Below are 57,671 nucleotides of genomic sequence, written 5' to 3' on the forward strand. Positions count from 1 at the left end.
GATTACAACGTCAAGGTTCGCGTCAAAGCGGACAATTCCGGTGTCGATCTCGCCAACGTCAAGATGTCGATGAACCCCTTCTGCGAAATCGCTGTGGAAGAGGCCGTGCGCCTGAAAGAGAAAGGCGTGGCGACTGAAATCATCGCTGTGTCCGTCGGCCCGACTGCTGCCCAGGAGCAGCTGCGGACCGCGCTGGCACTGGGTGCCGATCGCGCCATTCTGGTCGAGTCAACCGAACAGCTGAACTCCCTGTCCATCGCCAAGCTGCTCAAGGCTGTGGTCGACAAGGAACAGCCGCAGCTGGTTATCCTCGGCAAGCAGGCCATCGATTCCGACAACAACCAGACCGGCCAGATGCTGGCTGCGCTGTCCGGCTACGGCCAGGGCACCTTCGCCTCGGCCGTCAATGTCGAAGGCGACAGCGTCAAGGTTACCCGTGAAATCGACGGCGGCGCCCAGACCGTGGACCTGAAACTCCCGGCCATCGTCACCACCGACCTGCGTCTGAACGAGCCGCGCTATGCCTCGCTGCCGAACATCATGAAAGCCAAGAAAAAGCCGCTTGAGACCCTCAAGCCGGAAGATCTGGGCGTCAGCACCACTTCGACCCTGTCCACTATCAAGGTTGAAGCACCGGCCGCACGCAGCGCCGGCATCATGGTCAAGTCAGTAGATGAGCTGGTCGACAAACTCAAGAACGAAGCCAAGGTGATCTAAATGACAATTTTGGTTATTGCTGAACACAACAACGCCGAGCTCAATGCGGCCACGCTGAACACCGTGGCCGCAGCCACCGCCATCGGTGGTGACATCGAAGTACTGGTTGCTGGCGAAGGCTGCGCTGCAGTCGCTGACGCCGCGGCCAAGGTCGCTGGCGTGAGCAAGGTCCTGCTGGCTGACAACGCCGCCTACGCGCACCAGCTGCCGGAGAACATCTCCCTGCTGGTAGCCGAGATCGGTAAAAACTACAGCCACATCCTGGCCAGCGCCAGCACCAACGGCAAGAACTACCTGCCACGCGTTGCGGCCCTGCTGGACGTCGATCAGATCTCCGAGATCATCGCCGTTGAAAGCGCTGACACCTTCAAGCGTCCGATCTATGCCGGTAACGCCATTGCCACCGTGCAGTCCAGCGCGGCGGTCAAGGTCATTACCGTACGTTCCACCGGGTTTGACCCGGTTGCCGCCGAAGGCGGCAGCGCCAGCGTCGAAAACCTCGACGTGGCCCAGGACGCCGGCGTGTCCAGCTTCGTTGGCGAAGAGCTGGCCAAGTCTGACCGTCCCGAGCTGGCCGGTGCCAAGATCGTCATCTCCGGCGGCCGCGGCATGCAGAACGGTGAGAACTTCGAAATGCTGTACAAGCTGGCCGACAAGATCGGCGCCGCCGTGGGTGCCTCGCGCGCCGCAGTGGATGCTGGTTTCGTACCCAACGACATGCAGGTCGGTCAGACCGGCAAGATCGTTGCCCCGCAGCTGTACATCGCCGTCGGTATCTCCGGCGCGATCCAGCACCTGGCCGGCATGAAAGAGTCCAAGGTGATCGTTGCGATCAACAAGGACGAAGAAGCGCCGATCTTCCAGGTAGCCGACTACGGTCTGGTGGGTGATCTGTTCCAGATCATCCCCGAGCTGGACGGCAAGCTGTAAGTAACGTTTGAGCGGTAATGAAAACCCGGCCTCGTGGCCGGGTTTTTTTATGCCCGTGCATTCAGAATTGTCGCTGGACCAGCCCGCTGTTTCGAATATCTCATGTCGCGATGATTTTTCGGAAACCCCGTCTACGCCGACATTGGATAGGATCTGCCTACGATCATCAGACACATGGTAGACACCGATGGATTTCAATTTTACAGAAGAACAAAAAGCTTTCGCCGAATCTGTACGCCGTTTCGCCCAGCGCGAACTGGCTGATGGCGCACTTGAGCGCGCCCATGCGAGCGACTATCCATGGGACGTCGCCGCCAAACTGGCTGAACAGGGGATGCTCGGCATCACCATCAAGGAAGAAGACGGCGGCATCGGGGGCACCTTGATGGATGCGGTCATCGCCATCCAGGAGCTGGCGCTGGTTTGTCCGAAAAGCGCCGACGTGGTGCAGGCAGGCAATTTTGGCGCCATCCGCACCTTCGCCGAATACGCCTCTCCGGAGCTGAAAGAACGCTTCCTGCCTGATCTGATTGCCGGAAGAAGTCTGCTGGCGCTGGGTATGAGCGAGCCTGGCGCGGGTTCTGCCGTCACCGAACTGAAAACATCTGCAAAAGAAGACGGCGACCACTACATCATCAATGGCTCCAAGGTCTTCTCCACCCATAGTCCGCACGCCAACACTTTTCTGATCTACGTTCGCTTTGGACCCGGTCTGGACGGCATAGGCTCGGTGATTGTCGAGCGCGGCACCCCGGGCTTTGAGGTTGGTCAGCCCTCACCTTTCATGAGCGGTGAGGAATGGTGTCAGCTGTACTTCGCCGACTGCCGCATTCCCAAGGAAAACGTACTGCTCGGCCCGGGCGGTTTCAAAAAGCAGATCTCCGGCTTCAACGTCGAACGTATCGGCAACTCCTCCCGTGCCCTCGCACTCGGCCGTCATGCTTTCAATGTAGCGCGGGATCATTGTTTGACCCGCGAGCAGTTCGGTCGACCGCTGTGTGAGTTTCAGGGTCTGCAATGGAAGTTCGCCGAAATGGCGCTCAAACTCGAATCCGCCCAGCTGCTGCTGTACCGCGCTGCAGTGAACGCCGACGGCGGACTGCCCTCCGCTTATGAAACGAGCGTGGCCAAGATGGCTTGCAACCTGGCCGGCTGGGAAGTATCCAACGAGGCACTACAGGCGATGGGCGGCTACGGCTACTCCACCGAGGCGCTGGTGGAATATTGTGTCAAGCGAACCCGCGGCTGGATGATTGCCGGCGGCTCCATCGAGATACTGAAAAACCGCATAGCTGAAGACGTGTTCGGACGCCGCTTCGATCAACGTCCGCCGAAAGCCTGAGCAGGAGACGCCATCATGCAGGAAACTATCAATGCTTCCATCGCTGCTGCCCTGCTGAAGCCCAGATCCATTGCCCTGGTAGGCATTTCTGACGATGCCGCCAAGACCAATGGTCGACCGCTGCGCTTTCTGCGCATGGCTGGTTACGCCGGGACCATTTATAACGTCAATCCCACCCGCGCCGAGGTACAGGGCGAGAAAGCCTACCCGTCGCTATCTGCGCTACCGGAAGTGCCGGAGCATGCGTTCATTCTCACTAACTCAAAGCTGGCCGTTGACGCTGTGGAAGAATGCGGGCAACTGGGAATCCCCGTGGCGACCATTCTCGCTGGAGGTTTCTCAGAATCCGGCGCCGAAGGCATAGCCCGCGAGCAAAAGCTGCGCGAGATTGCCAGGCGTACCGGCGTCCGGGTGCTAGGCCCATCCAGCCTCGGTGTGGTCAACCTGCGCGAGAAGCTGGTGCTGACCGCCAATGCCGCCTTTGCCGAACCTGATCTTCCGGTTGGGGGCATCTTCTGCGCCTCCCACAGCGGCAGTATGCTCGGTGCGCTGACGTCTCGCGGACGCAGCAAGGGCGTGGGTTTTTCCGGCTTGGTTTCGGTCGGCAGTGAGACTGACCTGTGTATCGGCGAAATCTGCGAAAGCACATTGGACGACCCGAGCATCACCGGTTACATGCTGTTCCTCGAATCCATGAGCCATGCCGACAAGCTACGTCAGTTCGCCTTGGGCGCAGCCAGGCGCGGCAAACCGGTGGTGGCTTACAAGCTCGGCCGCTCCGACGTAGCCGCAGAACTGGCGGTCTCCCATACGGGCGCTCTGGCCGGGGAGGACGCGGTGGCTGAAACCTTCTTCCGCGATTGTGGCATCGCTCGCGTGGAAACGCTCGAGGGCTTTCTCGAGGCCCTGCCTCTGCTGGCGCGTCTACCCCTCGACACTCTGAATACCGAAGGTCGCAAGCCCACCGTCGGTGTGGTTACGACCACCGGCGGCGGCGCTGCCATGGCAGTGGATCAGCTTGGCATTCGCGGCGTCTCGGTGATACCACCGACTGCCGAGACCCTGGCCCGCATGGCCGAACGTGGGATCAACGTCAGCCACGGAGGCATTGTCGATCTGACGCTGGCTGGAACCAAATACGAGATAATGAAAGCGGCGCTGGAAGTCATGCTGACCGCTCCTGAGTTCGACATGGTAGTGGCAACTGTCGGGTCCTCCGCACGTTACAACCCGGATCTGGCGGTCAAGCCGGTGATCGACTCGGCGAATTTCAGTGATAAGCCCCTCGCCTGCTTCGTGGTGCCTGAGGCACCTGCCGCTCTGGCCCTGTTAAATGAAGCCGGGGTGCCCAGCTTCCGTACGCCTGAAGCCTGTGGTGACGTGATCGCTGCTGCCTTCGCTCGCCGACGCCCCACTGAACTGGTCCGTATCGACGGACCAGCCAAAGGCGAGCGCATGCTCAACGAAGCCGACGCTTACGCTTTAATTTCGCCGCTGGGTGTGCCCCATGCAGCCTACAAAGTGCTCAACGTCGCCGAGCCGGTACCGGCGCTAGGGTTCGACTACCCGGTAGTGGTCAAAGTGTTACACGACGACATCGCGCATAAGACCGATGTTGGGGGCGTGATACTGCCCGTGCATGATGCAGAGGAGCTGGCCGAGGCCATGCGGCGCATCGTCGATAATATCGCCACCCATCGTCCCGAACTTACCGTGGAACGCGTATTGGTACAAACCATGAGCAAGGGTCTTGGCGAGGTGCTAGTGGGCTTCCGTCGCGATCCCGAAGTCGGTCCGCTAATAATGCTAGCCGCTGGCGGCATCCTTACCGAAATCTACTGTGATCGCGCCATCCGTCTGGCTCCCGTAAGCCTGGAGGCGGCCCGGGAAATGGTGAGTGAGGTCAAGGCCCTGCAGGCTTTAGCCGGCTATCGAGGGCGTCAGGAAGGCGATCTGGAAGCCATTGCCCAGGCTGTCAGTGATTTCTCGAAACTGGCATTGCAGCAAGACTGCATGATCCTCGAAGCCGAAATGAACCCGCTGCTGGTCAAACCGAAAGGCGAAGGTGTCATTGCGGTCGACGCCCTGGTTCGAATTGCCTGAGAAACCGCCCATGAACCCATGCATAACAATCGAACGCGAAGGCGACGTCGCCGTTATCCTGATCAACAATCCGCCGGTCAACGCCGGCTCACTGGAGGTGCGCAGCGGTCTGCTGGAGGCGTTGAATATTGTCACCCTTGAGCCCGAGCTGATGGGTGCTGTGATCATTGGAAAAGGCGGATTCTTCATCGCCGGATCTGACCTCAGCGAGTTTGGCAAACCCCTGCAGGAACCACAATTGCCCGTCGTGATCGAGGCCATTGAGTGCTGCAATAAGCCCGTGGTCGCTGCTCTACATGGTGCTGCGCTAGGCGGGGGCTTCGAGCTGGCGCTGGGTTGTGATGCACGAATCGCTACCGAAAAAACCATCGTCGGGCTGCCCGAAGTTACCCTGGGTATGATTCCAGGGGCAGGTGGCACCCAGCGGCTACCGCGACTGATCGGCATCCCCAAAGCTATTGAGATGATTTGTTCGGGCGAGCGCATCAAGGCACCTGAGGCACTGGACCTGGGTATCGTCGATGCGGTCGTGGATGGCGATCTACGTTCGGCTGCGATCACCTTTGTGCGCGAGATGAAAGGCAAGCGCCGGGTACGGGACCTGCCCATACCACCTGCCGGCGAGATCGCTGTTAACGATGCAGCTCGTCGCGCCCTCAAGCTGGGCAAAAATCGCCCGCAAATCCATGCAGCAATCAAGACTATTGTCGACTCCACCCTGCTACCCGTGGACGAGGCTTTAGCGAGCGAGCGAGCCATTTTTCAGAGGCTACGCCTGACCGATGAAGCATTCGCCGCGCGGCACCTGTTTTTTGCCGAGCGGGAGGCTGCCAAGCTCGGGAACATCAGCAACGTGTCGCCTCGGTGCATAACTACCGTGGCGGTCGTCGGGGCTGGCACGATGGGCAGCGGTATCGCTCTGGCGATCCTGCAGGCAGGGCTGGATGTCGTGCTGCTGGAACAATCCGAGGGGGCACTGGTTAGCGGCGTAGGCCGTATCAAGGAACATTACTCCCAGCGTGTAGCCGACGGTCGCATGCAGCAAAAGCAGGCCAATGTCGCGCTTGCTCAGTTACGTCCCACTACGGACTGGACCCAAATATCTCGGGCACAGCTGGTTATCGAAGCGGTATTTGAGGACTTGGCGGTTAAACAGGACTTGCTACGCCGGGTCGAACCGTTGCTCGGTGCAGAGGTAATCTTCGCCACCAACACATCCTATCTGGACGTTGATGCTATTGCGGAGGTCGCGCAGCGGCCGCAAAACGTCATCGGCCTGCATTATTTCAGTCCCGCGAATGTGATGCGCCTGGTAGAAGTGGTACGCGGGATGTACAGCTCTTCCGAAGCCATCGCCACCGGTTTTGCCTTGGTGCGCCGACTGGGCAAGCTGCCGATTCTGGCCAACAACGCCTTCGGCTTTATTGGCAATCGCATTTATGCAGCGTGTCGCCGCCAGTGTGAACTCATGCTGGAAGAAGGCGCACTGCCCGCGGAGATCGATGCGGCCATGGAGTCCTTCGGCTTTGCCATGGGCCCCTTTGCTGTCGCGGATTTGTCGGGTCTTGATATCGCCTGGCGCATGCGCCAGGCTCGAGCGACGCAGCGCGATCCGCGGGCGCGGTATGTGGAGATTCCGGACCGTCTGTGCGAGATGAACCGCCTGGGTCGCAAGACCGGGGCGGGCTACTACCGCTATAGCGGCAAAACGCGCAGCGAGGATAGGCAAGTCACTGCATTGATCGAGCAGATATCAGCCAGTAAAGCGATAACCCGTCAGCCTTTTAGCCGCGAGGCAATTGTTGAGCGGGTACTCCTGACCATGGCCAACGAAGCGGCCCTATTGCTGACGGAGGGTGTCACCACGCGCGTCGGCGATGTGGATCTGGTGCTGGTGCATGGCTTCGGCTTTCCAAAGTGGGAAGGCGGCCCTTCCTTCTGGGCCAGCCGACAGCCGCTGGCTCACCTGAAACGTCGCCAACAGGAGCTGGCTCGGGTAACCGGCCATGGCTTCGTCAAGGGCGACCTAGCGTTGTTCCATCATATGCATAACCGTCAGTCGATCTCTGCGACAGCCTGATTATCAGGCGAATGAAAACGCCCCGGGCAGTTGCGCTCCCGGGGCGTTTTTTTGTCTGCCGCTCAGGTCTGCCAAGATTACTCCGCGCAGACCCCTCCACTGACTTGCAGCACGCTTCCTGTTACAGCGCAGCCAACCCCAGATCCTTCAGCTGCAACTCATCGAGCCTCCATAACTGCCCACGCAGTTTGCCCATGGCTTGCTCCCCCAATATCGGCGCGACCAGTTCGGCAAACTTGTCGTCAAGCTCGGTATCGCTCATCGGCGCTTCCGGATCACCCTTGCGATAGGGCGCAAAATGTTCCAATTCGCGACCATCACTCAGGATCAATTTGACCCGGGCCGCGCGTACTCCGGGAAATTGGCGGGTCAGCTCGGCGTCGGCACGCAGAACCACACGCTGCATCATGTCGCGCGTGTGTTGTTCCGCCAGTCGCTCCGAGCTGAATGCTGCCAGGCGCACGGATCCGTATCGCAGGGCTTGAACAAGCACATAAGGAAGGCTGAATTTGGCCTGGTAAGCCAACTCGGGCTCATAATTGCCAGTCACATCCAGAGCCACCTGATACGTATCAACCTCGATTCGCTGCACCTGCTCACGCTCATCAGCGGACAACTGCTCACGCAGCAATTGCACCGCATCGATAGCGGCGAAAGTGTGACCACAGCAGCCGTGGGTTTTCTGAGTGATACGGGTAATATTGTAGATCTCACCCAGGCCTGCAACGGCTTTACTCCACTGCGGATCGTTGCTCATTGCCGCACCAAAGCCAACCTCGCCCTCCAGCATGTCGACGGCGCCGGTAACGCCCGCCGCTGCGGCTCTGGCTGCAGTAATCCCGGCCGATGCCGCGTGGCCGCCATGCAGTGCCTTGGTCATGCATTCAGAGCGGAACGCTTGCTGCAGACCCGACGCGAACGAGCCGGCTGTGCCCAACGCGTTGACCATCACCTTACGGTCTCCAGGAGCCAATAGAAAAGCAGCCGCCGCAGCAGAGGCGAAGCAGCCGATGGTGCCAGTGGTATGGAAGAATCGGTAGTGTGATGGCTGCACTGCGGCTCCGATGCGCGTAGAAATCTCGTAACCGATGACCACAGCCTTGAGCATGTCACTTCCGCTGGCATTCAGCTGCTCGCCCATGGCTAGCGCAGCAGCGACTGTAGGCACGCCAGGGTGGTAGACCGCATCGCGAAAGATGTCATCAAACTCAATGGCATGGGATGAAGTGCCATTGATCCAGGCGGCTGTGCCTGGCAAACAGGTGCTGGCAAAGCCTGGAATGGAGCACTTACCAATACCGACCTCATCGGAGTACGCCTTCACCAGGCGCTGTGCGACAGGTTCACGCGTTCCTGGGTAGAGGGCAGAAAACCAATCCAACACCGCACGTTTTGCATGGTGGACGACCTGCTCATCCAGAGGGCGGGCCGCTTCGCGAACGCTATAATCGGCCAGTTCTTCAATCAAAGTTGGCATGGGATTCCTACTTTCAGGGGGGTGATCAATGGGGATCGAAAACCCGCCGGGTACCTGCGCTACTCAATTTCTTTAAGCAGCCAGTCACGGAACAGGCTGATCTTGGTTGCTCTAGGCGAATCCGGCTGGGTCACAAGGTAATAACCAAGATCCCGGGTCAAGGTATGTTCACAAAAATAAAGCAGCGTGCCGGAGCGCAGTTCCTGCTCCACCATCCTGGTCTGCGCCATGGCGATACCCAATCCATCCTGAGCTGCCTGATAGGCAAGCAATGAGCTGGGCAACATGAATGGATCTTCTTCCATCTGGTACTCGATGCCCGCCGACGCCAGCCAATCGCTCCAATCGCTTTTGCGGTAGTGGGAGTGGATCAACCGGAACCCGAATACATCTGCCGGACTGCGACCAGTCGGCGTGCCGCTGACCAGCTTTGGTTTACAGACTGGGCGCATCTCATCGTTGAACAGAAAAAGGCTATCGAGCCCTTCCCAATCGCCCTTGCCCAACTGGATCGAGGCGTCCACCTTCTCCGCACTGAAGTCCACCGGAGCTACCGCTGTGGTAATGCGGATACGCAACTCCGGATGCATCGTCTGCATCTGAGGCAGGCGATGCATCAACCAGCGCGCCGCAAAAGTCGAGTAGACGCGGATACGTAGTGGTTCATCATCCATTTGAGCTGTCAGCCCGCGGGTGGCGATCACGATACGGTCGAACGCCGGATGAATGCCTTGGTAATACTGCTCACCAATGTCGGTAAGACGGATTCCAGAGCGATCACGGTGAAAGAACTGCACCTGCAGATAGCTTTCCAGCAGGCTGATCTGTCTGCTCACAGCAGATTGACTCACATGCAGTTCTTCAGCTGCTTTGGAAAAGCTCTTAAGTCTGGCAACGGACTCAAAGACGCGAAGGGCATTCAGTGGAGGGATTTCACGCATTGAAGTGCGACCTTTGACGTTATCGGGTGCCAAAGCCTACTACTGCCGGCGCGGACTTACATGTCGTTTTGTCTGGTTCATACCGTCGCAGAGCGCGCATCGCGCGCTCTGCGACAATCGGCAACCCAGGACTCAGGAAAAACTCGCTGTGGTCGCCCGCGTTCTGAACAGGCTGGTGTTGGTAACCAGAAACAGAGCTAGTACCCCCAGAGCAGCTACATTGGTCCAGAGCAACGGCATTAAACAGCCGAGTGCAGCTGCAGCCAGGAGTAAACGCCAGAGTGCATTGACCGGCTTGTGCAGGTAACCCACCAGCGCGATTGCCATCATCCATACGGCACACGCCGCAAATACACAGGTCATCAAGATTTCATGCCATGCACCGATACCCAGCAGTGATGGGTTGAAGACGATCATGATTGGCAGCACAAACCCGGTCAGGCTGATACGGAAAGACTCGATCCCGGCTTCGAACGGATCACAGCCGGCAATCCCTGCTGTCGTATAAGCCGCTAGGGCAACCGGGGGCGTAATCGGCGCGTAACAGCAATACATAAACACAAAGAAGTGCGCAACGATCAGCGGCACACCCATCTGAATCAAGAACGGAGCGGCAGTCACTGCCATGACAATGTAGGCCGCCGTCGGTGGCAGCCCCATTCCCAATACAATGGAAATGACCATGGCAAACAGCAGCGCAACAACCAGATACCCCTGGGAGGCATTCATCAGAATATCCGACAGCTTCAGACCCAAGCCGGTCATACCCAGCATACCGATGATGATACCAGCGGTAGCGCAAGCCACAGACACTACCAACACCTTGCGCGGGGTCTCGATCAGCGCATCGAACAGGTTCCTCATGGGTACTTTGAGTTCGGGACGAAAGATGTTGTAGGCAACCGTGGTGACCAGAATTATCAAGGTCGCAAACAATGCAGCGCGCAGGGGTGAGACGCGTAATACCGCCAACGAGAATACCAGTACGCCCAGTGGGATCAGCAGTCGTAGACTTTTCATCAAGGCATCGCGCTTGCCCGGAATTTCCTCTGGCGGCAGCGACTTCATGTTTCCCTTGCGCGCTTCATTTCCAACCACAAACATCAACGCCGCGTAGAACAGCAATGCAGGGATAAGCGCATGAGTGATGATGCTGCTGTACGGAACGCCCGTCATGTCCGCCATAACGAAAGCACCCGCGCCCATGATCGGCGGCATTAACGAAGCGCCAGAGGCACCCACAGCCTCGATAGCCGCAGCCGTCTTGGGCTTGTAGCCAACGCGCTTCATCAGCGGAATGGTAAAGGCGCCCGTGGTCGCTGCGTCAGATACCGGACTACCGGAGACCATACCCACTGTCGCGGTGGAAATAATACCTACTTTAGCCGGGCCTCCCTGATATTTGCCGGCAAGTGCATTGGCCAGGTTGATGAAGATGGCGCCAACCCCGCTTTTCTCCATGAAGGTGCCAAACAGAATGAACAGGAAAACATAGGTCGCAGCCACACCCAGAGGAACGCCATAGATGCCTTCTGTAGAGAAAAACATCTGCGTGACGATACGCTCCAGGTCGCGACCCGAATGACCAAAGGGCTCGGGCAGATATTGACCGAAATAGCTGTATAGCAGCGAGAACACTGCCAATAGCGTCATCACCCAACCGACCGTACGGCGAGTAGCTTCCAGGAGCACGACAAGGGTGGTGGCGCCAATAATCAAATCCAGTGTGGTCGGATCACCGATACGGTAGATCAAATCGTCGAATGTGATGTACAGATAAGCACCACTAGTCGCGGCCGCCAGCACCAGAGGCACATCGATAAACAACGTGCGCTTGGAATCCTTGATCGCGGGAAAGAAAAGAAATACCAGCGTCAAAACGAAAGAGAGGTGAATGCTGCGTTGCAGCAAGGCGGTCATCAGGCCGTTGGTGGCGGTAAAGACCTGAAACCCAGTAAACAGCAACGAGATGGCGATAATCGCCAGTCCCAGCATTTTTTTATTAGTCATAATGCTTCCTCTGACCGTATTCAGGCAGGCGTATCCGCCCGGAATCGGAGATGGGAGGGCTACGCCCTCCCGACATCAGTTCAATAGACCGACTTCGCGGTAATATCGGGCAGCACCCGGATGCAGTGGCAACATGGTTTCTGCCGCGGCCTCTAGCGTGGTCTGCTTGAAGGCGTGGTTGATGTTTTCCAACTCCTCTTTGTGCTCGAACACGGTCTTGACGATCTGGTACGCATTTTCCTCGGAGAGATGTTCCCCCGAGACGACCAACGTCTGCACTGAAACGGTCTGAGTATCCTCAGGCACTCCCTTGTAGGTATCGCCCGGGATAACGGCCGTGTTAAGGAACGGATAGGTTTTCTGAATCGTGCTGGCTTGGGTGTCACTGAGCGACAACAGCCTGACAGGGTTAGTCATGGCGAGGCTCATGATAGCCGGCGCCGGATAATTCACGCCTAGAAATACAGCCTCGACAGTGCCGTCCTGCAGCGCCTCGACGCCTTCAGTAAAGGTCAGAAACTCAGGGCGGAAATCACGGTAAGTGATCCCAAGAGACTCCAACATCATGCGAGTCTTGACCTCGGTACCCGAGCCCGGCGCACCCACAACAACCCGCTCCCCCCGGATATCCTCGATGTCGCTGATATCATTGTTCTTGAGGGTAACGATGTGGTGGGGCTGTTGGTACATGTTGAACAAGCCATACATCTCGACTTTCTTTCCCCGGAAGTGCTTGGACTTCTCGTAGTCGATATAGGCTTCATGAACAACGTCGGCGGAGGCCGTCGCCAGATCGGCCTGGCCCTTGCCGAGCATCTTGAGGTTTTCTACCGTGCCGCCAGTTGATTCTGCGACCATGGAAATGGTTGGAACATATTTGCTGACGACGTTCGCCATCGCACCACCATAGGCATAGAAGACACCGGTGGTGCCTGCCGTTGCTACGGATAACTGGGACTGCTCGGCATACGCCGAAGTGACACCGGTTGCGCTCAGGGCGGATGAAATACCTACGAAAGCCAGCGCTCTCAGTTTTGTGATTGTCATTCGAGACTCCAAGATCTTTTTTTTGTGTAGTCGCGTGTTCAGCAGACCGGTGTTGTCTTCACGCAGGCTGCGGAAATCCGATTTAGCGCGCTTTTGCATCTCCAGCACTGTCGCGCTGTGGCAACGGCCGTTGACCAGGACCCAATCATATCCAAACGCCAGAGCGGTGGTTTTACCAAAAATCATGATGGGATGAGTTATGTGAAAACTCGGAGCAGTTAGCCGTTAGTAGAGTTCACCCACCGCGGCCAGCACGAAGACGTGCAGCCGCGGTAACCGTGCAACTCTAATAACAAATGGTGAACATCTTGACTTTTCGCATACTGATTTCTGCCGTTCCGCTCGCACTAGCAGCCACTTGCGCCAGTTGGTCGCCCCTTGCCAGCGCTGCATTTATCGAAGACAGCAAGGCCAACCTTGAGCTACGCAATATTTATTTGAATCGAGATTTCAGAGAAGGTGACGGCCAGTCCAAGCGTGAAGAATGGGCTCAGGGCTTTCTGCTGCAACTGCAATCAGGCTATACCGAAGGCACCGTAGGGTTCGGGGTAGATGCTCTCGGGTTGCTCGGGGTCAAACTGGACTCCAGCCCTGACCGAGCTAATACCGGATTATTGCCGGTGCATGATGACGGTCGCGCTGCCGATGAGTTCGCCCATCTGGGTGTCACTGGTAAGATCCGCGTTTCGCAAACCGAGCTAAAGATCGGTACGCATATACCTGTTTTGCCGGTGATCAAACCGAACAATGGACGAATCATACCGCAGACTTTTGACGGCGTGATGCTCACCTCCCGCGATATCGGCAACCTAGCGATCACTGCCGGCCAACTAAAGGAAACCAAACAGCGCAACTCCTCCAATCGCGAGACCCTGCAGCTCAATAACAAGAACAGCCGATTCGTAGGTGGTGCAGAGGCGGACTATTTCAATCTGTTCGGGGTTGAAGCGCCGGTAACTGAGACGCTGAAACTAAGCTTTTTCAGCTCTGAACTGGACAATATTTATCGCCAGCATTTCGTGGGACTAAATTATGCGCGCCCGCTGGGTCTGGGCAAGGTGACCGCTGACATAAGGCTATCGGTCAGCGATGATTACGGCCGGAAGGTCGGAGGCGAAGTCGACAACCAGGCATTCAACGGCATGGCCTTTTACGCGCAGGCTGGCCACAAATTTGGTCTGGGATGGCAGCGAATGCATGGTGATACCGGCTTTGCCTATATCAGCGGCACCGATCCCTATCTGGTTAACTTTTCCCAGATTAACGATTTCGCCAACCCCGGCGAGCGTTCCTGGCAGGCCCGTTATGATTACGATTTCGCCAATGCAGGGGTTCCAGGCCTTAGCTTCACAACTCGCTACGTGCGAGGATCCAATGCCGAGATTATCAATTCAACGGCGAATGGAAAGGAATGGGAGCGCGACTCCGAGCTGCGCTATGCATTCCAGAGCAAGCCTCTGAAAAACCTGTATGTCCGGCTGCGTAACGCAAGCTATCGTTCGAACTTTGCTCGGGACGTTGACGAATTTCGGGTGGTCATCGGCTACACCTTAGCTCTTCGGTAAAATCACCCAGGGCGCCTTCACGGGCGCTCTGATGCTTTAGAAAGATAGGCGATGAAAAACGAATCCTCCACACTGCTTAGTGCGCTGCCACGTTGGCTACAGTGGATAATCCTGATTGGCGGCGGCGCCCTGGCAGGCTATCTACTGCATTACATTGGACTGCCTGCGGCGCTGTTCCTCGGACCGATGATTGTCGCCGTGAGCATGGGCGTAGCCGGGAGCAGCATCCATGTTCCCCGGCTGCTGTTCCGCTCCGGTCAGGGCATCGTCGGCTTGATGGTCGCCAAATCCGTCACGCTGGGCGTGCTGTTGGCGATGGCCTCCGAATGGCACCTGATGCTGATCATGACCGTAGTGACGCTGGTCCTTAGCGCTGCGGTGGGGCTCGGCATGATCCGCTTCGGCGGTATTCCCGCCAGCGCCGCCGCCTGGGGCACAGCCCCCGGGGCTGCATCAGCCATGATTGCCATGGCAGAGGAAGACGGTGCAGACGGTCGATTGGTCGCCTGCATGCAGTATGTGCGGGTGGTGTGCGTGGTAATGCTTGGCGCCTGGATCAGTCATCTGGTCGTTGCGCCAGAGGCCATGCAGCCCGTCTCAGACGCCGCCGATGTTCCGCTGAGCCTGATCGGTCTGGCTGCCACCCTGCTGGTCGCCTTCATCGGTGCCTTGAGCGGCCGGTTCGTGCCATCCGGTGCCTTGCTGACGCCGGTGATTCTCGGTAGTGCCCTACAGCTGCTCGGCTGGCTGGACATCACCCTCACCGAGCCGATCCTCGCGCTGGCCTATGGCGCCATCGGCAGCTATATCGGCCTGCGCTTCGACCGTGCCACGGTGCTGCGGGTCGCCAGGCTATTGCCGACCATCATCACCGCCAACCTGGCGTTGATACTCCTGACCACCGGCCTCGCCTGGCCGATCAGCTGGGTGTTCTCCCGCGATTTTCTCTCGGTGTTTCTCGCTATTTCGCCCGGCGGTCTGGATGCCATGGCGATCATCGCGGTGGAAACCGGCTCCGATGCCAGTTTCGTCGTCGCGCTGCAAACATTGAGACTGATTGGAGTGGTGCTCACCGGCAAGCTGTGCGCGCAGGCGCTGATTGTGCTGTCACGTCGATTGAACGCCTGAAGAGAAACGGGGCTTTCAGGTCAGGAGGGGGTTCGTGGCCACTTCTTGAGCCTGATCAATGTCCGGCTCGGCCTGGGCCGTTATCCTGCGCGGCTTTCTTGTCTTGTACACAGGATCGCTTCATGCCCCACGCTCCCGAACTCCTGGCTCCGGCCGGTACCCTGAAAGCCATGCGTTATGCCTTTGCCTACGGCGCCGATGCGGTCTACGCCGGCCAACCCCGTTACAGCCTGCGCGTACGTGAAAACGACTTCCACAACCCGGCGTTGATGGCTGAGGCGATTGCCGAAGCCCATGCGCAGGGTAAAAAATTCTATCTGGCCAGTAACATTGCGGCGCATAACAGCAAGGTCACCACCTATCTCCGGGATCTGGAGGAAGTCGTGGCCATGGGACCGGACGCCGTGATCATGTCCGACCCGGGGTTGATCATGCTAGTGCGCGAGCGCTGGCCGGACTTGCCGGTGCATCTATCGGTCCAGGCGAATGCCACCAGTTGGGCCACCGTCAAGTTCTGGCAACAGCAGGGTCTGGAGCGGGTCATTCTGTCCCGCGAGCTATCACTGGACGAACTGGAAGAAATTCGCCGCCAGTGCCCGGACATGGAACTGGAAGTCTTTGTCCATGGCGCGCTCTGTATTGCCTATTCCGGCCGCTGCCTGCTGTCTGGCTATTTCAATCACCGGGACGCCAATCAAGGCGCCTGTACCAATTCCTGTCGCTGGAAATACGACCTGCAACCGGCAACGGAGACTGCCGAAGGCAACGTCGAACCCGTGGTCAGGGAAGTCGCGGCCCAGCCGGTATATCTGCTCAACCAGAGTGACAAGCCAGACGAGCCCATGGCTATCGAGGAAGATGAGCACGGCACCTACATCATGAACTCCAAGGATCTGCGCGCCGTCCAGCACGTCCAGCGGTTCGTTGATATGGGCATGCACTCGCTCAAGATTGAGGGCCGCACCAAGTCCCACTTCTATGTCGCGCGCACCGTGCAGACCTACCGCCGAGCGATCGACGATGCCGTCGCCGGCCGGCCCTTCAATCTGGATCTGATGGATGACCTGGAAAGCCTGTCGAACCGTGGCTACACCGAAGGCTTTTACCGCCGCCACCCGCCGGGCGTCTATCAGAACTACGAACAGGGCGCCTCACGCATGGAGCGTCACCAGTTTGTCGGTGAGGTTCTGGAAGAGGACGACGACTGGCTGACCATCGCGGTGAAGAACCGCTTCAGCGTCGGCGATCGACTGGAGCTGATGACGCCGCAGGGCAATTATCCGTTGGCTCTGGAAACGCTGCAGGATCGCCAGGGTCGCTCGCTGGAGGTCGCACCAGGTGACGGCCACGTGGTGCGCATCCCGCGTCCCGCCGCGGCCAGTGCCAAAATGGGCCTGTTGTTGCGTTGCCTGAAAGATTGATTGCATCACCTGCGGCTTTTTCATAGAGAGGGATGGAATTTTTTCGGCATAATGCTGCCTTACAACGCAGCCGTGGGCGGACATCCAGCTTCGCCCGCCTGCGCTGGCTGAACAGGCCGCTCGCGGCCGGCATTTTTCGGAGAGTAGATTTCTATGGATTGGCTGCAGGTTATCGTTCTGGCGATCGTTCAGGGCGTCACTGAATTTCTTCCGGTATCCAGCTCGGCCCATTTGATTCTGGTGCCGGTCTTGACCGACTGGGCAGACCAGGGTCTGGCCTTTGATGTCGCCCTGCATCTGGGCAGCCTGTCTGCGGTAGTGATTTATTTCCGCCGGGATATCATCGGCATGACCACCAGCTGGACCCGTTCGCTGACTACCAGGCAACTGGATGCGGACGCCAAACTGGCGTGGGCAGTCATCCTCGGCACCATCCCCGTCGGCCTCGCGGGCCTGGCGTTCAAGGACACGATCGAGACCGTTCTAAGATCACCGGTATATATCGCAGCCGGCCTGATCGTGTTCGGCCTGCTCCTGAGCTGGGCGGACTGGCGACACAAGGGCGAGCGCACTGAGCATCAGATGAACTGGAAAGATGTCGCCGTCATTGGCCTCTTCCAGGCTGTGGCGCTGTTCCCAGGCACCTCACGTTCAGGCATCACCATGACTGCGGGCCTGCTGATGGGGCTAAGCCGTGAAGCCTCGGCGAGGTTCTCTTTTCTACTGTCGATACCGGTAATCGTGCTTGCCTGCGGACTGGAAACCATCAATCTGATTCAGGCCGATGTTGTCGTCGACTGGCTGGCCATGGCGGGCGGCATCGTCGCATCCGGCGTCAGCGCCTACCTGTGCATTCATTTCTTCCTCGAGTTCATCAACCGCATCGGCATGCAGCCCTTTGTGATCTACCGGATTGTTCTGGGTGTAGCACTGCTCTGGATCTTTTACTGATCAATGCCACCCGGCGCAGCGCCTGCTGCGCCGGCAGTCTTTTTATTCACTACAGCACCTGACCTGTTACTGGCGACGTCAATGACCGGGATCAATAACCTGCTGGAAAACCCATGCTTTAATAGTGTCGAAGAGCCATTATCCCGATAATAGCTAACGACGACTAACCATGACTAATAACAATGCCGCTACTTGATGCTCTCAGTGACCGGATGCGCTCGCTGCTCCCCAACGAACTCGCGGCCAGTGAAATACCTCGGTTGTTATCGCCACACCGGCACAACTTCCTGCTCAGTCAGCGCCGCGCCACGCTGATCGTTAACCGCGTGCGACTCTTCGCGTTCCTCTTTGCTGTGCTCACGCCGCTATGGAGCATTGTCGATGCGCTGGTGTTTCCGCTGCACCTGTGGCTGATTCTGGCAGCCTTGCGCCTGAGCGTATGTGCCGCCTCCATCTGCCTGCTGCTGATGTATCGGCCCAGCGGCAATCTGTTTGATGCCTATCGGGCAATCGCTATCCTGTTTGCCATACCGACGGTGTTTTACGTCATTTCGCACACCCTGTTGGGCAGTTACAACCTGGCGGCGTTTTCCGGTGCGGTGAGCGCCGGTTATGCCTTTCTGCCCTTCGTGCTGATGGCAGGACTGGCGATTTTCCCTTTGACGCTGGTCGAGAATCTGACGCTGGGCCTGGTCTTACTCTTGGCTCAAGCGCTCGCCGGCTATCTGAGTTGGAGTACCTTGAGCTGGCCCTCATTCATGGGGGCATTCTGGCTGCTGGTACTGATCGCTGGCGTGACCAGCCTGGCCTGCATGAGCCAGCTGGCGTTTATGATCGCGCTGATTCGCCAGGCGATTCGTGACCCTTTGACCGGTGTCTATTCCCGCGGCAGCGGCGAGGAGATTCTTAACCTGCAATGGGCTGCTGCCCAGCGCAATAACAGCGGACTTGCCGTCGCGTTCATCGATCTGGATTTCTTCAAGAGCATCAATGACGGTTTCGGTCACCATGCTGGGGACAAGGTGCTGCGCGAGGCAACCCTCTGCGTTCTGGGTTGCCTGCGCAGTTCGGACAGCCTGGTGCGGTGGGGCGGCGAGGAGTTCCTGCTGATCATGCCCGATACCGATATGACCCAGGCGCGCAAGGCTATCGACCGCCTGCGTACTGCAGGTTTCGGCACGCGTCCTGACGGCGCACGGTTGACCGCGAGCATTGGGTTGGCCGAACGCTGTTTCGACCACGCCGAAACGTATCGCCAGTTATTTAAAATCGCCGACGGCCGAATGTACGTGGCGAAGAACAGTGGGCGTGATCAGCTGTGCGCCAGCGAATGGCGCACAGCTGAAGCCGTTTAGAAGCTCAGGTCCAGTTTGGCCCACAGGGTGCGGCCGGGTTCGTTGATTCGGGTTTCTGCCGGAAAGCCAAACCCGGCATTCCCCGCCAGATTGAGGTGCTCTGCGTAAGTCTTGTCGAGCAGGTTATCCACGCCGCTACTCAGCGTTACTGCCTCACTGAAGCGATAAGCGCCATTAAGCGAGAACACGCCGAAGCCTGACGAATCCCCGAGATCCTGACCGACCACGCTGCCCTTGTTGATGGCTGTGCGGCTTTGTTCGGCGACTACGCGCCAGAGTGCACCAGCGCTCCAGTTGTCCCGCTCATAACTCAGATTGAAACGCGCATCGATCGGTGGCATCTGCGGCAGGGCCTCGCCATCGCTGCGGTTTCTGCCCCAGGCCCAGGCCAGGCTGGCGTCGGTCTTCCAGTTATCGGTCAGCTCATAGGCAACGCCGGTTTCTGCACCCATGATGCGCGCATCAATATTGCTGGCGGTGCTGGTACCGGTGCCGTAATCAAACAGGATGAAGTCGTTAACCATGCCCGCATAGGCCGACACCCAGGCCTCAAGCCCTTCGCGCTGATATTGAATGCCCAGGTCCAGCTGAGTAGTCCGTTCCGGCTCGATGCCATCGAAGGCGTTGACTGCCCCCGGAGAGCCTTTGGGCGAGAACAACTCCCAGTAATCAGGGAAACGCTGCACATGGCCGATGCCAATGTAGGCGGTGGCAGCCATGTCGGACAGGTCGTGCTCAAACCGGACAAATCCGCTGGGCAGGGTTTCGCGCCGGCTGTCGTTGGCGGTGGGGTTAGGCATCGTCATGCCCATCATGGCGCCGCTGACGCGAGCACGCAGGTCGTCGACGTGATGTTGGTCCAGCCGCAGACCGCCGATCCAGCGCTGCCTGTCACTCAGCGACCAGGTCAGTTCGGAGAACATGCCGATCTGGCTAAATTCGGCATCCTTTTGCCAGGCCTGATTCTCGTAACTGTCTACACCCATGCCCGTTCGGGTACGGTGCGCGTTGCGTTGCCCATCCAGGCCGGCAAGCAGTTCGATATCGTCCCAGCCCCAGGTAGCGCTGAAGCGCGCGCCCAGGGTACGGCGGTCCACGTTGGTCGCCCGCGGTCCAACCATCATGCCGGTGGTGGGCGGTGTGCGCAGACTGTAGTTATCCATCACATGGTCGGCGTAATTGTAATAGAAGCGGGCCTCCAGCTCGCGCAACGCACCCTCGTGCAGGGTTTTCTCGAAGCGCAGGCCCAGGCTTTCGCGCTCAAACTGCGAGCCATCCATCCCGCGCCCGGCATAACGCGCTTCGGCATCGCCAGCTCCGACACTCAGTTCAAGCAGAGTGTCGTCATCCGGCCGCCAGCCCAGTGCCAGATCGGTATTCCATTTGTTCCAGCGCGAAGGAACGCGGTCTCCGTCTCCATCCTTATAATCGCCGGATCGCGAGCGGTTGCCGCTCAGGCGAATGTAACCGTCGCGGCTACCCAATGCGCCATCGACCTGCACATCCCGCCGGGTGTTGGAGGCAGCCACGGCAGTGGCATCCAGTCGGCTACCCGGCTCATCAAATTCCTCCGGCAAGCGATCGAACAGAACGGTACCTGCCGATGCACCCGGCCCCCAGGCAACACTCTGCGGACCCTTGATAACCGTCAGCTGATCAAAATTCTGGGGCGCGATATAGGAGGAAGGCGCGTCCATCCGGGACGGGCAGGCCCCCAGCATTTCGCCGCCATTGGTCAAAAGCTTCAGGCGCGAGCCAAACATCCCGCGTAGCACTGGATCGCTGTTACTTCCACCGCCACGGATGGAGGAGAATCCGGGAATGGTTTTCAGATAATCGGCTGCATCGCTGGCCGGAATGGGCTGGCGAGCCTGTTTCGGGTCAGTGATGATCGTCAGTGGTGAACTCTGCTGCACGGCGGTGATCACCCGCGGCGCCAGCTGCAACGCTTCCGGCTGCGCATGATGGGAATGGTCTTCAACAGACCAGGCAGCGGTGCTGGCGGCAGCCACGGCCAGACACAGTATTGCGGGCACAAAGGGGGAGTGCGACATGTTAGTTGTCTCAATATCGATCAGAAATCAGGTTCCGAAAATTCGGAGCTAATGTTATTGACGAGTCAGGAGACAGCTGGCGGCGCGCGTGGCTGCACATGCGCCCGTTCGGTGGAGACCAGAGGCACAGCCCGCGTGACGCTGCTGGCAAAGGGCTGGCCGACCGGAAACAGCTCTGCTGTCCAGTGCGAGCTCAGCGCAACACTGGCGCCCGAGGCACATAGCGGGCATCCAAGCGACGCCGCCAGGTTGCCGCTATATTTTTTCGCCCGGCATCTCCGAGCCCATGCCGGTCTTACTGCCAGCATGCTCGACGCCATTGTCGTGCGAAGCGCTGACGAGGTTGGCGGCAACCGCATGGCTGCTGTGCACGCAGCAGGCGACTGCATTGAACATCACACACCAGCCGAATAGCACAGCCAACCAGGCGCGCGTGCGCCGGTTCATTGCACCGTTAAGTGTCGGTCTGGTTAGTGATGATGAACGCACCCAATAGCCCCGCTACGATAGAGATCCCTGGTTATCGCTTCCGGGAATGGGTGAACCCGGGAGCGAACGGCAGAGACAGTATCAGGGTTTTATCCGGCGTTGGGTTTGATCCGTATCAAGCTCAAGATGCAGGGTCGAGAATCGGCAACGCTGGATTCAGCAAATCCCCTCGCATTCAAGGGCTTAGTCCGCCATCCGTGGCAGCATTCGCTGCGACGACTCAGGCTCGCTATGACGCGAGTTCCAGATCTTCTACCAGCGCCTTCAGGAAGCGCGCCGCCTCCCCTCCCGTGACCGCGCGATGGTCAAAGGTCAGCGATACCGGCAGGATCGCGTGCACCGCCGGCTCGCCCTGCCAGGCCACTACCGCCTCGCGGATGACGCCTGCGCCAATTATCGCCACCTGCGGCGGCAGTACCACCGGGCTGGCATAGCGGCCGAACAACGTGCCGAAGTTGGACAGGGTAATAGTCGCACCCATCAGTTCCGAAGGCGGTATCGAGCGGTTTGCCACGTCCCGGCGTAGCCTGGCCAGGCCTTCGCGCAGGTCCTCAGCCTCGCGGTTGGCGACATCCCGGAGTACCGGAACAAACAGACCGTCGGGGGTATCGACGGCGACACCCAGATCCACCTTGTCATGTGTCATAACGCTGAGCCGGCGACCATCAAATGCAACGTTCAACGCCGGCTCGGCCAGACAGGCGCGTGCGATCGCGCGCGCCAGCCGGATAATCGGGTCCCGCGCGTCAGCCGGCCAGGCATGCAGGTCAGCATCCTCGACGATCATCACCGGCACCACTTCAGCATGTGCCCGGGCCATATTCTTGGCCATGGTCCGCCGTACGCTGCGCAATGCCGTGCCCTCGAAGCCGGCCGGGCCCTCCCCGGCTGCGCGCACATCCTGCTCGGTAATCAGCCCATTGGAACCTGATCCGCTGAGTCGACCCAGATCCACGTCCAGCTTGCGCGCCAGGGCGCGGACGGCCGGCGCCGCGCGGGCCGGTTGGAAATCCCGGGTAGAGGGCGCGGCGCCGATATGAAAATCATCGGCGGCCAGATCGCTTGAACCGCTGGCACCGCCGAGATTGCCCACCACGGTGCCGCTGTCTTCTGCTTCCCCTTCGAAGCCCACCAGCGGCTCCCCCACATGCAACAGGTCACCGGGCTTGCCGAAGCAGCGCGCGATGGTGCCCGCGTAGGGAGACGGCACGTCGACAATCGCCTTGGCGGTTTCCACCGACACCAACAACTGGTCAACCTCGACCTGATCGCCAGCCTGCACATGCCATTCGACAATCTCCGCCTCTTGCAGGCCCTCGCCCAGATCCGGCAGTTTGAACTGTTTCATATCTCCCCCTGCATAACGTCACGTGCGGCCTGGCAGATCGAACCGACATCCGGCAGATAGGCCATTTCCTGCCGGGCGTAGGGAATTACGCAATCGAAACCGGTCACGCGCAGCACTGGAGCCCGTAGCGCGTGCAGTGCCTGTTCCTGCACTGTCGCAGCAATCTCAGCGCCCGGGCCGTAGCTGCGCGCCGCTTCATGCACCACGACGCAGCGTCCGGTCTTGCTCACCGAGGCGACCAGGGTGTCGGTATCCAGCGGTTTGAGCGTCGCCACGTCGATCACCTCGCAGTCAATGCCTTCGTCGGCGAGCAGCGCCGCCGCCTCGAGGGTTTCCTTGAGCGCCGCGCCCCAGCTGACCAGGGTCAGATCCTGACCTTCGCGCAGCGTGAAGCAGGTATCCAACGGCAATGGCTGGCCGTCATCCGGTACCACCTGCTGTACCGAGCGATACAGCCGTGCGGGTTCCAGAAAGATCACCGGGTCCGGATTGGCAATCGCCGCCAATAGCAGACCGTAGGCACGGCGCGGCGAGGAGGGAATCACCACCCGCAGCCCGGGGATATGCGCAAACAGCGCTTCGGTGCTTTCACCGTGGTGTTCCGGCGCATGAATGCCGGCGCCATGCGGCGTACGCAGCACCATGGGGCAGCTGAGCCGGCCGCGGGTACGGCTGCGCAGGCGGCTGGCATGGGAGACCAGATGCTCCATGCCGGCATAGATAAACCCCATGAACTGGATCTCGGCCACCGGCTTGAGCCCCTGCGCCGCCATGCCGACGCTGATGCCGGTGATCAGTGTTTCCGCCAGCGGCGTATCCATCACCCGGCGGAAGCCGAAGCGCTCATGCAGGCCAACCGTGGCGCGAAACACGCCGCCGTTGGTGCCGATATCTTCGCCCAGCACTACTACGTCCGGGTCATCCTGCATGGCGCGATGCAGCGCCAGGTTGATCGCCTCGACCATCGAAATGCTGGCTTGATCATTCATGGCCCGCCCCTCCCTGCGCATCCAACCGCGCCTGCAACTGCTCGCGCTGCGCCAGGTACTGGGCCGGCAGCTCGGCATACAGATGGTCGAAGGCGGCAGCAGTCTCCGCCGGCGGCATATTGCGGAAGCGTTCCACTGCGTCATTGATGCGCTCGCCATTGGCGCGCTGTAGCTGTTGCTCCTGCTGTTCATCCCACAGCCCGCGCTCGTGCAGAAACCGCTGCAAACGCCCGATGGGCTCGTGCTTCCAGGCCGCGTTGAGCTCCTCGGCGGAACGGTAGCGGCTGGCATCATCAGCGGTGGTGTGATCGCCCAAACGATAAGTGACGCATTCGATCAGCGTGGCGCCTTTGCCAGCGCGGGCGCGCTGAATCGCCTGGCTGACCCGGTCATAGACCGCCAGCACGTCATTGCCGTCCACCTGCTCACCGGGAATGCCGGCCGCCAACGCCTTGTGCGCCAGCGTGGGGGCGGCGCTCTGCAGGCTGCGCGGTACCGATATCGCCCACTGATTGTTGTTCACCACGAACACCATGGGCAGCTGCCAGACGCCGGCCAGGTTGAGGCTCTCGAGAAAATCACCCTTGCTGGTCGCGCCGTCACCGCAGGTGGTCACGGCGACACGGGGCTGCTGGCGGATGCGAAATGCCGAGGCGACCCCGCAGGCATGACAGGCCTGGGTGGCAATGGGCACGCAGATAGGAAAGTCCTCGGCCACCGCCGGGTTCTCCCAGGCGCTGCCGCGTTCGTCACCGCCCCAGTACAGCAGGATCTCGTGCATGGCGACGCCGCGCTGCAGCTGGGTGGAGGTATCGCGATAGTAGGGAATCAACACATCTTCTGCGGTCATGGCATGACCTACTGCCGAGCCAATGGCTTCCTGCCCCAGGGTCGAGGCGTAGGTACCAATCTGGCCGGTGCGCTGCAGCGCAACGCATTTCTGATCGAAGGCGCGCACGAGCACCATGTCCTGGTAGAACGCGCGCAACAACTGCGGATCATCGATCCAGCCCGGCAGATCGCCCTGCGGCTGTCCGTGATCATCAATTAAACGGGTATAAGGAATCTGCACAGTCAACGGCATGGACTGACCTCCTCAACCGGCGCGTCGCGATTGGCACCGGTGGCGGTTGCTGACCGAACCTGTGGGTCGGCCTGTTATTCTCGGCTGGTTTGTGGCCAGCATCTCTGCACATACCCGGATCGCGGGCACCCGGCAGGCGTCATTGCAACGCGCGAAACCGGTTAGCTCGCAGTATAGATCAGGGAATCAGACCTGCTGACCGGATAGCCGGTCAGCAATCGAATAACGGCCAGCGGTTCAGGCGCAGCCAGGCGTGCCGGCGGAGTACTTGAGGCTGGGGTCAACCACAGCATCGAACTGCTGCAGCGCAGTGGAGCCGATCAATAGTGGATAGGAGAACGCGGTGCGGTCGGTCAGGTTGACTTCAATATTCTCCCGTTCACCGCCCAGGCAGACATCCATCTCGATAACCGGACGGGTGGTGTAGTCCTTGGTTTCGCCATCAGGGATGTCATCGGAGCGACGCTTGATCTGGCTGATGCGTATCACCGGACGCTCCAGCGTCTTGCCCTCCTTCTCGCCATCGACGGCCAGATCGAAGCGTACCCAGTCGCTGTCTTGGCGTTCAAAGATTTCGATATTCTGTGCGCTCAGCGAGGCGGTAACCGCTCCGGTGTCCAGCTTGGCGGGTACATCCAACGCCAGGTCGGCGAGTCGTGCTTTTTCGCTGACGCCGTAAACGGTCCGTTCGTTAGCCAATCCTGCGGTTGAAAGCGCCATCAGGCAGGAAAAGAAAGCTACCGATTTCAAATACATGTAAACCTCATTAAGAACTATGGAGCCTCTACGACCACATCGCCTTCAGACTGTTCGGCAACAGACCGACCGCACGTCGGACGACTGAGGGTAAAGGCCCCGGATGCGCCTTGCATCCATCACCCTGGGAGGGGTATACCAAAGCGACATGGAGGGTAAGAGGAGCCCGTGTTGAACAAGCTCGAATTGAAGGTGCCGCCGCTGGTGCTGGTCGCGCTCTGCATGCTGCTGATGTGGGGTATGTCACGGCTGTTCGCGGAGTTTGACTGGATCATTCCGGGGGGCGCCACGCTCGCAGGCTTGCTGGCTGTTGCGGGGGTCATTATCGCGGTGGCGGGTGTAATCAACTTCCGCCAGGCCAATACCACGGTCGACCCGACCGCGCCGGGGCGTACCACGGCTATTGTCACATCGGGCATCTACAGATCCAGCCGCAACCCTATGTACCTGGGTTTTGCGCTCTGCCTGGCAGCCTGGGCAGTGTGGCTGAGGAACCCACCAGCCTTACTTGTCCTGCCCTGCTTCGTGCTCTACATGAACCGCTTTCAGATTCGCCCTGAAGAACGCCTGCTCAGCGAGAAGTTCGGCAGCGAATACACCTGCTATTGTCAGTCCGTGCGCCGCTGGCTGTAGCCTCGCCAGCTACTGCGCCGCACCGGCACGCAGCATGCACTGCCTGCGCCGCTCATCAACCCGGTTGGCAAACCAGCTAGTGGTCAGTTCACGGGTGATCTTGGGGCTTTCCAGGGTGATGCGCGGAATCATCTCCCGCGGTAAGGGTTCGCCCTGCAGGGTCTCGGCCAGCTCGAACAGGCGGTTGTACAAACGGCTGTCGGAAAATTCAAGCTCAGTGCTCTTGACCAGATCCCGCCTGATGGCGTTGTCATTCATGCCGAGCTGCTTGCTCAGCGAGCGCACCGCACGCTCGGTCGCACCCACTGCGCTGGATCCATGCACAATCAGGTCGCCATCCAACGCCAGGTCAATGCCCGTGGCCTTGCTGACTGCATTCTGGAAGGCGGCGTTACGGCTGGCGTACCAGCCAGCGTTGAAGTCGGCGTAGCGATATAAGGGACGCGTGTAGTCGGCCGGATAATCCAACAGGTGGGCAATACCGAAGAACATGCCGCCGCGCCGGGTGAAGACTTCATCGCGCATCGACCCAGTGATTGGATAAGGATAGACGTCCCGCTGCGTCTCGGCGAAGGCAAGACTGACCTGCATCGGCCCGCCGGTCTGCACCGGATTGAAGCTGCCGAACAGCTGCTTGCCGAGCGGGACCATGCTGATGAAGTCGTCGAATACGGCATTCAGCTGCTTTTCCGAGCGCACCTGACTCAGGCGCTTTTCATAGGTTTCACCAGTTGGCGACTCCATGCGCAGCGCCGCAGTCACCAGAAACCCTGGCACCCGCAACTTACTGGCACGCCGGTCGATTTCCTCCCGCGCAATCTTGGCCAGATTAGGCACCGGCGGAGCAACCTGGAAGGTGGACTCCTGCGCGGTAACCGCCAGCACCGAGCAGATATTTTCCGCGTCCGGCTCGATATCCAGGGTGGTGAACGCCACCTGAATATCCCGCGCCCAACCATCCCGGTCCGCCAGGTCAGCGGGCAGCAGCCGCAGTACCTGAGCCTGAACCGCAGCCGGGCGGTGCTCGGGCGGCATTATGCCGGGCCGCGGGCTGCAGCCTGCCAATATCCCTAGGCCGATCAGCAGCATCAATCCTGCGCAGCGTCGAACGAGACCTGCGTGCGCAACCTCGAACTCCGCTCCGAGCGCGGCTGGACAGGACAAGGAAAAACGGGACTGCGGGATATGATCTGAAAGCATGTTGGCGGTTACTTGTGGTCGAGTCAGTGCCATTCGCCACGAATAGCAATGCCCGCGCGGCGACCGAGTAGGTATGACCTAGGCCGGACGTCAAAGTGCGCCGCCGCTATACAGCCCTGCCCTGCGGCGGCACTGTCGACCGGGTGGTGGATTCCCAAGTGTGCCAGATGCTTAATCTATCTGGTAATCATCCCCCCAACGTCAGCGGATAATCGGATAACGCTGACAAGCCATCAGGCGCGGTCCGCGCTGACCTGGAAGGTGTCGGATAGTTGGTGCAAGCGTTGGGCAGTTTCTCTGGCTTGATCTGAGCTTATACGCAGTGTCCGGACCACATCGCCCATTGATTCCGTAGCGCTTGCGACCTGGCTAGCCTGACGACCATGCTCCTTGCTATTGGTCTCCATTACCGCAATCACCTCAAACAGCTGCTCGACGGTACTATGCAACACGTCGTTATCGTCCGAGGCATTGCCTGCGTCCTCCAACTGCAGATCCACATCAGATACACCCTGCTCCATCAATTCCACCGCCTGCCTTGTGGCGTCGCGAATAGACGTAACCCCGCGGCTGATTTCTTCCGCGGCGCTGGCTGTACGCAGGGCCAGTGCGCGCACCTCGTCGGCTACAACGGCGAAGCCGCGACCATGTTCACCCGCGCGTGCAGCTTCGATAGCCGCATTCAACGCTAATAGATTGGTCTGGCTGGTGATGTCGCTGATCACCGACACCATTCCCACAATCTCGCCCGATCGCTGATCCAGCTTCTGTACGCTGAGGGCTGAGCTGGCGACAACATCGCGAATCTTCTGCGTACCACTGCACACCACATCCAGCCGCTGACGAGCAGAGTTGATCACCTCTGCCATAGTCTTTTTCATTTCAGCCGCGGCTACCGAGGCACTGCTGACCGTTGCCAACTGAGCCTCGATCATGGTCAACATCTGGGCAATATTCTGCGTCACCTCTTCGGCCATATCGCTCGCCCCGCGGTTATGCCCCAGCATTTGCTCGCTATTCTGCACCGCATGGTGGCTGGCCTGTTTGACCCGCCCTACGATGGCATCCAGGCTGTCCAGAAAGCTGTTGACCCAGCGCCCCAGCTCACCGGTTTCGTCAGCGACAAAGCGTGAGGTATCCAGCCGTTGCCTCAGATTGCCTTCACCCTCGGCTATGTTGCGGATGATCTCAGTCATCCGGCCCATGCGCCTGGCCAGTCGCTTGGTACCCCGGCGCCAGAACCAGAAGGCCGAGAAGCCAACGACAGACAGGTTCAACAGGCTGGCCTCAGGCTGGCCGAGTCCGGAATAAGCGATACCTATCTGACACCCGCTGATCATCAGCATGAGGCCCAGGAACAGCTTCATCAGGTCATAGCTCAGCGAGCGGTAGCGGTAAACTTCTTCCAGGTCGGCTTCGCACATCATGCCCCAGCGATCTGGCGAGCCGGTAAGGCTGAAAGTGATCCCTTTGCCGATGACCGGGATGTGGCGGTAGTCAGAATAGCCTGGGTAGGCGACGTAGAGGTTATGTCCCTTACGTATGGTTTCACGAACGCCGGGGTGGAGTTGGCCGGTAGCCGGGTCAGTAAAACGTAGCTCGAGCTCAGTGTGTTCTCGCACGCTCACCCGGCCCCAAGCAGTCCGAATACCGCTCTTGAGGTTGTCACCATGATTGAACGTGTCGTCTTCAAAACGCGAGCGGGAGAGCGCGCGGCCCTGCTCGATGGTCCGATCAAAACGCGAATCCACCATGAAAATGTAGTTGTCGCCAGACTCGGGGTAAATGTGTCCAGCCTCACGCTGGATCAAATCGCCCACCACATCATTAGGTATCCGAGCGCACAGGCAGCCTCCAGCGGATAATGGCTGGTAAAACATCAGTGTCACGGCGTCGTGAAAGCTGGAGGTGGACGGGCCAAGCGACTTGGTTCGGTCGTCCACGTAAGGGCCATGCAAGAACGGTTTCTGTAGCCCGGTTTGTACGGCGTCAGTATCGAGTTTGAAGGCCGCTCCATGCCGGGCGCTGCTGGCAGTGACCTCGCCACTGCTGTTGAGGATGAACAATTCCGAGGCATCCGGCATCTTTTCCAGCAATTGACCAAGCCGATCGCTTTCTGGTGCAAAGGTCTGCGCGTCCATGCCCTGGGACATCAGCGCTAGCGCGTTCCACTGGTTATCGCACCATTGCTGCAACAGGCGGACCCGCGTCTGAGCGATACTCTCGAATATATGCTTGAGCTGCCCGTAGCGATTGTTATTAATCCAGCAGGCCCACCCCATTCGCAATTTGCTGGTTGGACCTAGCCAAGGCAGCCATTTACGTTCCGCCTGGGTAAAGGTCATTTCATCGCTATGTAGAGACATCCCTGATTTCCTTCTGCACTGATGTGACCCGACTCAAGTAAGGAGTGGGCAAGAATTTTGTGATCAGCAAAAACGACGCGCTAATAAAGAACCTTCATCTCGAACCTATGCTGCAGTCCCTCGTTGCTCCGGTCCGGGTTAACGCTATCTCGGCATCATGCGTACCCCGTCCATCTCGCTAAGAGGACGGGGGTGCCCCAGGAGGTAACCCTGGGCGTAATCCACACCCAGCTCACGCAGGCGCTCAAGAATGCCCTCGTTCTCCACATACTCCGCGACGGTCTTCAACCCCATCTCATGGCCTATCGTGTTGATCGAACTGACCATGGCTGCGGCGATCGGGTCTGTCTCGATATCCTTAACGAACACCCCGTCAATTTTCAGGATGTCCACCGGGAGCGTCTTCAGGTACGCGAAAGATGAGAGCCCCGAGCCAAAGTCATCCAACGCAAAATGGCAGCCGATCGCCTTGAGCCGCTGCATGAATATGACCGCACGACTGAGATTGGCGATTGCGCTGGTTTCGGTGATCTCAAAACATATACAGCTGGCAGGCACTTGATGACGCTGAATGGTCTCAAGCACGAATTCGAGGAAGCTGTCCTCGCCGAGGGACGCGGCAGCCAGGTTGATTGAATAGTGTCCGAGCGGGTCCTGGCTACGACGTCGATAATCACCGACCCAGGCCAGAAAATTACCCACTACCCAGCGATCAACCGCCGTCGCCAGATCATAGCGCTCAGCGGCGGGCATGAATGCGCCTGGAGGTATAATCTGTCCGTCCTCACCCAACATGCGCACCAGCACCTCGTAGCGTGGCCCGCCCGGCTCCGCATGCACCGGTATGATTGGCTGGACATACAGGCGGAGCAAATCCCTGTCTACCGCTTCCCTGATGCGGTTAACCCAGAGCATTTCACCACGACGCTCGAGCAATACCTGATCATCGGCCTGATAGACGTGGATGCGGTTGCGCCCGGCGTCCTTGGCGGCGTAGCAAGCGCTGTCCGCCGCACCAAGCAAGTCGCCGAGCGAATGCAGGTGTTCACCGATGAGCACCAGCCCGATGCTTACACCAATGGCGAATGTCTTGTTCTCCCAGCTGAAGCGGAAATCCTCAACCAGGCTGCGAATATCGTCAGCAATGGGTATCGCCTCTTCCTGCGAACATCCGATCAGCAGTAACCCGAACTCATCCCCACCCAACCTCGCCAGGACATCGGTGCTGCGGATGCGCGTCTGAAGCAATCGCGCCAGCTGACGCAGCAACTCATCGCCTGCCGCGTGCCCGCAGGTATCGTTGACCACCTTGAATTGATCCAGGTCCATGTAGCAGATCACCTGCTGGCGATCGCTATCCTGTTGGCCCTGAACGGCCAACGCCAGGCGTCGTTCGAATTCTGCGCGATTGACCAGACCCGTGAGGGTGTCGTGGGCAGCCTGGTGAGATAACTCATTGGCCATGCGCCGAGTCGAGGTAACGTCACGAAACGTGAGCACAGCGCCAATGATCCGCCCCTCCTGATCATACATTGGGGCAACAGCATCCTGGATGTAGACTTGCTCGCCATCACGTTTTCGCAGCAGCGAGGTGGTTTCGTTGCGCCTCTCCAAGGCCTTGCGGTGTCGACGCAAAAGGGCCGTAACGGTATTTCCTCGCGGCATCTCAGTGCGTTCATCGAATAACTGGTATACCTCCTCAAGAGGGCGACCGCTAGCCTGTGCGGCGCGCCAGCCAGTGAGTCGTTCGGCTACCGGATTGAGATAACAAACCCGGCCATCCGGACCGGTCGTGATAACGCCGTCGCCAATCGAAGCCAGCGTGACCTGTGCCAGCGTCTTTTCCTGATATAACTGTTGCTCGACCCGCCGGCGTTCAGTGATATCCCGAATCATGCAGGTATAGAACTTGTCATCTGATCCGCCGCGGCTCACCGTTAGCTCAGCGACAAACTGCTCCTGACCTTGCCCGCTGAACAACACTTCCTGCTTCAGCTCGTTACCCGCCTCGGGCAACGGCAGGCCATGCCAGCCCTGCTCCGCCACCAATTCCCGCATTGGCTGACCGACCAGATCTGCGGCGCCCCTGCCGAACAGCCGCTCCGCGCCCGGGTTGCAGGTGGTGAGCACGCCCTCGGCTGAGCAGGTCACGATGCCGTCGCGAATGTCGCGCACGATCGCCTGGGTCATGCCCACAGCACTTCGCAGCGCGCGAATCACCTTGTTGTACTGAGCAGCGATCTGGCCCACCTCGGTGAAGGGCTCGACCAGTACTTCCTGATCGAAACGTCCGTCCTGCTGATGAGCTTCCATGGCGTCCAAAAGCTCGATCAGTTCGGTACGGGCGCCATGCTCGGAAACGTTCAGCCCAACCAGTTCAGCTTCGGCGCTTACTCTCATCGGCAACCAGCGATTGATCACCCGCAGCAACATCCAGGTCATTCCAAAGGACCACAATCCCGCCACCATGATGCCTTCGCACTGCACCAGTAACTGTTCCCAGCGACTAAGCCCTGTATTCAGCAGCGCCATATCAGCGAACAAGGCGACAGCCAAGGTGCCCCATATTCCACTGGCCAGATGCACCGGCACCGCACTGACAGCGTCGTCAATCTGCCAGCGGTACATCAGCCGGTCCGCGCCGTACATCACCAGGCTTCCAGTGAAACCGATAATCACGGCAGAGCCAGCGGAGATCACATGTGCGCTGGCGGTTACGGCAACCATCCCGGCAATCAGTCCATTTAGTGGATAGACTGGATCGACATGACGCCAGCGCAGCCACGAGGCCAACATGCCGCCGAGGATGCCCACTACGCCAGCCAGAACAGTATTAGCAATGATGCTTGGCACAATGGGGTCAAAGCCAAAGGTACTTCCGCCGTTGAAGCCAAACCAGCCGAACATGAGCAAAAGCCCGCCGAGCATCGCGACCGGCAGGTTCGACCCCGGCAGGCTTCGACCCTCACGATCCAGCTCAAACCGGCCCTGCCTCGGCCCTAGCACCAGGATCACAGCCAACGCAATCCAACCGCCTACCGAATGCACAACTGTTGAGCCAGCAAAGTCGGTGAATCCTCTCGCCGCAAGCCAGCCAACCGACTCGCTGAAAGCGCCAGCCCACGCCCAATGGCCATACAGGGGATAGATGAGTCCAGCCGCAATGACCGTCACGACCAGATACCCGCTGAATCGCATCCGCTCAGCGGCCGCTCCGGAAACGATGGTTGCTGCAGTGGTGCAGAACATCACCTGGAACAGGAAAAAGGCCGCGCGCCAGGTATCGTCGAACGAGACCATGAAGAGATCGCTGCCGAACCATCCATGTGCGCTGTTGCCAAACATGAGGCCGAAACCGAACAGCCAGTACAAAACGATGGCAACACTGAGATCCGCCATGTTCTTTACGGCTACATTTATGGTGTTCTTGCTGCGAGTCAGGCCCGATTCCAGGCAAAGGAAGCCTAACTGCATGTTGAAGACAAGACCGGCGCAGAGCACGATCCATAGCACGTCAATTATTTCGAATGCCATTCCCTGCTTTCCCCAATGCAAAACAGATATCGCACTATGATGGCGTTTTGATACGCCAAAACAGATCCATTTGCGCTAAATAAGTGCACGTCGGCACGCTGCGGCGTGCTCTGGTCACTGGGGATGGCTATTGCAGGTTCTATACCAAGCTCGCCAAACGATAATGGCGATTTAACACCTCAGCTCGGGCTGCGAGATCTTCGCGCCCGACCGCTTGCGTTCAGTGTTGGCATACCGAGATTATCCTAACGCTAGAGTGCGCTGGCAGGCTTATCGTGGTCAGGAAAGGATGTACGTAACAAAGCTTCCAACTGCTCGGCCGGAACGGGTTTGCTGTACAGATAACCCTGACCATAGTCGCACCCAAGATCGCAGAGCAGACGCTCCTGCTCCAGGGTCTCGACCCCTTCGGCCGTGATGGTCAGCTGCAAACTCTTGCCCAGAGCAATGATCGCGCGAGCGATGGCGCTGTCGTTGGTATCGCCAGGCAAATCCATGGTGAAACCGCGGTCGATCTTGAGTTTGGTGACCGGCAGACTCTTGAGACGCAGGAGCGAGGAATACCCTGTGCCGAAGTCATCAATCGCCAGCTTGACGCCGATGTTACGCAGCGCATTCAGCACCGAGCCACTTTTCTCGCCCTGCCCCATGATCTCGTCTTCGGTGACTTCAAGTTCAAGATAATGCGCCGGCAAGCCTGACTCTTTCAGTACCGCTTGCACGGCAGCGATGACCTCGCCGCGCTGCAGCCAGTATCCGGACATGTTCACCGCCATGGTCTGCAGCGCAAAGCCACTGTCCAGCCAGCTGCGCATCTGTGCGCAGGCGATACGCAAAACGTACTCATCCACCGCTGACATCAGTCCGGCATGTTGCGCGGCGGGCAGGAAATCAATCGGCGGAATGATCCCCAACACAGGATGGTCCCAGCGCACCAGCGCCTCCATGCCGACGATCCGTTTGCTAACCAGGTCTTTCTGTGGCTGAAAATACACGCGCAATTCCCGTTCACGGATAGCCTTGTGCAGATCAGATTCCAGGGTCATCTGCCGGCGGGCATATTCAGTGAGCGCCTGAGTGTAAAAGGCGTAGGTATTGCGGCCGTTCTTTTTGGCCAGGGTTACCGCGGTGTCCGCGTTTTTCAACAGCTCGGCGCTGTCTTCGCCGTCATCCGGATAAACGCTCATGCCCAGGCTACAGCTCAGGTGCAATGTCCGTTCGCTGATGTCGAACGGCTGGTCAAATGCCCGCTGGATACGCAGAGCAAAGGGCGTGAGGTCCGCCGCTTCGGCCAGATCCTCGACCAGCATGATGAACTCGTCCCCACTTAACCGTGCCAGCGTATCCTGTTCACGGCACAGCTCCGAAATCCGCCCAGCCGCGGCGCGCAGCAGTTCATCCCCGGCACTGTGACCCATGCTGTCATTGATCGCCTTGAACCGGTCAATATCGACAAAGACCAATCCCAACCGTCTGTTGTTACGCTTGGCGCGGGCCAGGGCATTACCCAGGCGTTCAATCATCAGGAGGCGATTGGGCAATCGGGTCAGCGGGTCGTGGTGCGCGAGGAAGTCTATCTCTTCCTGCGAGCGCTTGATCTGGGAGATATCGGCAAATACCGCGACATAATGCGAGAGCTCACCTTCCTCATCGTACACCGCGTTGATGGTTTGCCACTGCGGATAGATCTCACCGTCGCGCCTGCGATTCCAGATTTCGCCTTGCCAGCTGCCGGTCGACTTCAATTGGCCCCACAGGTCGCTGTAGAACTGTTCGGGATGCCAGCCGGATTTCAGGAATGACGGCGTCTGGCCGATCACCGATTGAGGGTCGTAGCCGGTGATGCTGCAAAAGGCTGGATTGACACTGACGATGCGGTTCTCGTGATCAGTGATCACCACCCCTTCGGTGGTGCTCTGGATGACCACCGCCGCTTGTTGCAGGCGTTCGTCGTTCAACTTCTGCTCCGTGACATCTCGCACGATCCCTACCAGCCGAACGGCCTTGTGCTGCTCGTCGCGGATTGCCCTGCCACGGGCATGAACCCAGGCGTAATCGCCATCCAGCGTCAAGATACGATGATTATTGTCGAAACGATCGGTGGTTCCGCGAAAATGCGCACGAATCGCCTGCCGTGTGGCAACAAGATCATCAGGGTGTACTCTTTCAAGCCAGATGACGCCCAGATCGACATCCGCTGTCGGCGGGTAGCCAATGATTTCCAGACAGCGGTCGGAGAAATACACACTACCGGCGCCAATATCCCAGTCCCACACACCGTCATTGGAACCCGCCATCGCCAGATCCAGACGCTCCTGACTTGACCGCAACAGCCGTTGCTGCTTGGCCCGGCAGTTCAATTGTCCGCGCGAGGCGAAAAACACCAGTGTCGCGGTCACCAGAACGAAGAGGATGCCCTTGAAGGTATGGATCCCCTGCGCAGCCCAGGTCTCCGGGCCAAGAGTTGTTACCAGATAATCACTGAACAGGATCCACAGCATGGCCACCGTCGAATACAGCACAGCTACGCGAAACGCGCTTCGGCTAGGGCTCATAGGTCTGAATTATTCTCTTGCAATATCAGGCGGCATCTTAGCTGCTTGACGACTTGCGGTCATGCAATGCGTGCGACATTCCGACATACTTGAAAGCAGCAGTCGGGGACAATGTCCCTGTCCCAATTTTTGTCAGAGGTCCAATCTGCTATGTGGTACAACGGTTTTCTAGATCCTTCTCCTTGGCAAGTCCTGGCCATCATATTGGTGCTGACGCATATCACCATCGTCAGCGTCACCGTCTACCTGCATCGGTATTCGGCGCACCGCTCCCTCGAGCTGCACCCGGCACTCAAGCATTTTTTCCGATTCTGGCTGTGGATGACCACGGCCATGAATACCCGCGAGTGGACCGCGATCCACCGCAAGCACCACGCCAAATGCGAAACCCCTGATGATCCACATAGCCCTGTGCACAAAGGCTTGACCACGGTGCTACGCAAGGGCGCCGAGCTCTACATGGAAGAGGCCAAGAACGAGGAAACCCTGCGCATTTATGGCAAGAACTGTCCGGACGACTGGATAGAGCGCAACCTCTATAAACGTTTCCCCATTGCCGGGGTGAGCCTCATGCTCTTGATCGACCTGGCGCTGTTTGGCGTTATCGGCCTGACTGTCTGGGCCGTCCAGATGATGTGGATACCGGTGTTTGCCGCTGGCGTGGTCAACGGCCTCGGGCATGCGTTCGGATACCGCAACTTTGAATGCAAGGACGCCGCGACCAATATCCTGCCCTGGGGCATCCTGATTGGCGGCGAAGAACTGCACAACAATCACCACACCTATCCCAACTCAGCGAAGCTGTCAGTAAAGAAGTGGGAGTTCGATATGGGCTGGATGTGGATCAGAGTGTTCAGCATGCTTGGACTGGCCAAGGTGCGGCGTACCGCTCCGATCGCCCATCAGGTCGAAGGCAAGCAGACACTGGACATGGATACCGCCATGGCGATCCTCAACAACCGGTTCCAGATTATGGCGCAGTACCGCAAATTGGTGATCAAGCCGCTGATGCAGCAGGAGCTACAGCGGGTCGATCATTCGATCCGGCACCTGTTCAGCCGCGGCAAGCGGTTGTTGAGTCGGGAGCCGAGTCTGCTCCAGCCTGAGCATGAAGCGCGCATCCAGACCATGCTGGCGCACAGTCAGGTGCTCAAGGTGACCTACGAGAAGCGGCTGGCGCTGCAGCAGATCTGGACGCGGACCAGTGCCAACGGGCATGACATGCTGCAGGCACTTCGCGAATGGTGTGCCCAGGCAGAAGCCAGCCGCATCCAGGCGCTGCAGGAGTTTGCTGCCTCGCTGCGGACCTATTCGTTGCAGCCGGCCCCAGCCCGTTAACGGCATCAGACGCCGCTCAAAAGCGCACCCGGACTCCCTGTCCCGGTGCGTTTTTCATGCTCGCCGAGCAGCGCGGGAAATGAATTCTGTGTTGGCCGTCCGCTAACCCGAACGTGCGGGTCGCCAAGGCACTGCCTTCGGTTTATGCTTGCCGATCAACATACCCTGACAATAATGGTAGCAACGGATGCGAACCCTGATTTGCGGCCTGGGCCTACTCCTCGTCACCCCGGCTCTGCTCGCCTCGACCATTTACAAGTTCACCGATCAGAACGGCGTCGTCACCTATACCGATCAGAAGGTGTCGGGTGCCCGCGAACTGGTTTTCCAGGACGCCATGGTCGAGAACATCGAACAGAAGGTGTACGTCACCACACGTAAACACGCGGGCGGTGAGACCCTGATCGTCAATAACGAGCTACACGCTCCGGTCGAGATCGAATTGAGCGTCGAGAACCCGCGCAATGTATCGGGTGTGCCGGACAAACCCCTTCGCTGGGTACTGCCGCCTCGTGACAGCATTCGCCTGCTGACGCTCGTTCCGGATGCCGGCAAGACGCCGAGCTATACACCACGGCTTCGCTACGCCATCGGCGATCCCCGCTCCGAGCCAACTGTCACCCAGTACCCGCTACCCTGGAGCGGAGGGCCGTTCAGGGTCACTCAGGGCCCTGGCGGGAAATTCAGCCACACCGGCCCCAAGGGCCGTTACGCCATCGATATTGCCATGCCCGAGGGAACGCCCATTCTCGCGGCCCGACCCGGGCTGGTGGTAAATGTGGACAACAACCAGAGCGGCCGCGGCAACAACCCGGCCGGCAACTTCGTCCGACTGTTGCACGATGACGGTACCATGAGCGTTTACTTGCATCTTCAGCGCGGGTCCGTGCGCGTCAAGGCCGGAGATCGCGTGCGTACTGGCACGCCACTGGCTCGCTCGGGCAATACCGGCAACAGCACCGGGCCGCACCTGCATTTCGTGGTCCAGCGCAACATCGGCATGGATACCGTCTCGATCCCATTCGAGTTCGCGCAACCGATCAGTGAACTGCCGAACTTCGCTATTGGCGGTGAATAACCATCCAACCCGCCTTGCCGCGCCCAGGGCAGCATAATCCGGACAACAAAAAACCCGCACATGGCGGGTTTTTTGTTGGAAAGCAAAGATCTTATCGGATCTTGGCTTCCTTGTAGCTCACGTGCTTGCGAACGACCGGATCGAATTTCTTGATTTCGATCTTGTCAGGCGTAGTACGCTTGTTCTTGTCGGTAGTGTAGAAGTGACCAGTACCGGCGGAAGACACCAAACGAATCAACTCACGCATGGAAGTGCTCCTTAGATTTTTTCGCCACGGGCGCGCATTTCAGACAACACGACGTCGATGCCGCGCTTGTCGATAATCCGCATACCCTTGGTGGAAGTGCGCACGCGTACAAAACGCTTCTCCGACTCAACCCAAAACCTATGGTGCTGCAGGTTAGGCAGAAAACGACGCTTGCTTCTGTTGTTAGCGTGGGAAACATTGTTCCCAGTAACCGGGCGTTTGCCGGTTACTTGACATACTCGAGACATGATTAACCCTCTCCAACCACTTGCCCAACCCGAACTGGTTGGAAGCCATAAAAAAATCTGTTGTCCAGCCGGGGCAATGAAATGGTGCGATCCTGCGCTGCCTGAATACGACAATGCGGGCACAGCCCCGAGAAGAGCGGAGCTTTATACCAAACTGAGCCCCTTCAGGCAATGTTTTTTCATTAAAGCAAGCCACGCTCCGCAAAGGAAACCGGCTCCCCATCCCCCACCACCAGATGATCCAGCACCCGTATATCCACCAGCGCCAGAGATTCTTTCAACCGCCGCGTCAGCATCAGGTCCGCCTGACTCGGCTCGGAAACCCCCGACGGATGGTTGTGCGTGAGGATCAGCGCTGCGGCGTTATGCGCCAACGCCCGCTTGACGACCTCCCGGGGGTACACGCTGGCGCTGTCCAGGGTGCCGCGAAACAGCTCCTCGAACGCAATGACCCGGTGCTGGTTATCCAGAAACAGACAGGCGAAGACCTCATGCGGCAATCCAAGCAGCTGGCTTTTCAGATAGCGACGCACCGAGCCGGGGGATGTCAGGGCATCGCCGCGTTGCATCTCTTCATATAAGTGTCTGCGGCCCATCTCCATGACAGCCTGCAGCTGTACGAATTTGGCCGGGCCGAGGCCCGCGTGACCACAGAACAGCTTCAGATCGGCTTGCAGGAGTGCACGCAGACTGCCGAAGCCGCTCAACAGGTCACGAGCGAGATCGACCGCGCTGCGTCCCGGAATGCCGGTGCGCAGAAAAATCGCCAGCAGCTCGGCATCCGACAAGGCGGCGGCGCCCTGACTCAAGAGTTTTTCACGCGGCCGTTCGGCCAGAGGCCAGTCGGTTATAGCCATGCAGGTGCTCCTTGCGAGGGACGGGGCGTACTTCCTGTTCGCACCCATAGGGAGCTCGAGTATAGGCAGCCTGCGGGCCACAGGTCGAGCATGCTGCGGGCCAAGCGCTGTGGTATCTTAGCCAGCATTTGACGGGCTTCTCGTTTATGAGAAAAACCGCGAAACCCCAGTGCTTCCGACGCTTCCAAAGCGAGCCGTGTAAGAGGTAGACAATGCAGCGTTTGTTCAACAAACAGGTAGTGCTCGGCGTCAGTGGCGGAATCGCCGCGTACAAGAGCGCCGAACTGGTCAGACGGCTGCGTGACGCCGGTGCCGAGGTGCGCGTAGTCATGACCAACGCGGCGCGGGAGTTCATCACACCGCTGACACTGCAGGCGCTCTCCGGTCACCCGGTACATGGGGACCTGCTCGACCCGGCTGCAGAGGCTGCAATGGGACACATTGAGCTGGCGCGCTGGGCAGACATGGTGCTGATCGCCCCGACGACGGCCGATCTCATGGCGCGCCTGGCCCAGGGCCGCGGTGACGATCTACTGACGACGCTGATCCTGGCTACCGATGCGCCGATCGCCATCGCGCCGGCAATGAATCAGGCCATGTGGCGCGACCCGGCCACCCAGGCCAACCTGTCCACGCTGCTGGCGCGCGGCATCAAGGTATTCGGCCCGGCGGCAGGCGAGCAGGCCTGTGGTGATATTGGCCCGGGACGCATGCTGGAGCCGACCGATATCGCTGCCTGCGCGGCGGAATGCTTCGAATACGGCGCCTTGAGCGGCCGCCACGTGCTGATCAATGCAGGCCCGACCCGTGAAGCGATCGATCCGGTGCGCTACATATCCAACCACAGCTCCGGCAAGATGGGCTTCGCCCTGGCCGCTGCCGCTGCCGAAGCGGGTGCCCGCGTCACGCTGGTGGCAGGTCCGGTGAATCTGCCGACGCCGCCGCGCGTTCAGCGGGTGGACGTCGTCAGCGCGGAGGAGATGCTCAATGCCTGTCAGGGCGCTCTGCCGGCGGACCTGTTTATCGCTTCGGCTGCCGTCGCTGACTACCGTCCGGCCGAGCGCGCCGAGAGCAAGCTGAAGAAGGACCCTGGCACGTCAGATGGCATGACCCTGTCGCTGGTACGCAATCCCGATATTCTCGCTGCACTCGCCAATCACCCGCAACGACCATGGTGTGTGGGATTCGCTGCAGAAACCAATGACGTCAATGCCTACGCCGAAGACAAACTGCAGCGAAAAAATCTGGACCTTATCGTCGCAAATGATGTCAGTGTGCCAGGCATCGGGTTTAATAGTGATGATAACGCCGTGACGTTGATAGACCGCACGCTTCAACACCACCCGCTGCCCCACGCCAGCAAGCAGAAACTGGCTCGGCAGATCATTGCCTTTATTGCCGGCCGGCTCACCCCACCGACTGCCTGAGGATTAAGGATGCACGCGCTGCAAGCAAAGATACTCGACCCCCGACTTGGCCAGCAGTGGCCGCTGCCTCACTACGCCACAGACGGCTCAGCCGGCCTCGATCTGCGTGCGCTGCTGCATGAGCCTCTGGTACTGGAGCCCGGACAGACACAACTGCTGCCCACCGGACTGGCAATCCATATTGCCGATCAGGGATTGGCTGCGATGATATTGCCACGCTCAGGTCTGGGTCATAAACACGGCATCGTGCTGGGTAACCTGGTTGGCTTGATCGACTCCGATTACCAGGGACAGCTGATGGTGTCCTGCTGGAATCGCAGCCAGCAGGCATTCACTATCGAACCTGGCGAACGCATTGCCCAGCTGGTGCTGGTACCGGTGCTGCAAGCCAGCCTGGAAGTCGTCGAGGAATTCGACAACAGTGCTCGCGGCGCGGGTGGTTTCGGCCACACGGGCAGCCATTGAGCACGTCCATCTGAGCAAGGAGGCGATACGGATGAAACTTACCAAGGCGTCACCGGGGCCGCGATCCCAGGCATTGCCGGGCACTCTTGTTCCCTTGCTGATGGCTCTGGCCGGGCTGGGCGCTGCCGCGTTACTGATCTGGTTCACACTGTTTGGCGAGGGCAACCAACGCTATTCGCAGGATATGGCAGCGGCCTATGCCAGCCAACAGGCCGGGGCGCTGAATAGCGCGTTGAACCGTCTGGATGCTGACCTGACGACGCTGGCGAGCAACCCGCAAATGCAGGTCGCCCTGAACAGTGGCGGCAGCCCTGCCCTGACCCGTTCGTTGCGCCATGTATACGCCGATGCCCTGGCGATCTACAGCCATCTGCCCGGTACCGCCGTCAACATTCAGAGCGACGTGGCCCCCTTGAGCTTCGCCGCGCTGGACATGATCCGCCGCGCCGAGCGCAACATGCCGGTTCCCGCCGAAGCGCATAAAGTCGGCACCGAATGGCGTCTGTACGCAGCGCAGCCTCTGCGCGTGACAGCCAACGCACCGATTGGCGGATCGGTCATCGCCGTCTTCGACATGCAGCGTTTAGTGGGCAGCCTCCCGCCCCTGCCACCAGATAGCGGCCGCATCACCTTGATCCAGCAATTCCCCGACGCGCCGGAACAGATCCTCTACCAGCGCGGCGAGGGCCACGGTCCAGCCCTGGTCCTGCCCACCAGCAACCCAGCCTGGCGCCTCGAATTCCGCGCTGGCAGTGCACTGTCGTCCGGCATGATCAATCCGTTGTTGCTGCTCGGCGCGACACTGCTTGCACTGGCCGGACTGCTCGCCGGATTGCTGTGGTTACAGCGCCAATGGTGCGCAAGCATCCAGGCGGACGCCGAGGTCCTGACCCAGCTCACCAAGGGACACAAGGTAGCAGGACTGCGTCTGGGCGTGCTTGAGCCCGTCGCACAGGCGATCATGCAGCAGGCGCAACGCAACGGACAGACGCCAGGCGTCAGCCCGGCACGCGAGCGACAGACAACCATGGAGCCGGCTCTTGCTGCTGCGCCCGTTGCGGCTGTTGCGGTCCGCTCACCGGCCGTCGCCCATGCCACGCCGATACTCGACGAAGAGGATATCCTTGATATCGATATTTTCGATGAGGAAGACCCCTTCGATATGGCCGGTGACGCACCTGCGCAGAGCGCTATCCCCGTCGTGCCTGCGGAAATATTCCGCGCCTATGACATTCGCGGCGTAGTCGGGCAGACGCTGACTGAAGACAATGTGTACTGGATCGGCCGGGCAATCGGCAGCGAGAACCTGGCGTGCGGGCAGTCTCAAATCGCCGTCGGCCGGGACGGCAGACTGTCCGGCCCGACCCTGTCTGAAAAACTGATCAGGGGCCTGATGGACAGTGGTTGCCATGTCATCGATCTGGGCATGGTGCCAACCCCGGTGGTGTACTTCACCACTCATACGCTGGACGCCTCCTCCGGTGTGGTATTGACCGGCAGTCACAACCCCGCCGAATACAACGGACTGAAAATCGTCATCGACGGCCAGACGCTCTCCGAAGAACGCATCAAAGCGTTACACACCCGCATCGAGCAAAATGATCTCAGTGCCGGCGACGGTACTCGCGAACAACGCGACCTGCTGCCGACCTACCAGCAACGCATCGTCGAAGATGTCGCGCTCGCTCGCCCGCTCAAGGTCGTAGTGGACTGCGGTAATGGCGTGGCCGGGGTCATCGCCCAGTCCTTGCTGGAAGAGCTCGGCTGCACAGTGATTCCACTGTTCTGCACCGTGGACGGCAAGTTTCCCAACCATCATCCTGATCCGAGCAAGATGGAGAACGTGGCGGACCTGATCGCTGCGGTGCGCCAGCACAAGGCCGATATCGGCATAGCCTTCGATGGCGATGCCGATCGGCTGGGCGTGGTCACCAGTGATGGCGAGCTGATCCATCCCGATCGCCTGCTGATGTTGATGGCCGAGGACGTCGTCGTGCGCAATCCCGGCGCTGATGTCGTGTTCGACGTGAAATGTACCCGGCGTCTGCCAGCCTTGATCAGCAAGCTTGGCGGGCGGCCCGTAATGTGGAAGTCCGGACACTCGTTGATCAAGGCGAAGATGAAGGAAGTCGGTGCCCTGCTCGGCGGCGAAATGAGCGGCCACATCTTCTTCCAGGAACGCTGGTACGGTTTTGACGATGGCCTGTATAGCGCATGTCGGCTGCTGGAAATCCTCTCCGTGCAGCCCGACAATCTCACCAGCGCCGAACTGATGGCGCGCTATCCAACCGGCCTGAGCACACCGGAGCTTAACGTCCGCGTCGGCGAACAACGTAAATTCGAGATCATTCAGGCGCTGCTCGAGCAGGCCGATTGGGGTCAGGGCAAACTGACCGCGCTGGATGGCCTTCGCGTTGATTATCCGCACGGTTGGGGTCTGGTCCGCGCGTCGAACACCACGCCCATGCTGACCCTGCGCTTTGAAGCGGACAAACAGGAAGACCTGGAGCTTGTCCAACAATTATTCCGCGATCAGTTGGCCGCTGTAGCCCCTGATCTGGAGCTGCCATTCTGAACCAAGAGAGAACCATAAACATGTTGAGTCGTGACGCTGCCGCCCAGGTTTCCCGGGTACTGACCGAAGCTCTGCCCTATATTCAGCGCTTCACCGGCAAGACGATAGTCATCAAGTACGGCGGAAATGCCATGGAAAGCGAGGAGCTGAAAAACAGCTTCGCCCGCGACATCGTGCTGATGAAGACGGTCGGTATCAACCCGGTCGTGGTACATGGCGGTGGGCCGCAGATCGCTGACCTGCTGGCCCGGCTGAATATCCAGAGCGAATTCATTGAAGGCATGCGCGTCACCGATAACCAGACGATGGACGTGGTGGAGATGGTGCTCGGCGGCCAGGTCAACAAGGATATCGTCAATCTGATCAACCGCCACGGCGGCGCCGCCATCGGCCTGACCGGCAAGGACGCGGGCCTCATTCGCGCACGCAAGCTGAAGGTATCGCGGCGTACCCCGGGCATGGACAAGCCCGAGATCATCGACATCGGCCAGGTTGGAGAGGTCGTCGAGATCAATACCCGGCTGATCAACCGCCTGGTCTCCGATGATTACATTCCGGTGATTGCGCCCATCGGCGTTGGCGATGACGGTGCCTCCTACAACATCAACGCCGATCTGGTCGCGGGCAAGGTGGCCGAGGCGCTAAAGGCCGAGAAACTCCTGCTGCTGACCAACATCGCCGGTCTGATGGATAAGCAGGGCAAGGTGTTGACCGGGCTGACGACCGCCCAGGTCGACGCATTGATCGAGGATGGCACTATCTACGGCGGCATGTTGCCAAAAATCCGTTGCGCCCTGGACGCCGTGCAAGGCGGTGCCGGCAGCGCGATCATCGTCGATGGCCGCGTTCCCAACGCCGTACTGCTGGAGATTTTTACCAATACCGGGGTCGGCACCTTGATCACCAACCAACCGCACCTGCTGTGATGCAGCGCGACGATTTCCCCCTCAGCACCCAGCTGCGGGTGCGCTGGGCTGAGGCCGATATGCAGAGCGTTGTATTCAACGGCCACTATCTGACTTATGCAGACATCGGTACCACGGAGTATTTCCGTGCGCTGAAACAAACGACGGCGGGCGTGATCGGCGCGCAGGGCAGTGACTTCTTTGCGGTGCGCACTGTGCTGGAGTACCACGCCCCAGCGTTGTATGACGACCTGCTGGACGTGCATGTGCGGATCGCCCGGCTGGGTAATTCAAGCATGCAATTTGTGATCGGGATCTATCGGGATGAGGAGCTGCTGACCACCGGCGAGCTGATCTACGTTCATGCCGATCAGCAAAGCCGACGACCTGAGCCCATCCCGGAGGCGTTCAGGGCCGCCGTCAAAGCGTTCGAGAAAATGCCGCCGCAGGATGCGTCGACAAACTAGCGTGACCGCCGGGAATCATCCCGGCGCCATTAACGTGTCAGTTGCGCCAGACGCTCGCGCTGGGCAGCAAAGGCACGATCAACCTCTTTGGTCTCTTCGCGCTTGAGTTCAATCAAGCGCTGTAGACGGGCCGACTCTTCATCCAGGTCTGCCAACTGGTCAAGAACCTGTGGCTCCACCTGGCGACCCGCGCGCTCCTGACCCGCCGCCCGGCGTTGCAGCTCTTCGCGTTGCGTCTGCACGACGTCGATTTCACTTTCAGCGGTGGCGATCTGATTATCGATCTGGGCAATCTGGCGGGCGTGCGCGCGATCCAGATCCTTGACGTTGCTATATAGTCGCAACAGCGTGGAATCGGCTACGCGCTGGCGCTCCTGCTCAGTGCGGGCGTGACGCATGGCCTGGAGTTCAGTCTGGGTAGGTGACGCAGGAATGATCTCGCGGACGCGGCCCTGAGCATCCAGCACCTCGTAGCCGTTGGTGATGTACTCAGGGGGCACCCGGCTGTCGAGTACGGTGATACCCCGATCATCCATATAACGATACAGCTCTGCCTGCACGATGCTCGGCGTCACAGACACCGCACCCAAGCCTATCCACAAACATATCCGTCGCATCACCGCCACTCCGTCCCTGAGCCCGGTTCCGGCTCAAATGCCTTGCTGAATGCCGTACTTCGCCCGGTATGCCTCAACCGCAGGCAGGTGGTGGCGAAGCGTCTCGTCTTCCTTCAGAAAACCAAGTACCTGGGTAAGGGACACAATACTCATCACCGGAACGCCAAAATCCCGCTCGACTTCCTGGATGGCAGACAGCTCGCCTTGCCCCCGCTCCTGGCGGTCCAACGCGATCATCACAGCCGCTGGTGTCGCCCCGGCGTCCTTGATTATCTGCATCACTTCCCTGATCGCGGTGCCGGCCGTGATCACATCATCGATGATCAATACCCGACCCTGGAGCGGCGCGCCAACCAGGCTGCCGCCCTCGCCATGATCCTTTGCCTCTTTGCGATTAAAACAGTATGGCAGATTGCGATCAAAACTTTCAGCCAGCGAGACAGCCGTCACCGCCGCCAGCGGAATGCCTTTGTAAGCGGGTCCGAAGATGATATCGACGTCATCCAGGTCACTATGCACGAACGCCTGGGCATAATAGCGCCCGAGCCTGGCCAGCGCAGTGCCATCATTAAATAGTCCAGCATTGAAGAAATAAGGGCTCTTACGGCCGGACTTGAGGGTAAAATCTCCAAACCGCAGCACGTCTCGATCCAGCGCAAAGCGAATGAACTCTCGTTGATATTCGTGCATCTCACCCTCGTCGTTAACAAAAATCCTGCAAGCTCAGTTATCATACACGCACGAATTTGACGGAGCCATGTATGCGAATTATCAGTCTGAATGTGAACGGCGTCGAGGCCGCAGCGGCCAGAGGCTTGTTTGACTGGCTTCGCACACAGGATGCAGATGTTATTTGTCTTCAGGACATTCGCGTCACCGCCCCTGAACTGGAGCAGGATGCCTACTGGCTGGACGGCTATTGGCAGTACTGCTTCGAAGCAGAAGTGCCGAGTCAGGGCGGTGTCGCTATTTATACCAAGACCGCGCCCAAAGCCATCATCATGGGTCTGGGCTTCGAATTGGCGGACCGCTATGGCCGCTTCATTCAGGCTGACTTTGACAAGGTCAGTATCGCTTCCCTGCTGCTGCCATCGGGCCGTAATGGCGACGCCGACCTGAATCAGAAATTCAAGTTCATGAATGACTTCACCGGCTACCTGAACAAGCAGCGGCGCAAGCGGCGCGAGTTCATCTATTGCGGCTCGCTACATACCGCGCACCTTAAGCTGGACGTGAAGAACTGGCGCGACTGTCAGGAACAGCCTGGCTTCATGGCGCCCGAGCGGGCCTGGATGGATGAGATATTCGGTAATCTGGGATACGTCGATGCGCTGCGCGAGGTAACCCGCGAATCAGAACTGTACAGCTGGTGGCCCGACAGCGAACAGGCTCAGGATCTGAACCTCGGCCTGCGCTTCGATTATCAGATCCTCACGCCCGGCCTGCGCCGCTTCGTGAAGAACGCCCAGATCCCGCGCAAAGTGCGTTTCTCCGAGCATGCGCCGGTGATCATCGAATACGACTGGACTCTGTCTATCTGAAACTTGTTGGTAGCTCGCGCTGGACGCTTCAAGCCGTGTTCGACGGCTTGAAGCGTGCTGATTACTTGATCACCCGCCAGCAGAACGGATAGCGATACGCCTGACCTTCATTCGCCTTGATGGCAGCGATGATCATCAACACGACCGCAGCAATGATCACCACCCAGATCAGCAGAAAGCCAATCACCACTACCATCAGCAACACAGACACCAGCCCGGCCAGCGCAACACTGATCTGAAAATTCAGCGCCTCCTTGCCCTGGTCGTCAATGAACGGTGCCTGATCCTTCTTCAACTGCCATACCAGCAGCGGTCCGATCAGACTGCCAAAGGGAATGATGCAACCGAGAAACCCCGCTAAGTGCGCCGCCATGGCCCACTTCCGCGCTTCGGGACTGGGGGTGATTTCGAGGGGGTTTTGCATGTCTTCGTTCATACGGCGACGCTCCTGTCCAATGAGGATGATACCGGCCACTGGAACAGTTCTCTGTCCGGGGCAGCTCAGTAGCGCCACCAGGATGTTCAACAAGTCGTCTGCGCCAGCCTTGCCTCGGCCAGCATAGCATTGAGTCACGGCGGACTGAATGCCTGTTCGGCCTACCGAGACCTGCGCCACAATCTGCCAGCAACAGATCTCCGATAAGCCCTGACAGACACCGCCAGGGCGGAGCCGACCTTAGCTATAAGCGCTTGCGATCAGTCCTGCAATGCAGCCAATTGCATGCTGAACAGCTCATCCACCCCTTTTTTCGCCAGCGCCAGCATGGCGTTGAGATCTTCCGGGCTGAACGGTGCGGCTTCGGCAGTACCCTGCACTTCGATGAATCCGCCCTTGTCCGTCATCACCACGTTCAGGTCGGTGTCGGCCGAGGAATCCTCAAGGTAGTCGAGATCCAGCACCGGCTCACCCTTGTACATCCCCACCGAAATAGCAGCGATCATCTGCACTGTCGGGAGCTTCTTGATCGCACCGCGCTTTTTCATTAACCGCAACGCATCGACCAGCGCTACGCAGGCACCGGTAATCGAAGCCGTTCGCGTACCACCATCGGCCTGGATCACATCACAATCGAAGTAAATGGTGTTCTCGCCGAGGCTGTGCAGATCGACCGCTGCACGCAGCGACCGGCCGATCAGCCGCTGAATTTCCAGCGTTCGCCCGCCCTGCTTGCCCTTGCTGGCTTCACGCTGCATCCGCTCGCCCGTGGCGCGCGGCAGCATGCCGTACTCGGCGGTAATCCAACCCTGTCCCGAGCCGCGCAGGAATCGCGGCACGCCGGACTCGACACTGGCCGTACAGATCACCTTGGTGTCGCCGAACTCCACCAGTACCGAGCCCTCGGCGTGTTTGGTGTATTGGCGGGTCAGGGTTACCTGACGCATCTGATCGGCTTCACGGCTGCTGGGTCGTTTCATGGTTCGAATCCTTGTACAGCATTAAATGTGCGATGGATTATACGGACCGGGAGGTTGGCATGACAGCGCCGGTACTCCCGCTGCGGACCAGGGGTTACAATCGAGGAGATTTCACAGCAACTCAACGGACTAAAGAGGCCAACGATGGTGTACAGCATGACTGCTTTCTCACGCTGCGAGCTCAACAGCGAGCAGGGCAATCTGTCCTGGGAAATGCGCTCGGTAAATCATCGCTACCTGGAAATCAGTTTGCGTCTGCCTGAGTCGTTTCGCGAACTGGAAGGCCCTCTGCGCGAGCGGCTGCGCAAATCCCTCGCCCGCGGCAAAGTCGAATGCACGCTGCGCTTTCACCCTGTCGCGGATGGCAACCGGGGACTGACGCTCAATCAGCCGCTGATTGAGCAACTGATTGAAGCGACCCGCCAGATAAGCCGCAAACTGGACGACCCGGCCCCGGTCAATCCGCTGGAAGTGCTGGCCTGGCCCGGCGTAATGGGAAGCGCCGAACATGATCAGGCGGCACTGTCAAAGCAGGCTCGCGAGCTATTCGACCAGGCACTCGCCGAGCTGCGCGCACAACGGGCCCGCGAGGGTGCGGAACTGAAAATCATGCTTGAAGCACGCCTGACTGCAATCACTGAACGCATTGTGGTACTGCGCGAAATGATGCCCGAGATGCTGACCGCGCACCGCCAGAAGCTGGTCGACCGCTTCGCCGAAGCCAGTCTGGACCTGGACAACACCCGCGTTGAACAGGAGCTGGTGCTGTTAGCGCAAAAAATAGATGTGGCCGAAGAGCTCGACCGCCTCGACACCCACGTCAACGAAACCCGCCGCGTGCTCTCAGGTAATGCTGCCATGGGCCGTCGGCTGGACTTTCTGATGCAGGAATTCAACCGCGAAGCCAACACTCTCGGCTCCAAGGCCATCGACAGCCGCAGCACCCAGGCCGCGGTGGATCTGAAGGTATATATCGAGCAGATGCGCGAGCAGGTGCAGAATATCGAATAACGCCGAGGCAGCGTTATGTGATTGCGCCAGCTGACTTGAGTCGCTCGATCCAGACTGTGGGCAAATCTTCGCCTGCCTCACGGCGGCTCGAGCAGGCTGTCAGATCCGCTGCTCACTCCATCGAACAGCAGACCAACCGGTCTGCGCCGCCCTACATGCGCTAACCATCACTTTGAATGGATCGGGGCCTGAGCCGATTCAGACGCATACTTGATTTAGCGCCAATCAGCCATAGCCACGTCATCTCACGAAAAACATGCCACATGTTCTCGACATGTGTATTCACTTAGTATGAGTTGATACACGTTTTGGACATAGCCTATTACCCGCCAGGGAGGAGTGCATTTGAATCAGTTCTCTGTAGCAAGGCATCTTCTCCTGGCACTTCTTTTATCAGGCTTGTGCATCGGCGCGCTTGCACAGAATCGTCCGGAGGTTCGACTTGAGCGGGTAAGCAAGACGGACATCATTGCCGAGGTGCCGCTCAATGGCACCGTGAATCCCATGCGGTCTTCGGGTTTGTCTACCTCGGTCGCCGGCTTGCTCGATCAGGTTGCTGTAGAACCTGGCACCCGGGTCGCCGCTGGAGACCTGCTGATGAGACTCGACGACGAACTCGCAGCGCTGCAGCTGGAGCAGGCAGAAGCCGCAGCCGACGAAAGCCGGGTTGCGCTGACAGAAGCTCGCCGCCGCGCGGCTGAGGCTCGCTCTGTGGGGGCGGGACGGAACATAGCCGCTACCGAGATCAGCGCCCGGGAAAGCGTTGCAGCCGCTGCAGAAGCGACACTGAAGCGGCTGGAGGCAGAAAGCCGAGCACGCAAGGTGAGCCTTCGGCGGCACACCATTGAGGCTCCCTTCGACGGCGTGGTCAGCCAGCGTCTTCGCGATCTGGGTGAGTGGGTGACGCCCGGCGATGAGCTGCTGCGGCTGGTGGACACCGATAACCTGCGGCTGGATTTCCAGGTACCGCAGGCGCACTACCCCCGGATAAACGAGCGCACCAGCCTGTGGCTAACGCATCTGGGTGAGAGCCGGGAGGTGACCATTGAAACCCTGGTCCCGGTGTCCGACTCCGTTGCCCGCACCTTCCTGCTGCGCGCGGCCGCCCCCTCCGGGGCGAACCTGTTACCGGGGATGGCCGTGCAGGCGACCCTGCGCATGGCTACCGGCAAGCAGGGTCTGACGGTCCCCAGAGATGCCGTTAACCGCTATCCGGAGGGTCGGATCACCGTCTGGATTGCACAGCCGCAGGACGAGCCAGGCCTATTCACCGTGTCCGAGAAACGCATCGAGCTGGGCACGGCCTTCCAGGGCCAGATCGAGGTCACACAGGGGCTGCAGGGTGACGAGCAGATCGTTACCCGCGGCAACGAGTCCCTCAGTCAGAACGTTCAGGTGAGCCTGGCCAAAGAGCAAGGCGAGGACAACTGATGTTTGCCGGCATCATCAGACACGGCACGCTGGTTGCCGTTATCGCCCTCATAATGGCGATCCTGGGCACCGCGGCGGCCCTGCGCATCCCGGTACAGATGATTCCTGACGTTGAGGTGCGCACGGTTACTGTCGAGACCAGCTGGGCCGGAGCGACGCCTCAGGATATCGAAAAGGAAATTCTGATCGAGCAGGAGCGCTTCCTGCGTAACGTGCCGAATCTGAGCCGGATGACCGCTACCGCCTCCAGTGGCTCTTCCGAGATCGAGCTGGAGTTCCCTTTTGGGGTCGACATTACCGAGACCCTGATTCAGATCAACAATGCCCTGAGTCAGGTGCCCAACTACCCCAACAATGTCGACGAACCGCGCATCGTCGCTGCCTCGTTCTCTGCCAATGCCTTCATGTATTTCCGCGTATCCACCCTGGACGGCAACCCGCGAGAGCTGGATATCGAACTGATGCGCGATTTTATTGAAGACAGGGTGCGCCCCCGGATGGAAAGCGTGTCCGGCGTCTCCGAGGTGACCGTCGGCGGGGGTGCTGACCGGCAGATTCAGGTGACCGTCGAGGAAGCTGCACTGGCGCAACGCGGGCTGGGCCTGACCGATGTACGGGACGCGATAACCGCGCGTAACAGCGACACCTCCGGTGGCGAGATCGACGCCGGCAAGCGCCGCTACCTGCTGCGAACCGTGGGTCGCTTTGATGATGTGCAAGCATTGGCGGATCTGGTGATTGCCCGCCGGGGCGACAGCGTGACTCGCCTGGGAGATGTTGCCGAGGTAAGTCAGGGCCGCTCCCGCATCCGGGAACTGTCCATCATCAATGGCCAGCGCGGCATCGGCTTACAGGTTCGGCGTGAAAGCGGCTCCAATGTCATCGATATCAAGCGCGCCATGCTCGACGAGGTCGCGGCCATCAACAGTGAGGTACTCAACCCCGCCGGCATGCGTCTGGAGCTGACCTCGGACGATGCCCGCTACGTCGAGGCGTCAGTGGCCAATGTGTGGACCAACCTGGGTATCGGGGCCATCTTTGCCACCCTGGTGATGTACCTGTTCCTGAGCTCGGTACCCGCGACCTTTGCCGGCGTGGTGGGGATACCCCTGTGCGCCATCGCAGCGTTCATTGGCTTGTTGCTGGCCGGTCGTACGGTAAACGTCATTTCCCTTGCGGGCGTTGCCTTCGCCATTGGCATGACCGTTGATAACAGTATTGTGGTGCTCGAAAACATCGAGCGGCATCGGCGCCTCGGCCTGGATCGACTGCAATCCGCGATCACCGGTGTGACGGAAGTCTGGCCTGCGGTGCTGGCGTCCACCGCCACGACCGTTCTGGTCTTTTTGCCCATCCTGTTTATCAAAGAAGAAGCAGGTCAGCTGTATTCCGATGTAGCTATCGCCATCTCCGCTGCCATCGTGGCCTCGATGCTGGTGGCGGTAACCGTGATCCCCACCTTGTGCGCCCGGCTCGACTTTGGTCGCCCACAGGTTGCCACTGACCAATACGGCAACGAAACCGGCAGTCGCTGGTCCTCGGTCGTCATGTCCGGAGTGAGCTGGTTGGTGGCCAGCCCCCTGCGCCGGATAACAGTAGTTGGCGTCACCGTGGCAGCCAGCTTATGGATCATTCTGGTACTGACACCGCCCGCGGAGTATTTGCCGGAAGGGGAAGAGCCCAAGACGTTCGCCTCCATGACCGCCCCGCCTGGCTACAACCTCACCGAAATGCAGAGCCTCGCCCAGCAGGTGGAAGACCATTTCCTCCCCCACGTGGATGCAGATGGCCAGGCCTATGCAGCCGGGGAAACCCGGGTGCCGCCGCTGGCCTATCTGAATATGCAGGTGACCAACGCGCAGGTACGGGTTATTGCCGAAACACTCAATCCCCGCCATATCACTCCGCTGATGGACGAACTCACCCGGTTTTACCGACAATTTCCCGGAATGCGCGCCTTCGCCACCAAAGGCTCGATTATCTCCAGCAATGACGGCGGCACACGGAGCATCAATCTCGACATCTCCGGTGGGGAACTGGGACCGGTGTATCAGGCCGCCAACGCAGCCTACCAGCGCGCTGGCGAGATCTTCGACAATCCCAGAATCCAGAGCCAGCCGTCCACCCTGAAGCTTGCCCAACCGCTCATTCAGATCCGTCCGCACTGGGACCGTGCCGCGGAGCTTGGCCTGGGTGCAGACACTATTGGCTTCACGGTTGCTGCGGCGACGGAAGGCGCCTATGTGGACGATTTCTTCCTCGATGACGAGAAAATCGACATCTACCTCTACGGCAACCAGGGACGTGATCCACAGCTGGACCAGCTGGCCGATGTGCAGATCTATACCGCCACTGGTCAGGCATTGCCGCTGGCAAGCCTGGCTGACATTGAGGAGACCGTGGACACCAGCACGGTCAGGCGGGTGGATGGTCGGCGCACTGTAACGCTGAACATCATCCCGCCTGCGAACGTACCCCTGGAAGCCGGTGTAGAACGGGTCAGGACGGACTTGTTAGACGCCATGCGCACAAGCGGCGAGCTGCCCGCTTCGGTGAATGTGGACATCTCCGGCGCCAGCGACCAGCTCAACGCCACCCGGGACGCGCTGACCGGCAACTTCCTGATCGCCATTGCCATCGTCTACCTGATGCTGGTGGCCATATTTGCCCACTGGGGTTTCCCGCTGTTGATTCTGACCGCCATCCCGCTGGGGGTAGCCGGTGGCATCGTCGGTCTGGCGTTGATGAATCTTGTCGGGGGGCTCCTGCCCCTGGCGGGCCTTGAGCCGCTGAGGCAGCCCTTCGACATGATCACCATGCTTGGCTTCCTGATTTTAATGGGCACGGTGGTCAACAATCCGATTCTGGTGGTAGACCAGGCGCGACAGAATCTGCAGCAACCAGGCATATCCGTAGTGGAGGCCGTCGTGGCCGCTGTGCAGACACGCCTGCGGCCTATTGCCATGACCACCCTTACGACGCTGTGCGGCCTATCACCCCTGGTGTTTTTGCCAGGTGAGGGTACAGAGCTTTATCGCGGCGTTGGGGCCATTGTGCTGTTCGGGTTGTTCGGCGCGGCGGTAGTGACAGTCACCTTTCTGCCAGCGCTGACCATCCTGGTGCTGGAATGCTCAGCGAAGAAGCGCGGTCATGCATCACAATCTGCAATGTCTGTCGAGTAGCCGGATCGTTCAAGGCGCACACATGCCGGTGTGCCGTATATGACAATCCAGGGCTCTCAGAGGCGTGGTTCCTCCTGCACTGACTTTGCCATTTGCACCACTTCACTCGAAAGCTTACGCAACTGCTCCTTGTCCTCTTCCATATTCATCGCCAGCTCGGCGCGTTTGAGCGCCAGGGTTGAGTATTTCGCGGCGCTGACGGCGAACAATCCGCCGCGCTCGGAGAGGGTTTTCAATGATTTCTGCAGGCGCACCTGTACCTCGATCAGTGCGGCCCCATCGCGCGCAATAGGCGTGAAGATGTCATCAAACAAATCGTCCAGCTGCATCGGCGGCACATGGACCCGCGCATGCGCCATCGTCCCCATGGGCCCGATGGCCGGGTCGTCGTTCCAGTGGGAGAACAGCCTGACCACGCGGCCGAGCACATCTATTGCCGTGCCCGGATCATTGATCCCAGGCGAGAGGGCTCGCGAGGCGATCTCCGCCATCACCACCAGACCAAACCGCGGATCCTGATCGAAGGATCGCTCGGGACCGATGGTAAAGGCTTCGCAGATACTGTCCGGCAGGTCACTCGCCTGGCAGGCGACCCAGGCCATCGGCCCCAGCGGATTCACGAAGGAGCCGGTGGTGCTGACCAGGTACACATGGGCATCATTGTCCTGCGCCCAGGTCGACAGCTCACCGATATCGATATGTCCTATATAGCCGGTAGAGCCCGGATACACCGGCAGGGCTGAACGGGGGATTTCCTTTTCCGGGTCGTAGAGTGCCTGAGCACCGATGCCCGGGTTGTCAATCCGCGTACCCAGCGCCTTGCGAATCACCTCCTCCACCCGGGCGATGGTGTCCGCCATGCGGCCGAAATGGGTCAGATGGTCGATCCAGCGCAACATGGTCGCAGCGATGATGACGATGACCAGCAGCGTGAAGGCGAACAGGATCATCCTGCCTCGTTCCCCGTAGATCTCGGTATGCAGCGCGATAATGCCAACCAGACTGAACAGGAATGAACCCAGGAAGGTGCCCAGCACGTTGTGCGTTGTGGTGTCCTGCATCAGCAACCGGGTGGCGCGGGGCGTGATATTGGAGGTTGCCGTGCCGTAGGCAGATACCATCACGGTGAGTGAGAAGGTGGTGACCGCGAGCATGCTGGAGGCAAGAATATTCAGGATATCGCTGACCGCATCAGCGCCAATGTCGATCGGCGCCTCACCCGGCCAGAACTTGTCCGACATGGTGGCAAGCAGCGCCGAGCCAATGCCCAGCAGCGCGAACAACGAAGCCCGAACCCACAGCATGCGGCCAATCTGACTCAGTACCCATTGCCACTTCGATATCATTCGTACTCTCCGCCAGAAACCGGTCGTTACAGTGCATGTATAACGCCATCTATTGACCAGCGATACGCCAATAGTGTCCCTGAGGGAAGGCTCGACTCGCTAAAGTCCCTGATGAGGTGGCCCCGGCGGCAAGCCGGGACCCGTCTGACTACACCATGCGCTGCAATACGCCGTCGCGCTTGACGAAGTGGTGCAACAGGGCGATACCGATGTGCCCGATCACCATGACCAGCAGGATCCAGGCCAGCGGGGAATGCAGACTGCCCACCGCAGCGGCCCAGGGGATCTCATCGCCTTTGGCTGCCAACTGAACACCGAAAGCCGTCAATCCATAGCCATTGCCCAGCATCACCATAACGCCTGTCAGTGGCATCAACAGCATGGCCGCGTACAACAGAAAGTGTCCGCCCTTGACCAGCATCGCGGTCTTCGGATCCTGCTCAGGCCGGTTGTTGCGCTGCGTTAGCGCCCAGATGATGCGCAGTGCAATCAGCACAAACAACAGAACGCCAATGGAAACATGCCACGGCACCAGCGTCTCGCCAATCCAGTGCTCTCCTTCAGCTATGCGGTCGCCAAGCTTCAACAACTGCCAGCCGATAAGAAACGCCATTAGCCAGTGGAAGCCACGGGTGATTTTGCCGTAGCGTTCTTTGGTGTTGATTGTCATGTACTGCTCCTGCCATCTATTTTCACGATTTGTTATAACAAGATACCTGCTTATTCTGCTCTACATAATGCTTTCAACGATACCGCCTTCCACGCGCAGCGCAGCACCCGTGGTAGCGCTGGCCTGCGGCGAGGCGGCGTAAACGCAGAGGTTGGCCACTTCTTCAGGGCTGGCAAAGCGACGCAACAGCGTGGAGGGTCGATTTTCCTTCAGAAACAGGCTTTCCATCTCCTGCGCCGAGACGCCACGCTCGGCGGCAAGATCGGCCATCATTTTAATCGCGCCTTCAGTTCGGGTTGGCCCGGGCAGGACGGTATTAACGGTTACCCCGGTGCCTGCCAGCACCTTGGCCAGACCGCGCGAAAGCCCCTGTAACGCAGCCTTGCTGACACCGTAATGGACCATCTCGGTGGGAATGTTCAATGCTGACTCGCTGGAAATGAACTGAATGCGACCCCAGCCCTGATCCCGCATGCCCTTGGCGTAATGACGCGCCAGGCGCACGCCGCTGAGCACATTGACCTCGAAGTACTGCTCCCATAGCGCATCATCGATATCAAAAAAGTCCTGCGCACCATAGATACCCAGATTATTGATAAGAATGTCCGCGTCCGGGAAGGCCGCGATCAGTGCCTCGCAGCCCTGGGCGGTGCCTGGATCACACTCCACGCCCGCCGCGTCATTCCGGCCGGTGGTCTCACGCAGATGCGCCAGGGCAGTATCGATCCGCGCTTGCTCGCGGCCAACGATGACGACGCTGGCACCTGCATTGGCC

46 protein-coding genes (1 of these 46 running past the window's edge) are annotated in these 57,671 nt (G+C 59.4%); 22 read left to right on the forward strand and 24 right to left on the reverse strand.

Annotated elements, in window-relative coordinates:
- The 5 genes from FHK95_RS16955 to FHK95_RS16975 form a co-directional block, all read left to right on the forward strand.
- The coding region (locus FHK95_RS16955) for an electron transfer flavoprotein subunit beta/FixA family protein (RefSeq protein ID WP_150305828.1) at window positions 1-717 on the forward strand (717 nt) is incomplete at its 5' end.
- Window positions 718-1,647, forward strand: coding sequence for an electron transfer flavoprotein subunit alpha/FixB family protein (locus FHK95_RS16960; RefSeq protein ID WP_150305829.1), 930 nt, complete (start codon window positions 718-720; stop codon window positions 1,645-1,647).
- A gap of 187 nt (window positions 1,648-1,834) precedes the next feature.
- The gene (locus FHK95_RS16965; RefSeq protein ID WP_150305830.1) at window positions 1,835-2,989 is read left to right on the forward strand and encodes an acyl-CoA dehydrogenase family protein; all 1,155 of its coding nucleotides are present in this window, start codon (window positions 1,835-1,837) and stop codon (window positions 2,987-2,989) included.
- Window positions 2,990-3,004: 15 nt separating this feature from the next.
- Window positions 3,005-5,092 (forward strand): acetate--CoA ligase family protein, encoded by a 2,088-nt coding sequence (locus tag FHK95_RS16970; RefSeq protein ID WP_150305831.1) that lies wholly within the window; start codon window positions 3,005-3,007, stop codon window positions 5,090-5,092.
- Window positions 5,093-5,102: 10 nt separating this feature from the next.
- The gene (locus tag FHK95_RS16975) at window positions 5,103-7,172 is read left to right on the forward strand and encodes a 3-hydroxyacyl-CoA dehydrogenase NAD-binding domain-containing protein (protein ID WP_150305832.1); all 2,070 of its coding nucleotides are present in this window, start codon (window positions 5,103-5,105) and stop codon (window positions 7,170-7,172) included.
- Window positions 7,173-7,293: 121 nt separating this feature from the next.
- Here FHK95_RS16975 and FHK95_RS16980 read toward each other — a convergent pair whose 3' ends face one another.
- The 4 genes from FHK95_RS16980 to FHK95_RS16995 form a co-directional block, all read right to left on the reverse strand.
- The gene (locus FHK95_RS16980; protein WP_150305833.1) at window positions 7,294-8,649 is read right to left on the reverse strand and encodes an MmgE/PrpD family protein; all 1,356 of its coding nucleotides are present in this window, start codon (window positions 8,647-8,649) and stop codon (window positions 7,294-7,296) included.
- 59 nt (window positions 8,650-8,708) lie between these two features.
- Window positions 8,709-9,590 carry a LysR substrate-binding domain-containing protein gene (locus FHK95_RS16985; protein WP_150305834.1) on the reverse strand — a complete coding sequence of 294 codons (882 nt, stop codon included), beginning with the start codon at window positions 9,588-9,590 and terminating at the stop codon, window positions 8,709-8,711.
- A 132-nt stretch (window positions 9,591-9,722) separates the two neighbouring features.
- On the reverse strand, window positions 9,723-11,600 hold the full coding sequence (locus FHK95_RS16990; protein ID WP_150305835.1) for a TRAP transporter permease: 1,878 nt from the start codon (window positions 11,598-11,600) through the stop codon (window positions 9,723-9,725).
- Between the two features lie 75 nt (window positions 11,601-11,675).
- A complete protein-coding gene (locus FHK95_RS16995) occupies window positions 11,676-12,833 on the reverse strand; it encodes a TAXI family TRAP transporter solute-binding subunit (protein WP_150305836.1) in 1,158 nt (385 codons plus the stop codon).
- A 110-nt stretch (window positions 12,834-12,943) separates the two neighbouring features.
- Here FHK95_RS16995 and FHK95_RS17000 point away from each other — a divergent pair, with 110 nt between their 5' ends.
- The 5 genes from FHK95_RS17000 (at window position 12,944) to FHK95_RS17020 (ending at window position 19,067) form a co-directional block, all read left to right on the forward strand.
- Window positions 12,944-14,212 (forward strand): OprD family porin, encoded by a 1,269-nt coding sequence (locus FHK95_RS17000; protein WP_150305837.1) that lies wholly within the window; start codon window positions 12,944-12,946, stop codon window positions 14,210-14,212.
- A 51-nt stretch (window positions 14,213-14,263) separates the two neighbouring features.
- Window positions 14,264-15,340 (forward strand): AbrB family transcriptional regulator, encoded by a 1,077-nt coding sequence (locus FHK95_RS17005; protein WP_150305838.1) that lies wholly within the window; start codon window positions 14,264-14,266, stop codon window positions 15,338-15,340.
- Window positions 15,341-15,462: 122 nt separating this feature from the next.
- Entirely contained in the window at window positions 15,463-16,761 is a 1,299-nt protein-coding gene (gene trhP / locus FHK95_RS17010; protein ID WP_150305839.1) for a prephenate-dependent tRNA uridine(34) hydroxylase TrhP, read from the forward strand.
- A 153-nt stretch (window positions 16,762-16,914) separates the two neighbouring features.
- On the forward strand, window positions 16,915-17,712 hold the full coding sequence (locus FHK95_RS17015; RefSeq protein WP_150305840.1) for an undecaprenyl-diphosphate phosphatase: 798 nt from the start codon (window positions 16,915-16,917) through the stop codon (window positions 17,710-17,712).
- 182 nt (window positions 17,713-17,894) lie between these two features.
- The gene (locus FHK95_RS17020) at window positions 17,895-19,067 is read left to right on the forward strand and encodes a GGDEF domain-containing protein (protein ID WP_150305841.1); all 1,173 of its coding nucleotides are present in this window, start codon (window positions 17,895-17,897) and stop codon (window positions 19,065-19,067) included.
- Here FHK95_RS17020 and FHK95_RS17025 read toward each other — a convergent pair.
- The 6 genes from FHK95_RS17025 to FHK95_RS17050 form a co-directional block, all read right to left on the reverse strand.
- Complete coding sequence (locus tag FHK95_RS17025; RefSeq protein ID WP_150305842.1) at window positions 19,064-21,121, reverse strand: TonB-dependent copper receptor; 2,058 nt, start codon at window positions 21,119-21,121, stop codon at window positions 19,064-19,066. The two genes, FHK95_RS17020 and FHK95_RS17025, sit on opposite strands and share 4 nt — an antisense overlap.
- A gap of 255 nt (window positions 21,122-21,376) precedes the next feature.
- A complete protein-coding gene (locus tag FHK95_RS17030; RefSeq protein ID WP_150305843.1) occupies window positions 21,377-21,568 on the reverse strand; it encodes a hypothetical protein in 192 nt (63 codons plus the stop codon).
- A gap of 271 nt (window positions 21,569-21,839) precedes the next feature.
- The gene (locus FHK95_RS17035; protein ID WP_150305844.1) at window positions 21,840-22,958 is read right to left on the reverse strand and encodes a dihydrolipoamide acetyltransferase family protein; all 1,119 of its coding nucleotides are present in this window, start codon (window positions 22,956-22,958) and stop codon (window positions 21,840-21,842) included.
- Window positions 22,955-23,947 (reverse strand): alpha-ketoacid dehydrogenase subunit beta, encoded by a 993-nt coding sequence (locus FHK95_RS17040; RefSeq protein ID WP_150305845.1) that lies wholly within the window; start codon window positions 23,945-23,947, stop codon window positions 22,955-22,957. The genes FHK95_RS17035 and FHK95_RS17040 overlap by 4 nt, the downstream gene beginning before the upstream one ends.
- The gene (gene pdhA / locus FHK95_RS17045) at window positions 23,940-25,031 is read right to left on the reverse strand and encodes a pyruvate dehydrogenase (acetyl-transferring) E1 component subunit alpha (RefSeq protein ID WP_150305846.1); all 1,092 of its coding nucleotides are present in this window, start codon (window positions 25,029-25,031) and stop codon (window positions 23,940-23,942) included. The genes FHK95_RS17040 and pdhA overlap by 8 nt, the downstream gene beginning before the upstream one ends.
- A 237-nt stretch (window positions 25,032-25,268) precedes the next feature.
- Entirely contained in the window at window positions 25,269-25,787 is a 519-nt protein-coding gene (locus FHK95_RS17050; protein WP_150305847.1) for an ATP-dependent zinc protease family protein, read from the reverse strand.
- Window positions 25,788-25,955: 168 nt separating this feature from the next.
- Here FHK95_RS17050 and FHK95_RS17055 point away from each other — a divergent pair, with 168 nt between their 5' ends.
- Complete coding sequence (locus tag FHK95_RS17055) at window positions 25,956-26,420, forward strand: methyltransferase family protein (protein ID WP_235906818.1); 465 nt, start codon at window positions 25,956-25,958, stop codon at window positions 26,418-26,420.
- Window positions 26,421-26,429: 9 nt separating this feature from the next.
- Here the strand turns inward: FHK95_RS17055 and FHK95_RS17060 are convergent, their stop codons facing one another.
- The 4 genes from FHK95_RS17060 to FHK95_RS17075 all read right to left on the reverse strand — a co-directional run bounded on the left by FHK95_RS17060 (window position 26,430) and on the right by FHK95_RS17075 (window position 36,075).
- On the reverse strand, window positions 26,430-27,509 hold the full coding sequence (locus FHK95_RS17060) for a DUF1615 domain-containing protein (RefSeq protein WP_178114831.1): 1,080 nt from the start codon (window positions 27,507-27,509) through the stop codon (window positions 26,430-26,432).
- Window positions 27,510-27,853: 344 nt separating this feature from the next.
- The gene (locus tag FHK95_RS17065; RefSeq protein WP_235906819.1) at window positions 27,854-29,986 is read right to left on the reverse strand and encodes a methyl-accepting chemotaxis protein; all 2,133 of its coding nucleotides are present in this window, start codon (window positions 29,984-29,986) and stop codon (window positions 27,854-27,856) included.
- Between the two features lie 144 nt (window positions 29,987-30,130).
- A complete protein-coding gene (gene amt, locus FHK95_RS17070; protein WP_150305850.1) occupies window positions 30,131-33,520 on the reverse strand; it encodes an ammonium transporter in 3,390 nt (1,129 codons plus the stop codon).
- Window positions 33,521-33,771: 251 nt separating this feature from the next.
- A complete protein-coding gene (locus tag FHK95_RS17075) occupies window positions 33,772-36,075 on the reverse strand; it encodes a putative bifunctional diguanylate cyclase/phosphodiesterase (RefSeq protein WP_150305851.1) in 2,304 nt (767 codons plus the stop codon).
- Window positions 36,076-36,225: 150 nt separating this feature from the next.
- On the opposite strand from FHK95_RS17075, the gene desA reads away from it, so the two are divergent.
- Window positions 36,226-37,413 (forward strand): delta-9 fatty acid desaturase DesA, encoded by a 1,188-nt coding sequence (gene desA, locus FHK95_RS17080; RefSeq protein ID WP_150305852.1) that lies wholly within the window; start codon window positions 36,226-36,228, stop codon window positions 37,411-37,413.
- A 187-nt stretch (window positions 37,414-37,600) separates the two neighbouring features.
- A complete protein-coding gene (locus FHK95_RS17085) occupies window positions 37,601-38,491 on the forward strand; it encodes a peptidoglycan DD-metalloendopeptidase family protein (protein WP_150305853.1) in 891 nt (296 codons plus the stop codon).
- A 91-nt stretch (window positions 38,492-38,582) separates the two neighbouring features.
- On the opposite strand, the gene rpmG is transcribed toward FHK95_RS17085, so the two are convergent.
- The 3 genes from rpmG to radC form a co-directional block, all read right to left on the reverse strand.
- Window positions 38,583-38,738 carry a 50S ribosomal protein L33 gene (gene rpmG / locus FHK95_RS17090; protein WP_150305854.1) on the reverse strand — a complete coding sequence of 52 codons (156 nt, stop codon included), beginning with the start codon at window positions 38,736-38,738 and terminating at the stop codon, window positions 38,583-38,585.
- A gap of 11 nt (window positions 38,739-38,749) precedes the next feature.
- Window positions 38,750-38,986: a 50S ribosomal protein L28 gene (gene rpmB, locus FHK95_RS17095; protein WP_150305855.1), complete on the reverse strand. Its 237-nt coding sequence runs from the start codon at window positions 38,984-38,986 to the stop codon at window positions 38,750-38,752.
- 182 nt (window positions 38,987-39,168) lie between these two features.
- Window positions 39,169-39,843 carry a RadC family protein gene (radC, locus tag FHK95_RS17100; RefSeq protein WP_150305856.1) on the reverse strand — a complete coding sequence of 225 codons (675 nt, stop codon included), beginning with the start codon at window positions 39,841-39,843 and terminating at the stop codon, window positions 39,169-39,171.
- 212 nt (window positions 39,844-40,055) lie between these two features.
- On the opposite strand from radC, the gene coaBC reads away from it, so the two are divergent.
- Genes coaBC through FHK95_RS17125 form a run of 5 tightly spaced genes read left to right on the forward strand, consistent with a single transcriptional unit; the run spans window position 40,056 to window position 45,682 of the window.
- A complete protein-coding gene (gene coaBC, locus FHK95_RS17105) occupies window positions 40,056-41,270 on the forward strand; it encodes a bifunctional phosphopantothenoylcysteine decarboxylase/phosphopantothenate--cysteine ligase CoaBC (protein WP_150305857.1) in 1,215 nt (404 codons plus the stop codon).
- Between the two features lie 9 nt (window positions 41,271-41,279).
- Window positions 41,280-41,735, forward strand: coding sequence for a dUTP diphosphatase (gene dut / locus FHK95_RS17110; protein ID WP_150305858.1), 456 nt, complete (start codon window positions 41,280-41,282; stop codon window positions 41,733-41,735).
- A gap of 31 nt (window positions 41,736-41,766) precedes the next feature.
- Window positions 41,767-44,310: a phosphomannomutase/phosphoglucomutase gene (locus FHK95_RS20380; RefSeq protein WP_150305859.1), complete on the forward strand. Its 2,544-nt coding sequence runs from the start codon at window positions 41,767-41,769 to the stop codon at window positions 44,308-44,310.
- A gap of 20 nt (window positions 44,311-44,330) precedes the next feature.
- On the forward strand, window positions 44,331-45,236 hold the full coding sequence (argB, locus tag FHK95_RS17120) for an acetylglutamate kinase (RefSeq protein WP_150305860.1): 906 nt from the start codon (window positions 44,331-44,333) through the stop codon (window positions 45,234-45,236).
- The gene (locus FHK95_RS17125; RefSeq protein WP_150305861.1) at window positions 45,236-45,682 is read left to right on the forward strand and encodes an acyl-CoA thioesterase; all 447 of its coding nucleotides are present in this window, start codon (window positions 45,236-45,238) and stop codon (window positions 45,680-45,682) included. Before argB ends, FHK95_RS17125 begins: the two co-directional genes overlap by 1 nt.
- 29 nt (window positions 45,683-45,711) lie before the next feature.
- Here the strand turns inward: FHK95_RS17125 and FHK95_RS17130 are convergent, their stop codons facing one another.
- Window positions 45,712-46,299, reverse strand: coding sequence for a DUF4124 domain-containing protein (locus tag FHK95_RS17130; protein ID WP_150305862.1), 588 nt, complete (start codon window positions 46,297-46,299; stop codon window positions 45,712-45,714).
- Window positions 46,300-46,332: 33 nt separating this feature from the next.
- Window positions 46,333-46,989: an orotate phosphoribosyltransferase gene (gene pyrE / locus FHK95_RS17135; protein ID WP_150305863.1), complete on the reverse strand. Its 657-nt coding sequence runs from the start codon at window positions 46,987-46,989 to the stop codon at window positions 46,333-46,335.
- A gap of 71 nt (window positions 46,990-47,060) precedes the next feature.
- Between pyrE and FHK95_RS17140 the strand changes: the two genes are divergently transcribed.
- Window positions 47,061-47,840: an exodeoxyribonuclease III gene (locus tag FHK95_RS17140; RefSeq protein ID WP_150305864.1), complete on the forward strand. Its 780-nt coding sequence runs from the start codon at window positions 47,061-47,063 to the stop codon at window positions 47,838-47,840.
- 61 nt (window positions 47,841-47,901) lie between these two features.
- Here the strand turns inward: FHK95_RS17140 and FHK95_RS17145 are convergent, their stop codons facing one another.
- The gene (locus tag FHK95_RS17145) at window positions 47,902-48,276 is read right to left on the reverse strand and encodes a DUF4870 domain-containing protein (RefSeq protein WP_150305865.1); all 375 of its coding nucleotides are present in this window, start codon (window positions 48,274-48,276) and stop codon (window positions 47,902-47,904) included.
- Window positions 48,277-48,536: 260 nt separating this feature from the next.
- The gene (gene rph / locus FHK95_RS17150; protein WP_150305866.1) at window positions 48,537-49,256 is read right to left on the reverse strand and encodes a ribonuclease PH; all 720 of its coding nucleotides are present in this window, start codon (window positions 49,254-49,256) and stop codon (window positions 48,537-48,539) included.
- Window positions 49,257-49,400: 144 nt separating this feature from the next.
- Here rph and FHK95_RS17155 point away from each other — a divergent pair, with 144 nt between their 5' ends.
- The 3 genes from FHK95_RS17155 to FHK95_RS17165 all read left to right on the forward strand — a co-directional run bounded on the left by FHK95_RS17155 (window position 49,401) and on the right by FHK95_RS17165 (window position 54,880).
- A complete protein-coding gene (locus FHK95_RS17155; protein ID WP_150305867.1) occupies window positions 49,401-50,267 on the forward strand; it encodes a YicC/YloC family endoribonuclease in 867 nt (288 codons plus the stop codon).
- Between the two features lie 345 nt (window positions 50,268-50,612).
- The gene (locus FHK95_RS17160; RefSeq protein ID WP_150305868.1) at window positions 50,613-51,698 is read left to right on the forward strand and encodes an efflux RND transporter periplasmic adaptor subunit; all 1,086 of its coding nucleotides are present in this window, start codon (window positions 50,613-50,615) and stop codon (window positions 51,696-51,698) included.
- Window positions 51,698-54,880, forward strand: a complete 3,183-nt coding sequence (locus FHK95_RS17165) for an efflux RND transporter permease subunit (protein ID WP_150305869.1) — start codon at window positions 51,698-51,700, stop codon at window positions 54,878-54,880. The genes FHK95_RS17160 and FHK95_RS17165 overlap by 1 nt, the downstream gene beginning before the upstream one ends.
- Before the next feature lie 56 nt (window positions 54,881-54,936).
- Here the strand turns inward: FHK95_RS17165 and FHK95_RS17170 are convergent, their stop codons facing one another.
- The 3 genes from FHK95_RS17170 to FHK95_RS17180 form a co-directional block, all read right to left on the reverse strand.
- Window positions 54,937-56,226, reverse strand: coding sequence for a DUF2254 domain-containing protein (locus FHK95_RS17170; RefSeq protein ID WP_178114832.1), 1,290 nt, complete (start codon window positions 56,224-56,226; stop codon window positions 54,937-54,939).
- A gap of 148 nt (window positions 56,227-56,374) precedes the next feature.
- Entirely contained in the window at window positions 56,375-56,896 is a 522-nt protein-coding gene (locus FHK95_RS17175; RefSeq protein WP_150305870.1) for a cytochrome b, read from the reverse strand.
- A 60-nt stretch (window positions 56,897-56,956) separates the two neighbouring features.
- Window positions 56,957-57,671, reverse strand: partial view of an SDR family NAD(P)-dependent oxidoreductase gene (locus FHK95_RS17180; RefSeq protein ID WP_150305871.1) — the 3' portion only. It continues 80 nt past the right edge of the window; 715 of the gene's 795 nt are visible here — the last part of the coding sequence; its start codon lies off the right edge, out of view — the gene reads right to left on this strand; its stop codon occupies window positions 56,957-56,959.

The sequence above is a fragment of the Pseudomonas saliphila genome (genome assembly GCF_008638345.1).
Classification (GTDB): domain Bacteria; phylum Pseudomonadota; class Gammaproteobacteria; order Pseudomonadales; family Pseudomonadaceae; genus Halopseudomonas; species Halopseudomonas saliphila.

Bases quoted from the DNA above. Each gene is read 5' to 3' on its own strand.
- FHK95_RS16960 (WP_150305829.1), top strand. From the start codon at position 718: ATGACAATTTTGGTTATTGCTGAACACAACAACGCCGAGCTCAATGCG.
- FHK95_RS16965 (WP_150305830.1), top strand. From the start codon at position 1,835: ATGGATTTCAATTTTACAGAAGAACAAAAAGCTTTCGCCGAATCTGTA.
- FHK95_RS16970 (WP_150305831.1), top strand. From the start codon at position 3,005: ATGCAGGAAACTATCAATGCTTCCATCGCTGCTGCCCTGCTGAAGCCC.
- FHK95_RS16975 (WP_150305832.1), top strand. From the start codon at position 5,103: ATGAACCCATGCATAACAATCGAACGCGAAGGCGACGTCGCCGTTATC.
- FHK95_RS16980 (WP_150305833.1), bottom strand. From the start codon at position 8,649: ATGCCAACTTTGATTGAAGAACTGGCCGATTATAGCGTTCGCGAAGCG.
- FHK95_RS16985 (WP_150305834.1), bottom strand. From the start codon at position 9,590: ATGCGTGAAATCCCTCCACTGAATGCCCTTCGCGTCTTTGAGTCCGTT.
- FHK95_RS16990 (WP_150305835.1), bottom strand. From the start codon at position 11,600: ATGACTAATAAAAAAATGCTGGGACTGGCGATTATCGCCATCTCGTTG.
- FHK95_RS16995 (WP_150305836.1), bottom strand. From the start codon at position 12,833: ATGATTTTTGGTAAAACCACCGCTCTGGCGTTTGGATATGATTGGGTC.
- FHK95_RS17000 (WP_150305837.1), top strand. From the start codon at position 12,944: ATGGTGAACATCTTGACTTTTCGCATACTGATTTCTGCCGTTCCGCTC.
- FHK95_RS17005 (WP_150305838.1), top strand. From the start codon at position 14,264: ATGAAAAACGAATCCTCCACACTGCTTAGTGCGCTGCCACGTTGGCTA.
- trhP (WP_150305839.1), top strand. From the start codon at position 15,463: ATGCCCCACGCTCCCGAACTCCTGGCTCCGGCCGGTACCCTGAAAGCC.
- FHK95_RS17015 (WP_150305840.1), top strand. From the start codon at position 16,915: ATGGATTGGCTGCAGGTTATCGTTCTGGCGATCGTTCAGGGCGTCACT.
- FHK95_RS17020 (WP_150305841.1), top strand. From the start codon at position 17,895: ATGCCGCTACTTGATGCTCTCAGTGACCGGATGCGCTCGCTGCTCCCC.
- FHK95_RS17025 (WP_150305842.1), bottom strand. From the start codon at position 21,121: ATGTCGCACTCCCCCTTTGTGCCCGCAATACTGTGTCTGGCCGTGGCT.
- FHK95_RS17030 (WP_150305843.1), bottom strand. From the start codon at position 21,568: ATGAACCGGCGCACGCGCGCCTGGTTGGCTGTGCTATTCGGCTGGTGT.
- FHK95_RS17035 (WP_150305844.1), bottom strand. From the start codon at position 22,958: ATGAAACAGTTCAAACTGCCGGATCTGGGCGAGGGCCTGCAAGAGGCG.
- FHK95_RS17040 (WP_150305845.1), bottom strand. From the start codon at position 23,947: ATGAATGATCAAGCCAGCATTTCGATGGTCGAGGCGATCAACCTGGCG.
- pdhA (WP_150305846.1), bottom strand. From the start codon at position 25,031: ATGCCGTTGACTGTGCAGATTCCTTATACCCGTTTAATTGATGATCAC.
- FHK95_RS17050 (WP_150305847.1), bottom strand. From the start codon at position 25,787: ATGTATTTGAAATCGGTAGCTTTCTTTTCCTGCCTGATGGCGCTTTCA.
- FHK95_RS17060 (WP_178114831.1), bottom strand. From the start codon at position 27,509: ATGCTGCTGATCGGCCTAGGGATATTGGCAGGCTGCAGCCCGCGGCCC.
- FHK95_RS17065 (WP_235906819.1), bottom strand. From the start codon at position 29,986: ATGTCTCTACATAGCGATGAAATGACCTTTACCCAGGCGGAACGTAAA.
- amt (WP_150305850.1), bottom strand. From the start codon at position 33,520: ATGGCATTCGAAATAATTGACGTGCTATGGATCGTGCTCTGCGCCGGT.
- FHK95_RS17075 (WP_150305851.1), bottom strand. From the start codon at position 36,075: ATGAGCCCTAGCCGAAGCGCGTTTCGCGTAGCTGTGCTGTATTCGACG.
- desA (WP_150305852.1), top strand. From the start codon at position 36,226: ATGTGGTACAACGGTTTTCTAGATCCTTCTCCTTGGCAAGTCCTGGCC.
- FHK95_RS17085 (WP_150305853.1), top strand. From the start codon at position 37,601: ATGCGAACCCTGATTTGCGGCCTGGGCCTACTCCTCGTCACCCCGGCT.
- rpmG (WP_150305854.1), bottom strand. From the start codon at position 38,738: ATGCGTGAGTTGATTCGTTTGGTGTCTTCCGCCGGTACTGGTCACTTC.
- rpmB (WP_150305855.1), bottom strand. From the start codon at position 38,986: ATGTCTCGAGTATGTCAAGTAACCGGCAAACGCCCGGTTACTGGGAAC.
- radC (WP_150305856.1), bottom strand. From the start codon at position 39,843: ATGGCTATAACCGACTGGCCTCTGGCCGAACGGCCGCGTGAAAAACTC.
- coaBC (WP_150305857.1), top strand. From the start codon at position 40,056: ATGCAGCGTTTGTTCAACAAACAGGTAGTGCTCGGCGTCAGTGGCGGA.
- dut (WP_150305858.1), top strand. From the start codon at position 41,280: ATGCACGCGCTGCAAGCAAAGATACTCGACCCCCGACTTGGCCAGCAG.
- FHK95_RS20380 (WP_150305859.1), top strand. From the start codon at position 41,767: ATGAAACTTACCAAGGCGTCACCGGGGCCGCGATCCCAGGCATTGCCG.
- argB (WP_150305860.1), top strand. From the start codon at position 44,331: ATGTTGAGTCGTGACGCTGCCGCCCAGGTTTCCCGGGTACTGACCGAA.
- FHK95_RS17125 (WP_150305861.1), top strand. From the start codon at position 45,236: ATGCAGCGCGACGATTTCCCCCTCAGCACCCAGCTGCGGGTGCGCTGG.
- FHK95_RS17130 (WP_150305862.1), bottom strand. From the start codon at position 46,299: ATGCGACGGATATGTTTGTGGATAGGCTTGGGTGCGGTGTCTGTGACG.
- pyrE (WP_150305863.1), bottom strand. From the start codon at position 46,989: ATGCACGAATATCAACGAGAGTTCATTCGCTTTGCGCTGGATCGAGAC.
- FHK95_RS17140 (WP_150305864.1), top strand. From the start codon at position 47,061: ATGCGAATTATCAGTCTGAATGTGAACGGCGTCGAGGCCGCAGCGGCC.
- FHK95_RS17145 (WP_150305865.1), bottom strand. From the start codon at position 48,276: ATGAACGAAGACATGCAAAACCCCCTCGAAATCACCCCCAGTCCCGAA.
- rph (WP_150305866.1), bottom strand. From the start codon at position 49,256: ATGAAACGACCCAGCAGCCGTGAAGCCGATCAGATGCGTCAGGTAACC.
- FHK95_RS17155 (WP_150305867.1), top strand. From the start codon at position 49,401: ATGGTGTACAGCATGACTGCTTTCTCACGCTGCGAGCTCAACAGCGAG.
- FHK95_RS17165 (WP_150305869.1), top strand. From the start codon at position 51,698: ATGTTTGCCGGCATCATCAGACACGGCACGCTGGTTGCCGTTATCGCC.
- FHK95_RS17170 (WP_178114832.1), bottom strand. From the start codon at position 56,226: ATGATATCGAAGTGGCAATGGGTACTGAGTCAGATTGGCCGCATGCTG.
- FHK95_RS17175 (WP_150305870.1), bottom strand. From the start codon at position 56,896: ATGACAATCAACACCAAAGAACGCTACGGCAAAATCACCCGTGGCTTC.